Source organism: Vibrio sp. MACH09 (assembly GCF_033238805.1).
Lineage (GTDB): Bacteria > Pseudomonadota > Gammaproteobacteria > Enterobacterales > Vibrionaceae > Vibrio.
On record NZ_BSFZ01000001.1, the window covers coordinates 692,057 to 749,727 of the forward strand.

The 57,671-nt window shown below is 40.6% G+C and carries 53 protein-coding genes, 1 other RNA gene and 1 pseudogene (2 of these 55 running past the window's edge); 33 read left to right on the plus strand and 22 right to left on the minus strand.

Annotated features, from left to right (window positions below; all coding sequences use genetic code 11):
• Positions 1-445, minus strand: a pseudogene (locus CHJ_RS03140) (IS4 family transposase); it reaches 947 nt to the left of the window's first position.
• Positions 446-885: 440 nt separating this feature from the next.
• Between CHJ_RS03140 and CHJ_RS03145 the strand changes: the two are divergent.
• Positions 886-2,415 (plus strand): hypothetical protein, encoded by a 1,530-nt coding sequence (locus tag CHJ_RS03145; RefSeq protein WP_317916842.1) that lies wholly within the window; start codon positions 886-888, stop codon positions 2,413-2,415.
• A 412-nt stretch (positions 2,416-2,827) separates the two neighbouring features.
• Here the strand turns inward: CHJ_RS03145 and CHJ_RS03150 are convergent, their stop codons facing one another.
• Together CHJ_RS03150 and CHJ_RS03155 are read right to left on the minus strand one after the other, a co-directional pair.
• Entirely contained in the window at positions 2,828-3,709 is an 882-nt protein-coding gene (locus CHJ_RS03150) for a nucleotidyl transferase AbiEii/AbiGii toxin family protein (RefSeq protein ID WP_317916843.1), read from the minus strand.
• Positions 3,651-4,700 carry a type IV toxin-antitoxin system AbiEi family antitoxin gene (locus tag CHJ_RS03155; protein WP_317916844.1) on the minus strand — a complete coding sequence of 350 codons (1,050 nt, stop codon included), beginning with the start codon at positions 4,698-4,700 and terminating at the stop codon, positions 3,651-3,653. The genes CHJ_RS03150 and CHJ_RS03155 overlap by 59 nt, the downstream gene beginning before the upstream one ends.
• Before the next feature lie 751 nt (positions 4,701-5,451).
• On the opposite strand from CHJ_RS03155, the gene CHJ_RS03160 reads away from it, so the two are divergent.
• The 4 genes from CHJ_RS03160 to CHJ_RS03175 all read left to right on the plus strand — a co-directional run bounded on the left by CHJ_RS03160 (position 5,452) and on the right by CHJ_RS03175 (position 9,343).
• Positions 5,452-6,333: a hypothetical protein gene (locus CHJ_RS03160; RefSeq protein WP_317916845.1), complete on the plus strand. Its 882-nt coding sequence runs from the start codon at positions 5,452-5,454 to the stop codon at positions 6,331-6,333.
• 199 nt (positions 6,334-6,532) lie between these two features.
• On the plus strand, positions 6,533-7,417 hold the full coding sequence (locus CHJ_RS03165) for a sce7726 family protein (RefSeq protein ID WP_317916846.1): 885 nt from the start codon (positions 6,533-6,535) through the stop codon (positions 7,415-7,417).
• Positions 7,378-8,283 carry a sce7725 family protein gene (locus tag CHJ_RS03170; RefSeq protein ID WP_317916847.1) on the plus strand — a complete coding sequence of 302 codons (906 nt, stop codon included), beginning with the start codon at positions 7,378-7,380 and terminating at the stop codon, positions 8,281-8,283. The genes CHJ_RS03165 and CHJ_RS03170 overlap by 40 nt, the downstream gene beginning before the upstream one ends.
• Before the next feature lie 4 nt (positions 8,284-8,287).
• Positions 8,288-9,343, plus strand: a complete 1,056-nt coding sequence (locus CHJ_RS03175; RefSeq protein ID WP_317916848.1) for an RES domain-containing protein — start codon at positions 8,288-8,290, stop codon at positions 9,341-9,343.
• A gap of 14 nt (positions 9,344-9,357) precedes the next feature.
• Here CHJ_RS03175 and CHJ_RS03180 read toward each other — a convergent pair whose 3' ends face one another.
• The gene (locus CHJ_RS03180) at positions 9,358-10,206 is read right to left on the minus strand and encodes a helix-turn-helix domain-containing protein (protein ID WP_317916849.1); all 849 of its coding nucleotides are present in this window, start codon (positions 10,204-10,206) and stop codon (positions 9,358-9,360) included.
• Between the two features lie 372 nt (positions 10,207-10,578).
• Here CHJ_RS03180 and CHJ_RS03185 point away from each other — a divergent pair, with 372 nt between their 5' ends.
• Together CHJ_RS03185 and CHJ_RS03190 are read left to right on the plus strand one after the other, a co-directional pair.
• Entirely contained in the window at positions 10,579-11,241 is a 663-nt protein-coding gene (locus CHJ_RS03185) for an inovirus Gp2 family protein (RefSeq protein ID WP_317916850.1), read from the plus strand.
• Between the two features lie 80 nt (positions 11,242-11,321).
• Entirely contained in the window at positions 11,322-11,996 is a 675-nt protein-coding gene (locus CHJ_RS03190) for a hypothetical protein (RefSeq protein WP_317916851.1), read from the plus strand.
• 82 nt (positions 11,997-12,078) lie between these two features.
• Here the strand turns inward: CHJ_RS03190 and CHJ_RS03195 are convergent, their stop codons facing one another.
• From CHJ_RS03195 to radC, 6 genes are all read right to left on the minus strand, one after another.
• Complete coding sequence (locus CHJ_RS03195) at positions 12,079-12,312, minus strand: hypothetical protein (protein WP_317916852.1); 234 nt, start codon at positions 12,310-12,312, stop codon at positions 12,079-12,081.
• Positions 12,313-12,356: 44 nt separating this feature from the next.
• Positions 12,357-12,617: a hypothetical protein gene (locus CHJ_RS03200; RefSeq protein WP_317916853.1), complete on the minus strand. Its 261-nt coding sequence runs from the start codon at positions 12,615-12,617 to the stop codon at positions 12,357-12,359.
• A gap of 52 nt (positions 12,618-12,669) precedes the next feature.
• Complete coding sequence (locus tag CHJ_RS03205; RefSeq protein WP_411861555.1) at positions 12,670-13,002, minus strand: hypothetical protein; 333 nt, start codon at positions 13,000-13,002, stop codon at positions 12,670-12,672.
• A 44-nt stretch (positions 13,003-13,046) separates the two neighbouring features.
• Positions 13,047-13,814 (minus strand): WYL domain-containing protein, encoded by a 768-nt coding sequence (locus CHJ_RS03210; protein ID WP_317916855.1) that lies wholly within the window; start codon positions 13,812-13,814, stop codon positions 13,047-13,049.
• A gap of 325 nt (positions 13,815-14,139) precedes the next feature.
• Positions 14,140-14,577 (minus strand): DUF2787 domain-containing protein, encoded by a 438-nt coding sequence (locus CHJ_RS03215; protein ID WP_317916856.1) that lies wholly within the window; start codon positions 14,575-14,577, stop codon positions 14,140-14,142.
• A complete protein-coding gene (gene radC / locus CHJ_RS03220) occupies positions 14,574-15,047 on the minus strand; it encodes a RadC family protein (protein ID WP_317916857.1) in 474 nt (157 codons plus the stop codon). The genes CHJ_RS03215 and radC overlap by 4 nt, the downstream gene beginning before the upstream one ends.
• Before the next feature lie 155 nt (positions 15,048-15,202).
• Between radC and CHJ_RS03225 the strand changes: the two genes are divergently transcribed.
• The 8 genes from CHJ_RS03225 to CHJ_RS03260 all read left to right on the plus strand — a co-directional run bounded on the left by CHJ_RS03225 (position 15,203) and on the right by CHJ_RS03260 (position 21,760).
• Entirely contained in the window at positions 15,203-15,397 is a 195-nt protein-coding gene (locus CHJ_RS03225; RefSeq protein WP_317916858.1) for an AlpA family transcriptional regulator, read from the plus strand.
• Between the two features lie 76 nt (positions 15,398-15,473).
• Positions 15,474-15,902 carry an RNase H family protein gene (locus CHJ_RS03230; protein WP_317916859.1) on the plus strand — a complete coding sequence of 143 codons (429 nt, stop codon included), beginning with the start codon at positions 15,474-15,476 and terminating at the stop codon, positions 15,900-15,902.
• A 655-nt stretch (positions 15,903-16,557) separates the two neighbouring features.
• Positions 16,558-17,130 carry a hypothetical protein gene (locus CHJ_RS03235; protein ID WP_317916860.1) on the plus strand — a complete coding sequence of 191 codons (573 nt, stop codon included), beginning with the start codon at positions 16,558-16,560 and terminating at the stop codon, positions 17,128-17,130.
• A 92-nt stretch (positions 17,131-17,222) separates the two neighbouring features.
• Entirely contained in the window at positions 17,223-17,837 is a 615-nt protein-coding gene (locus tag CHJ_RS03240; protein ID WP_317916861.1) for a hypothetical protein, read from the plus strand.
• Positions 17,838-17,980: 143 nt separating this feature from the next.
• On the plus strand, positions 17,981-18,622 hold the full coding sequence (locus tag CHJ_RS03245; protein ID WP_317916862.1) for a hypothetical protein: 642 nt from the start codon (positions 17,981-17,983) through the stop codon (positions 18,620-18,622).
• Positions 18,623-18,780: 158 nt separating this feature from the next.
• Positions 18,781-19,458: an HNH endonuclease gene (locus CHJ_RS03250; protein WP_317916863.1), complete on the plus strand. Its 678-nt coding sequence runs from the start codon at positions 18,781-18,783 to the stop codon at positions 19,456-19,458.
• Positions 19,459-19,617: 159 nt separating this feature from the next.
• Positions 19,618-20,919, plus strand: a complete 1,302-nt coding sequence (locus tag CHJ_RS03255) for an anti-phage deoxyguanosine triphosphatase (protein WP_317916864.1) — start codon at positions 19,618-19,620, stop codon at positions 20,917-20,919.
• 205 nt (positions 20,920-21,124) lie between these two features.
• On the plus strand, positions 21,125-21,760 hold the full coding sequence (locus CHJ_RS03260; RefSeq protein ID WP_317916865.1) for a hypothetical protein: 636 nt from the start codon (positions 21,125-21,127) through the stop codon (positions 21,758-21,760).
• A gap of 164 nt (positions 21,761-21,924) precedes the next feature.
• Here CHJ_RS03260 and CHJ_RS03265 read toward each other — a convergent pair whose 3' ends face one another.
• From CHJ_RS03265 to smpB, 5 genes are all read right to left on the minus strand, one after another.
• Positions 21,925-23,835, minus strand: coding sequence for an ATP-dependent helicase (locus CHJ_RS03265; protein WP_317916866.1), 1,911 nt, complete (start codon positions 23,833-23,835; stop codon positions 21,925-21,927).
• 36 nt (positions 23,836-23,871) lie between these two features.
• Positions 23,872-25,818, minus strand: a complete 1,947-nt coding sequence (locus CHJ_RS03270) for an ATP-dependent nuclease (protein ID WP_317916867.1) — start codon at positions 25,816-25,818, stop codon at positions 23,872-23,874.
• A 470-nt stretch (positions 25,819-26,288) separates the two neighbouring features.
• Entirely contained in the window at positions 26,289-27,530 is a 1,242-nt protein-coding gene (locus CHJ_RS03275) for an integrase domain-containing protein (protein WP_317916868.1), read from the minus strand.
• A gap of 183 nt (positions 27,531-27,713) precedes the next feature.
• Positions 27,714-28,080: a transfer-messenger RNA gene (gene ssrA, locus CHJ_RS03280) on the minus strand.
• A gap of 68 nt (positions 28,081-28,148) precedes the next feature.
• A complete protein-coding gene (gene smpB, locus CHJ_RS03285) occupies positions 28,149-28,634 on the minus strand; it encodes an SsrA-binding protein SmpB (protein ID WP_171753068.1) in 486 nt (161 codons plus the stop codon).
• 111 nt (positions 28,635-28,745) lie between these two features.
• Between smpB and CHJ_RS03290 the strand changes: the two genes are divergently transcribed.
• Both CHJ_RS03290 and CHJ_RS03295 read left to right on the plus strand, forming a co-directional pair.
• Positions 28,746-29,174: an SRPBCC family protein gene (locus tag CHJ_RS03290; protein WP_171753069.1), complete on the plus strand. Its 429-nt coding sequence runs from the start codon at positions 28,746-28,748 to the stop codon at positions 29,172-29,174.
• 19 nt (positions 29,175-29,193) lie between these two features.
• Entirely contained in the window at positions 29,194-29,505 is a 312-nt protein-coding gene (locus tag CHJ_RS03295) for an RnfH family protein (RefSeq protein ID WP_171753070.1), read from the plus strand.
• 49 nt (positions 29,506-29,554) lie between these two features.
• Here CHJ_RS03295 and bamE read toward each other — a convergent pair whose 3' ends face one another.
• From bamE to nadK, 5 genes are all read right to left on the minus strand, one after another.
• Positions 29,555-29,914 carry an outer membrane protein assembly factor BamE gene (gene bamE, locus CHJ_RS03300; protein WP_171753071.1) on the minus strand — a complete coding sequence of 120 codons (360 nt, stop codon included), beginning with the start codon at positions 29,912-29,914 and terminating at the stop codon, positions 29,555-29,557.
• A gap of 435 nt (positions 29,915-30,349) precedes the next feature.
• Positions 30,350-31,609 carry an amino acid permease gene (locus tag CHJ_RS03305; RefSeq protein WP_253822077.1) on the minus strand — a complete coding sequence of 420 codons (1,260 nt, stop codon included), beginning with the start codon at positions 31,607-31,609 and terminating at the stop codon, positions 30,350-30,352.
• 979 nt (positions 31,610-32,588) lie between these two features.
• Positions 32,589-32,717, minus strand: a complete 129-nt coding sequence (locus CHJ_RS03310; RefSeq protein ID WP_317916869.1) for a hypothetical protein — start codon at positions 32,715-32,717, stop codon at positions 32,589-32,591.
• Between the two features lie 347 nt (positions 32,718-33,064).
• Positions 33,065-34,726, minus strand: coding sequence for a DNA repair protein RecN (gene recN / locus CHJ_RS03315; RefSeq protein ID WP_317916870.1), 1,662 nt, complete (start codon positions 34,724-34,726; stop codon positions 33,065-33,067).
• 208 nt (positions 34,727-34,934) lie between these two features.
• Positions 34,935-35,819, minus strand: coding sequence for an NAD(+) kinase (gene nadK / locus CHJ_RS03320; protein ID WP_171753073.1), 885 nt, complete (start codon positions 35,817-35,819; stop codon positions 34,935-34,937).
• Positions 35,820-35,985: 166 nt separating this feature from the next.
• On the opposite strand from nadK, the gene grpE reads away from it, so the two are divergent.
• From grpE to tadA, 8 genes are all read left to right on the plus strand, one after another.
• On the plus strand, positions 35,986-36,597 hold the full coding sequence (grpE, locus tag CHJ_RS03325; protein ID WP_171753074.1) for a nucleotide exchange factor GrpE: 612 nt from the start codon (positions 35,986-35,988) through the stop codon (positions 36,595-36,597).
• A gap of 231 nt (positions 36,598-36,828) precedes the next feature.
• A complete protein-coding gene (gene dnaK, locus CHJ_RS03330) occupies positions 36,829-38,754 on the plus strand; it encodes a molecular chaperone DnaK (protein WP_171753075.1) in 1,926 nt (641 codons plus the stop codon).
• Positions 38,755-38,940: 186 nt separating this feature from the next.
• Complete coding sequence (gene dnaJ, locus CHJ_RS03335; protein WP_317916871.1) at positions 38,941-40,083, plus strand: molecular chaperone DnaJ; 1,143 nt, start codon at positions 38,941-38,943, stop codon at positions 40,081-40,083.
• Positions 40,084-40,305: 222 nt separating this feature from the next.
• On the plus strand, positions 40,306-40,815 hold the full coding sequence (locus tag CHJ_RS03340) for a Tfp pilus assembly protein FimT/FimU (RefSeq protein WP_317916872.1): 510 nt from the start codon (positions 40,306-40,308) through the stop codon (positions 40,813-40,815).
• Positions 40,796-41,383 (plus strand): PilW family protein, encoded by a 588-nt coding sequence (locus CHJ_RS03345; RefSeq protein WP_171753078.1) that lies wholly within the window; start codon positions 40,796-40,798, stop codon positions 41,381-41,383. The genes CHJ_RS03340 and CHJ_RS03345 overlap by 20 nt, the downstream gene beginning before the upstream one ends.
• Before the next feature lies 1 nt (position 41,384).
• Positions 41,385-41,774 (plus strand): hypothetical protein, encoded by a 390-nt coding sequence (locus CHJ_RS03350; protein WP_317916873.1) that lies wholly within the window; start codon positions 41,385-41,387, stop codon positions 41,772-41,774.
• Positions 41,764-42,216 (plus strand): hypothetical protein, encoded by a 453-nt coding sequence (locus CHJ_RS03355; RefSeq protein ID WP_317916874.1) that lies wholly within the window; start codon positions 41,764-41,766, stop codon positions 42,214-42,216. The genes CHJ_RS03350 and CHJ_RS03355 overlap by 11 nt, the downstream gene beginning before the upstream one ends.
• A 481-nt stretch (positions 42,217-42,697) precedes the next feature.
• Positions 42,698-43,207, plus strand: a complete 510-nt coding sequence (tadA, locus tag CHJ_RS03360; RefSeq protein ID WP_171753081.1) for a tRNA adenosine(34) deaminase TadA — start codon at positions 42,698-42,700, stop codon at positions 43,205-43,207.
• 344 nt (positions 43,208-43,551) lie between these two features.
• Here tadA and mltF read toward each other — a convergent pair whose 3' ends face one another.
• The gene (gene mltF / locus CHJ_RS03365; RefSeq protein WP_317918073.1) at positions 43,552-45,156 is read right to left on the minus strand and encodes a membrane-bound lytic murein transglycosylase MltF; all 1,605 of its coding nucleotides are present in this window, start codon (positions 45,154-45,156) and stop codon (positions 43,552-43,554) included.
• 280 nt (positions 45,157-45,436) lie between these two features.
• On the opposite strand from mltF, the gene purL reads away from it, so the two are divergent.
• Both purL and CHJ_RS03375 read left to right on the plus strand, forming a co-directional pair.
• Positions 45,437-49,330, plus strand: a complete 3,894-nt coding sequence (gene purL / locus CHJ_RS03370) for a phosphoribosylformylglycinamidine synthase (protein WP_317916875.1) — start codon at positions 45,437-45,439, stop codon at positions 49,328-49,330.
• Between the two features lie 329 nt (positions 49,331-49,659).
• Positions 49,660-49,893 carry a DUF3622 domain-containing protein gene (locus tag CHJ_RS03375; RefSeq protein ID WP_317916876.1) on the plus strand — a complete coding sequence of 78 codons (234 nt, stop codon included), beginning with the start codon at positions 49,660-49,662 and terminating at the stop codon, positions 49,891-49,893.
• Between the two features lie 81 nt (positions 49,894-49,974).
• On the opposite strand, the gene CHJ_RS03380 is transcribed toward CHJ_RS03375, so the two are convergent.
• Positions 49,975-51,444 carry an aminoacyl-histidine dipeptidase gene (locus CHJ_RS03380; protein WP_171753084.1) on the minus strand — a complete coding sequence of 490 codons (1,470 nt, stop codon included), beginning with the start codon at positions 51,442-51,444 and terminating at the stop codon, positions 49,975-49,977.
• 939 nt (positions 51,445-52,383) lie between these two features.
• Here CHJ_RS03380 and CHJ_RS03385 point away from each other — a divergent pair.
• The 6 genes from CHJ_RS03385 to CHJ_RS03410 all read left to right on the plus strand — a co-directional run.
• Positions 52,384-53,673 (plus strand): NCS2 family permease, encoded by a 1,290-nt coding sequence (locus CHJ_RS03385; protein WP_171753085.1) that lies wholly within the window; start codon positions 52,384-52,386, stop codon positions 53,671-53,673.
• Positions 53,674-53,719: 46 nt separating this feature from the next.
• On the plus strand, positions 53,720-54,178 hold the full coding sequence (gene gpt / locus CHJ_RS03390) for a xanthine phosphoribosyltransferase (protein WP_171753086.1): 459 nt from the start codon (positions 53,720-53,722) through the stop codon (positions 54,176-54,178).
• A gap of 309 nt (positions 54,179-54,487) precedes the next feature.
• Positions 54,488-55,729 carry an esterase FrsA gene (gene frsA / locus CHJ_RS03395; protein WP_317918074.1) on the plus strand — a complete coding sequence of 414 codons (1,242 nt, stop codon included), beginning with the start codon at positions 54,488-54,490 and terminating at the stop codon, positions 55,727-55,729.
• A gap of 237 nt (positions 55,730-55,966) precedes the next feature.
• Positions 55,967-56,371, plus strand: coding sequence for a sigma factor-binding protein Crl (gene crl / locus CHJ_RS03400; RefSeq protein WP_317916877.1), 405 nt, complete (start codon positions 55,967-55,969; stop codon positions 56,369-56,371).
• Positions 56,372-56,492: 121 nt separating this feature from the next.
• Positions 56,493-57,632 (plus strand): glutamate 5-kinase, encoded by a 1,140-nt coding sequence (proB, locus tag CHJ_RS03405; RefSeq protein ID WP_171753089.1) that lies wholly within the window; start codon positions 56,493-56,495, stop codon positions 57,630-57,632.
• A 10-nt stretch (positions 57,633-57,642) separates the two neighbouring features.
• Positions 57,643-57,671, plus strand: the beginning of a protein-coding gene (locus tag CHJ_RS03410; protein ID WP_317918075.1) for a glutamate-5-semialdehyde dehydrogenase. Its footprint extends 1,237 nt past the window's final position; the window shows 29 of its 1,266 coding nt (coding positions 1-29); the start codon lies at positions 57,643-57,645; its stop codon lies beyond the right edge, outside the window.

Sequence of the window (57,671 nt, forward strand, 5' to 3'; positions counted from 1 at the left end):
TGATATCTCGAGTCCAGCGTTGTTGTTCAATAAGTCCGACAATTTGCTGGCTCTTTGGGGCAAACAGTAAAATAGAGTGAGCTTGAATGGCACGATTTCTATTACCTTGATTAGTGTGACCTAACTCATCCCGAACACTTTTATGTTGATAAGTAAGGGAAGTCGTATCTTCAAGTGCTAGTAGGATTTCATGCTTACTTGCTTCCTGTGCGGTAGCCATAAAACCAGCACTAGCGATATCACAAGGTGGGATATTGTCATTACGGATAAAGCGGTAAGCACCCTCCATTTCAGCAGGGGAAAGAGGCAATTTAGACACAGCGACTCCTGGATTTTTAGCGATTGAGGTAGCGAGAGAAACCAGTCTTTGTATGCGTCGTGGGTCATTAAGGTTAGCTTTCCCGAACTGTATTTGTGCCCACTGTGATGGATTGGTCATACTCATAATAATTGTCTCGAATGTGATATATAAATGATCAGATCACAACATACAAAACAAGTTCAAAAAAAATCCCTGAGCGATGCTCAGGGATTTGTGTATGAGAGACAGACCCGAAGGTGGCTTTTCCAAACGTTTGGTGGAGCTGGCGGGAGTTATCACCAAAATCATACTATTCAATTACTTAGTTGTAATTGTAAGTCTTTGAAAAGGTATTTTAGTACCGTGTCTTAGGTATTATCTTACAGTTACTGAATTGCTTTTAAAAGAACCCACTAGATAAAATCTCGGACGTGAGTTCAACTCCCAGTTAGGCGTTGGACTAGGATATTGACAATACTTTCTTATTGTTTATCACGCTCAAGTATACTCAAAAGCTATACTTACTATGCAATACGTTACACTGTATAATGCCTATACATTCAATGTCATAACCAAGATTTTATATGTCTACTTCGAATTCAAAGAAATCAACTTCGACAACACTTCTGCAAGAACAAGAAACAAGCGATAACTCAGAAAAAATTGGCAAAAGTAAGGTTGAATCTAATTTCAGCTCTTCAATCGAGAAAGGTGGTCTTTTTATGGGGGCTGCAAATAACTCTGAAGAGTACATTCGAAAGGTTAAATACCACGGTACTAGGGGGCATGGTTTCGCTGCCGAAGATGCTAATCATTTAGATGATGTTTTATTAGGGCGCGATGCTCAAATTATTGGGGATGACAACGCAAAAAATGGCGCAGATCGACTTGTAAATGGTCAAGAAATTCAGACCAAGTATTGCAAGACTGGCTCAAAATGTATTTCAGAATGTTTTCAAGATGGGAAGTTTCGGTATTTAGATCGTAATGGTGAACCGATGCAAGTTGAAGTCCCAAGTGATTTACATGCTGATGCAGTAAAAGCAATGCGTGAACGCATAAAACGAGGACAAGTAGACGGAGTAAACGATCCCGATTTAGCTGAAGAGATAGTCAGAAAAGGCCACTATACGTACGAGCAAGCAAAAAACATCGCTAAAGCAGGTAATGTCGACTCACTTATTTACGATGCTAAAAATGGAGTTATTCATGCAACCTCAGCTATGGGAGTTTCGGCTGTAATTACTTTTGCTGTTTCAATTTGGAATGGAGAAGAGTGGGATGTAGCAGTCAAGAATGCGACACTATCTGGCTTGCAAACTTTCGGGGTTACGTGGGTTTCAAGTCTTCTTACCGCCCAGCTAAGTCGTACAGGAGTTGAACAGAGCTTAAGATCAACAACGGATTGGGTCGTCAACCAGCTAGGTTCAAAAGCAACTGCATGGTTAGCTAATGGTATGAGATCAGGCTCAAATATATACGGGGCTGCGGCAGCTAATCATCTTAGCAAACTCTTGCGTGGTAATATTGTGACAGGCGTTGTTACTACTGTAGTTCTATCTTCCGTCGACGCTTATCGCTTCTTCAAAAACGAAGTCTCTGGTGCTCAGTTATTCAAAAATGTTGCCGTCACAGCCACTAGCGTAGCTGGAGGGACAGCTGGCTGGATGGGGGGCGCAGCTGTCGGTGCATCGTTGGGTACCGCTGTACCTATTGTCGGGACTGCGGCTGGAGGTATCATTGGAGGTTTAATTGGAGCGTTAGGTGGTGGAATGGCTTCGCAAAAAGCGGCACAAGTGGTTCTAGATGAATTTATTCGTGAAGATGCTGAAGAAATGCTTGAGATAGTCAATGAGGTATTCGGTGACATGGCTTCCGAATACCTACTCAACAAGACAGAAGCCGAAAATATCGTCGCTGAAATTAAGAAAATTGATATGGCGAAAAAGATGAGAGAAATGTATGCATCCGACAATAAGCAACTATATGCGCTTTCTTTATTAAAGCCTTTGATGGAATCAGAAGTTAAATGCCGACCTCAAGTATCAATTCCGACAGATATGGAGCTAATGAACGCAACTAAAGGCGTTATTGACGAGCTGGTCGCAAACTAATCAATGTCACCATGCCCAATACTAGTTCAACTCCCTATATGGGAGTTGAATTGAGTTTAGTATTATTATTGAGGACATACATCTTAAAAAAGACTCCAAATAAACCGTTCTCATCAGCTCGGGAAAAAGGAGTTTAAATTAATACTGGATCTGGTTTCATTGAAAATGATTGGAAAAATAAAGATTTGCTACGTGTTTTTATGAGATTTCTCGATTAGAGCTGTGTTTGACGTTTCTAAGAAAGTAGTAAGGTGCGGCAGAGGCTAATTTAGTTGGTAACCGAACATTCGTTGTCGGTGGAGGTTTGATAGGTTACACATAATGCTCTCTTTCGTTCCAATACAGAGTGTTTATAGAGGTGGCAGTCCTTGTTTATTCTTAAGAACAAAAGAATCTATATGTATTTTCAGGTTCACTTAAATGGCTTTGCCAATAGTTTCAGTAAATCAGATGACTTTTCGTTTGAAAATTTAGAGCCAGTTTTCATTTCTCTGCCGAGTACATCCATCAGAGCTTCATCGTCAAATAGCTTCTGATTGAGAAAGTCTTTGGCTTGAGCAGAGGATATGGCAGCGATATCAGTACCAAGCTTACAAGCACTTGCTTTTAGATCATCGTAATCTTGTGCATCCATATAACCTTCATCGAAAAGGGCATCGTAGATCGATGGAATTTTACTATATGTGCAGATTAGATATAGTAAGTCCGTTGCATCCTTTCTGCGTTTATCACTTTCCCTATCAAGCCAGGCAATCAATTTCAGTAGTGCTATGCCTACAGGGGAGCAAACAGGTAGAACCAGCTCAGGATCTTCTTGTGCACGTACTTTCCATACATGGTCTAATGCTTCTTGAAATCCTAATACATTCATTACGAAGTCTCCTTTCGGAGGCCAAGCTATATTATTATCGTCCGCAATTTCTCCGAATGGAACAATGTCTAGTTCCCACGGTAAACCGTCACTACAATTCCTATAAAAGCGATGACTTACCTGCTCATCTTGGATGAAGCCTACGGTAATTAAATTAGTAGCTAGACTATGGAATTGCTCCCAAGATTCAACACAGATACCGAAGTCTACATCTCTAGTACCGCGTTCGATTTTTGCGTCAAATCCATGAACGAGCACTAGGTCGCGAGCCATTGCTCCAACGATCATATAAGGGATAGCTAGTTTTTTTGCCTCAGTATCAACATCAAAATACAGTTCAATAAGGCCCCTAGGGAACTTCTCATTAATGGTGATGTAGGTATTGGTCATATAACTTCTCTGCGACTTCAAGATTTCGAACATCGTTCGATGCCAGTAATTCGGCATAAACAACCAAAGGGTTTACTAAATGCCCTATCGGACCTTTTAAAGCTTCATGTTCAACACTAGGTTCTATTAGTTCTATCTGAACAGGAGAATATTCATCATCACGAACTTTCTTCAAACGTCCGTAGCGTAAAAGCTTCTGTTGGTTCTCCAGTGAGATGTACACTCGTGCTTTGTTGGAACTAAGAAAATGCGTATATTGGTTGGCCGCAACTTCACCACCCAGTAGAGCGTTGCACTGGTTCAGTAAGCTTTCATCATACCAGTCTATATTATCGGTAGTGTACTTGGTTTCTGGTAGGTTCTTAAGTAATAAGAGTCCATACTCTTTAGCCCACTCCTTGATAAGAGCATGTTTTTTCAGAATGATTTTTTGGTTTTTATCAATATATCTCCGATTATCTAAATCACTTAGAACATCCCCTATAATCCCAAGCGACACCTTGGCTTTTTTGGCTAACTCTCTGTAAGGAAGGTCGATGGCCGTAGGCTCGTTTAATAGGATGTAGATGAGTTGTAGGCCTTTTTTCCCGAATGCCTTTCCTAATACCTTATGTTCTTTCTGTACCTTCGATGCGCATTTCTTGTTGCCTTTGACAAAAATAAAGTTCCTATTCTGGTCAATGTACGCATTTCCACTACGATCAATAAACTGTATTTGAGCTTCTTTTAATCGCTGAGCCAAGGCAGGATTTATGTAGTCTGTGAGAAAAACGTACTGGTGAGGGAAGGGAGATTGATTTTTATAATCTGCTATTTGCACGACGGTTAAAGGTGACTTTTTAGTCACGCAATGAACAAATAGAGGTGTTTTCGAATGTTTGTAATCAATAATGCCAATAGTGCCGTGAGTAGGAGTGAAATCTACCTTTAGTTGGTGAACAGGCATTTTATACTCTTCTTTCAATAACAAAAACGCTCTATCAAACAGCGCCTTGTCTGGCGTCAGAGTTACATGTTCATTCATACGTTTATCCTGCCTCATATGTATCAGTTATTCATTAAGATAGCACCGTGTTCATTTTTTTTCTATGTACATTTTAATTGAACAGTTGGTTTTATTGAACTGAATGTTCGTTTTTAAAGAATTATTGAATTATTGAATTATTGAAATTATTGAGGACATACATCTTAAAAAAGACTCCAAATAAACCGTTCTCATCAGATCGGGAAAAAGGAGTTTAAATTAATACTGGATCTGGTTTCATTGGAAATGATCGGAAAAATAAAGATTTGCTACGTATTTTTATGAGATTTCTCGATTAGAGCTGTGTTTGAAGTTTCTAAAAAAGTAGCAAGGTGCGGTAGAGGTTAATTTAGCTGATAGTTGAGTGAGTGCTTCCAACTAATTCCGTATGAGTTTCAACTTATCACAAAAACAAAAAGGCCACCCGAAGGTGGCCTTTCCAAACGTTTGGTGGGCTGGCGGGAGTTGAATTTATATTTTATCTAATTGAATTAAAACAATTTAATGTATTAAATTTTCTCCATGGAGTACTTTTTGGAATACGTAACTTCAGTGTGATTAAGATCTCATTTTTATTAATTTGACTAAGAAAAGACACTTCAGTGGCTTTTCTCTAGTACTCCTATATATATTTGATAGTAGCTAAATGTAACTGTTTTACCAGAAAATTCTTAATAACCAGATGTTTGCATTATTTTATTGTTAAGGTATAAGAATAACTGTATGCGTGTAGTTACTTATTGGTGGTGCTATGAGAGAAGTCGAATTTGAGATTGATGGTTGCCGAGTTTCAACAGAAGACTATGAAAAATCGGTGGAGAAGTATATTGGACAGATAGTTTGTATTGAGTGTAAGAAAAAAGCTTGGTATGTAAAGTCATTTGCGTACAGAGATATAGAGAGGATAGCTTGCTTCAGTGCTCGACACTTGGATGGTTGTGATAGAGCTACATCTATATTGATTGCTGAAAACTTAGATGGAGAGGAGCAGGATGACGCATCTGATGCTAAAAATGCAGATATATTAGTAAATCTTGATAAAACCAAACATAACTCTATAGAAGTTTCGACACCCGCCAACAAACATACTGGAGATGATCACCACTGGGATCCAACCCCAAAAGCTATTGCAAATGGCACAAAATCTAGTGAGTTCCCAACAAATAAGTCTTTGAGGCAAATCTTAAGTTACTTAGCAAAAAATCCTAACTACGGTGAGGGAAAAAATATACGAATTACGGCTGATTCAGGAAGAGAGTTGATTAACGGCGCATTGAAGGACTATCTAGTCGAAATTCCTCACCTTGCCGAGCAGGACTATAGAGAAGAAAAGATTTTTTGGGGGGAGATTAATAACTTCAAAGAAAATGAAGATGGTTCTTTATGGCTCAACTATGGTTCATACAAAGAACCCAGCCTTATATTAAGTAAAGGGCTGAAAGAAGACGTTATGAGGGTCTATCGGCTTGGAAGTTTAGAGCGTTTTCAAGGTTCACATTTTATTATTTTCGGAGTAGCTGGTATTACAAAGAATGGCAAAACTATTCTTAGGTCATCAATGCCTAAGTATATGAACTTTATAAATTACAGACACGTTACTATCGATAAAAATGAGTCGTCTAATTTGTCATGAAGTTAATTGAAGCCAACGGGTGATACCTCAATAACAAGATAGGTTTTATCTCACTACAGAGTTTTCATAGAAAATTGGGATGTAGGGCATGAGGAGTGTTAAACACTAGTGTGGTTAAAAACTATTTGCGCTATTGTTTATCATAAGGGAAGAAAAGGGTATATTTGCTCGCCTTGCACATTAGAGACTTCAAGTTACCATGGCAATTACGGCTAGAGATGCATCTAAGTTATTCAATAGTAATAAACTATCAGCGCTTGCTGATGGTGATTTGTCGTATGTGGAAAAAATTGCTCGAGAGTACTTACAAGCAGATATGGACAGCTTGCAACTAAGTGAAATATTTGACAATACGCTCAAACGACTGAGTGTAGAGTACCGTTCAGAGTATTACTTTAAAAACACAATCGCTCTTCGTAGGTTGTTAGGTCGACATTCTTTAAATACTGCTGCGATGTTGTCTGAATTTAGGGTCGGAAAAAGTAAGGCTGACTGTGTCATCATTAACGGAAAAACAACCTGCTACGAAATAAAAACCGAGTATGACAATCTAAATCGTTTAGGTGAGCAACTAAACGATTATTTAAAGCTGTTTGATGAAGTATATGTAGTGTGTGCTGCAAAAAATTTAGACAAAGTTCTTGAAGCAACAGATCCTAGGGTAGGGGTGCTTGAATTAACAAAAAAGGACTATCTAAGTGAGAAGCGAGCTGCTTTAACTAGAACAGCACCGATAGATATTGACGTACTTATTAGATCTTTAAGAAAAGATGAGTACATTGAATTGGTTAGAAGAACTACAGGGCAAATTCCTGATGTTCCTAATAGTTTATTGCTAAAAACCTGTAAGTCACTCCTTAATTCTGTAGAACCTACTCATATTGCAACTAGTTTCATTGAAGTTTTGAAAGAAAAGCGGTTAAATGATAGTAACTTAGTCAATGCGTTACCTCGCTCTCTGATAAATGCAGCTATTAGTTATCAGTTTTCCAGCGGACAAATTTATGCATTGAAACGCATTTTTACCGTTAGTAAGGATAGCCGATGTATTTACCCTACCTTAGAGGGAAGCAGTTTGAACTGATTGCTGTACGAGAATTATCAGACAAAATCCCCTCAAATATATTCCGACCAATAATAGAACCTGTACGAAAAAATATCTCTCCACTAATACGTACCATCAAGCATGTGAATGACAATGGCTTTTGTCCTTTGATTGTCATGAACCCTTCTGTAGGTGAATTTTCGGATGAACCAAGAGCTTTAATTGAAACACTTCAAGAGCATGAAATTGATTTTTTACCTTGCCTAGTAATAAAAGGAGGAGAGTCAGAGATCGTGAAGGAACTGATTAAAGAAGTACAGGGCGCATTTGCAATCCAGATCACTGGTGGTATCGATATGGAGAGTATTCATATTTCTAGTGATGCAGAAATAGTTATTGTTGATTCTGATTTACCACCAATGGCTATCTCTCGATTAAACAATGTAGTGCTGCTTGGTGATTTTTTCCAAAAGCAAAAAAGAAATGCAGACTATACAAAAGAGTCATCATTTTCGCATCTTCACGCTACTTACAGAACACAGCAAAATGTCATTGGGTTTGGTGACTATACCTTAATTGGAAGCGAGTATTCGGAGTCTGGTGGACCAGCATATGTTGTCACAATCCATTCATCTTATATTAATACTAGAATGTTTGATGAAATGTTTGTTAGGCATTATTCCTCAACTGATGACGGCACTCCAACTGACCCAGCAGGTAAGTTTGCAGAGGCTTTAGCTTTGTATATTGATGATGCTAATGTAGCTCCTAGCGTTTTTTATCAGTCTAATGCATTAGATGAGTTTCGAAAGCTGCATGAGAGTGGGCACTTCCCCGGATTAGGGCATGTAAAAAAATTATCTATGGAACACCATATCGAAACGGTTTGTGATTACTTGGAATAGCAGAATGTCTAAATGCTGTCTACATTGTTTCTCAGATCTCGCGATTATTGAGATAATTCAACGTGAAGGTACTTTCTGGAACTGCTCATTTTGTAATTCTAGTGATGTGTTGTGTATAGAACCAGATAACTTGACTGGGTTATTTGAGCTTGTATTAAGTTGTATTTTAGAAAGTGAGCAAGGTGATGAGCTGCATAGGTTTTATACCAACGAATTTAAGATAGTTTCTGATACTGTCAATAATCCCGCTCAACTTATAAATGAAATCTTAGGAAGTGGCTTTGATGGGAAGCGCTTTGTACTCAAGGAAGGAATATCTGAGTATCAGGAAGAATGGAGCACATTTAAATCTCATCTCATTAAAGAAAATCGTTTTTTCCCGAACAACTCTTTATATGGAAAAATATTTTCAACTGACGTAAATAATGAGTTGAGTGTATCTGTTGAAGCTGCAATATTCCTTAGAACAGTCGAAGCATTGAGTAAGCAAAGAGCAAGCGGTGAACTATTTTATAGGGCTAGGGTATCAGAAAAGCCACTTCAAGCCCTAAAAATGGGAAGTCCACCGTCAGAAATTTCCTCTGCGGGCAGAGCCAACCCAGCTGGTATCCCATACTTATATTTGGCTGAAGACTTGAATACCTGTTGTCAGGAAGTTAGACCCAGTAATGGGTCAAAGATATATGTATCTGAAATTCGAGCTAAAAAAGATCTAAGGCTTGTCGATCTAACAGACCCCAAGCAGAAAATCGCATTGTTAAAATGTGAAGAAGAAGAGCTAGAGCTTACTCTTAAGTGTTTAAATTTATTGCAACAATTCTCAGAGGAACTGTCAAAGCCAGTTTTACCTGAAAAATCGCACTTAGACTATATTCCCACTCAGTTTATTTGCGAGTACCTCCGTACGATCAGGGCATATGACGGTATTGTATTTAATAGTTCCTATGGATCTGGAAAAAATGTTGTTTTGTTTACTGATGAGCATGTCCAGATTGATGAGCCAACAGCACATACCGTTACTTCAGTGGAAGTTCATGTAGAGGCGAGTGACCACCTATAAATTTAGGTATGTGGCTAACCTAATACTCGAAATATTGCAGTCCTTACATTTGTAGGGCAATCTTTTCGTCTAACAAATTTAATCAATTCTTGCTTCAAGTGATGAAGGTTGGTTCTGAATTGAAAATGATCAATAGAGTTCTTGACGATATATGGTGAGTCATTTGAAACCAGAGTATGGTGCATGTGCTTATGATATTCGTTTACATCTGCAAAAACACTCGTAAATTTCAACCAGAATTTTTCTGTTAGTTCGATAAAGCTTTGAAGACCAGTATGACCTCTCTTAGTCACTCTGGTATGTAAGTAAATATATTTTTGTTCTTCTAGCAATTGAATGTTATTAGATACACGCCGGATACTCATTCCTAGGTGCGTTGCTAGCTCACCTAATGAGACACTTAATCCCATTGAGTTTTTATCTGCGTGTTGAGCTAAGAACATTGAGATCACGATAAGCGCTTCCGTCTTCTCAAATTTTTGGGTTGTATGTTGAGACCAGAAAGTCTGAACAATAACTTCATGGTTTATTTCTTTCGTATCAACTAAGTCAGTAAGGACATGACTTTGTGATAGTGGTGAACATGGAAGTAGAACTATCTGCTTATTGTTTTTGTAGCCCTCAAAATATTCTATATCTAATAACTTTTCTCCTGTGTCGGCTGCAAGTATTTTTGACATATCGATAGCATCATTTTGATGAGAAAAGGATAATTTAAATGTTCTCTCTCCGTCGGAAAATACTTGGAATTCTCCTTTTTTGTCGTAAGGATTGATCAAGTTTACTACACGTTCTATCGCTGACTCTTGGGGTTCCTTTTCTTGAATATCGCTACTTGCAGCTGCTTTAGAAGTCTCTTTCATCTCTAATTTTTAAGTTTGGTTGAACACTAGAAAATATCTTATCATGAAGTGTAATCCGACGACATGATTGAAATTTTTCGTTCCATGTTAAGTGTGAGTGATTGTAATTTATTTATATTCCGAAATTAACATTCTAGTACTGTTGCTTTTGATTTAATTAGCAGTGAAAAGAGTGAATTGAGTTGAAAGTGGCTACTAGAGTGCTGCACCTTAAAAACTGTATGTGCGGTAAATAATAATACTTATACGTTCAGACAGAACTATCTATCTCTACCATTCAGACCCTCCCTACTTCGAGTGATAGAGGAAATAAAAAATAAAATTTTACGTTAATGACTGTACCTATGGGAACGAATCGAATAGGTACACATCATGGTTATTAAGACAAGTAAACCGAAGAACCTGACAATCACCAAAGCAAGAATTTTTAGTGGATATCCTCTCTATTACGATAAAGATGGATTAGTGGAAGAGTATTTAAAGAGTATGGAGCAGGTACTGGATAATGCTCTGGCTGAGCATCCGAGAAGTTTAGCGGTAAGAGTCGATCTAAATCTCCCTAAAGATTTTAATGACGATTCTTCTGAAGTGATAACTCGCTTCTTTCGTTCCTTGAAATCTCAGGTAGAAGCGGACATTAAGAAGAAATCTAAAAACGCTTGGTGCAAATATAGGTATTGTACGATTAGATACGTATGGGCAAAAGAATGCTGTACGTCAACATCTAGCCATTATCATGTGATGATGTTCTTTAATCGGGATATCTATAACTGCTTAGGGTTATTGGAGAACGGTAGAAGTAATCTAGCTATCCGAATTAGAAATGCATGGAAACGTTCTGTGTCGGCTTGTTACGAAGGGACTGAAAGGGCTATGGTACATTTCCCTACACAAGGCGTTTATTCGGTATCAAACAAAAATGAAACCAAGGAGCAGGTAAAAAATAGAGTCTTTTATCGAATGAGTTATCTGGCGAAGTTAAGAAGTAAAAATTACGGTGACAGTAAGAAGAACTTTGGTGCTAGTCGTGTTTAAATGGTTTTTATAGATAACATATATCTATACCTCGATTCAGAAGGGTATAGATTTAACTAATAACAAGAGCCTTAAGACAAATGGAACATGAAAGAACTTTTGATACAGAGTATAGAGGTTATGAAATAGCACCTAATCGAACGGGGATACCTACTCAATGGTTAGATGAACTAATTAAGGTATGTAGAAAATCGCGAGTCAATCACCAGAAGACAACTGCCGTAATGTTCCGTGTTCGATACCCTTTTCAGGCAATATTTAAAGATGGGCAAGATGTGTTTCCCGTGTTTGTGAAGTTTCTGAAAAGTGAGATTGCGCGACATACTAGCTCTAGACGTCGAATCTTCCCTTCTGCGAATGAAAAAAAATCATCAAACCTATGCCGCTTTGTTTACTTGCTTGAAGAGACCATCGTCCCCACGAGATATACGGGCGTATCGAATCGCTATAAAAAAAAGGAGTATTCAGAATATCTAACTGCTGTATTACTTGTCGATGGTGATAGGTTTTTTATAGAAGTTGGAGGTAAAAACCGTTTGTTAGCACAGCTAATTGTGGATGCATGGGAAGATACTTTGTATAAATTCAAAGCATCAGTAGCAAAATACGATATTGATTTGATGGGTTGGTATGAGTTGGATGACGATGGTTATTTGGATGAGACCGACAGACTATTCGAAGATTTTAGTGACGCTTTCAGCCAAGAGTATGACGAAACCAAAAGGACTCAACTGTTTGGTGTTAGTAATCGATAGATCTGGCATTGTTCGGGTTGGTAGGGGTTGAAAGGAGCACAATCTGCTCCTTTAGGAAGACGTTTAATTGGATAACAAATGGCTAATCTTCTTCAGCAGCTTTACAGCCTTTAGGCACCTCAATACTCGACATTGCCTTTCCTGCCTGTTTCGCCGTCTTCACATCCAGCTTGTATTGAGTGCATTTTCCAACGCTAACGTTGACTGCTCCAGAATCAGAAGATGGATTACCTCCAAGAGTGCCACTACCTTGAGCCAAAACAAAAGGCGTTATGAAGGTAGAAAGTAGAGCGGTGATTTTTGTTGTATTTTTCATTGTGTATATCTCTTTGTGATTTATGAAAGAAAGGGGAAGTAGAGTTAATTGGAGATAGGTTTTGTTTGAGAGTTACAATTAGTTGCATCAGAAACCTGACCGTTAAGTTTTCCACAAACATCGGCTGTCCAATGCAGAAGTACTCCAGCAACAAGCGTGGATTGAGCGCCTTGTTTACCATTCCAGTGCTTTTCTAGATATTCCTTATCTACGTTAGGCGCACCTCCGAGTGCTGCCGAAGCCATTGATGAAAGGGTTAAAGATGCGGCGACAGTGCTAGCGAAGATGATTTTATTTAGGTTCATAGTAATTCCTTGTCTTAGGTAAATATTTGGAAGGGTATTTAGTTGGTCAGGATTAGAAGCTGTACACAAAGGTTCCAGCGTTCGATGTCACTTCGATTTCTTTCACGTTGTCTACGGTGCAGTTGTTGCTGTACCCCGTATAGGTTTCACCGAACTTCAATTGAACGTTTCTAGATAGCTCTGAGGCTGTGCCAGCAGGAAGGCGACAGTTACCTCTATTGATGACAACATTGCTTATTACGGTGCTGTTGGTTATGGCTTGTAGGTCAAAGACCAAACTCCCCCAATGAGAGTTGGTGGATATCGATACTTCAATATCAGCAACTGCTTCAGGAGTTTCTTCTTGCTCTGTGCAGGCTGTGACTCCTATAAATAGGGACATCATTACGGCGTACTGAACCGACTGACTCAATAGGTGTTTTATACTTGTCATGGGTTTGCTCTCCTCATCGGCGAGTGAAATTCTGGATACTCTGCTCCCTCGTGCTCATGCATGAACTGTTCAAGATTGAAATCAGAGGGATAAGTAAATGAAAATGTCGAGACACTGGCCTCATCAATAAGCGGTAAGGCGATGGTGTGTATCGTGTGTTGGTTAGGTAATCGAAAAAGCAGCAAGAGCGCGTCACATTGAACCGAGAGTCCCAGAGGTTCAACGAGCGCCTTCTCTTGCTGCATAACTTGGCTTGATATCTTCAACATACGATGGTGCAGTAATGCTGTATGGACGGTGCTGAGGACGTGCTGTTGCGCGTCAGTCCAGCCCCTAATATCAGGTAGATTAATGTGTACTTTGTTCAGCCATAGTCGCTCTTTTGAAATGGCTGAGCCTTTATTCCATAAGGATTTGTCTCTCTCCGAGGACCGACCTAAGCCATTGCTCAGTTCATCAGGAATAACAGGCATTAAGTACTTGTTGGTCAAGTGCCAATGCAACGTTTCCTGCTTGTTGAGCTTCAGTAATTGCTCCGATGTTTTACGGTAAGTGTGCGGCATGCTTTGTGTTTCACACTCTACGTTAAACACCTCCACAATGACTTCATCCAGATAACGTTTGATACTGCGTGTGGTTCTATGGCTATCCAGTTTGGCTAATTGTTGCTGCAACTCCTTAACGGTTATCCATCGATGTTGAGGAATAAGCATCAGCGTGTGCAGCAAAGCGGATAACCCTTCAATGCTGGTTTTGTTGCTCATGGTTTTTCTCTCAATACATCAACAGGTGGATACGTTGTTGCTGGTGGACATTTAATGTCGTGAGAATAAAGAGGGGTCGGACACATAATGTCCAACGGTGAAATAGTCATCAATTGGCTTTATGAAAACGTGAACCAATTAACATTCAGGTGGCGTTACTTACCTTTTAGGTCAGCTATGAACACAATCACTCCCACCAATAACACAACGAGAAAGCCCAAAGATGTGAGGCTACCAATTGCACCAAAGAGAGGGGACAACGTGAACAAAGCGATAAGGGCCGTAACCAGTTTGATGGTTTGGAGTAGGAGGGAAATCATAGACGTTAACTAAACGTTTTCACCATAGAGAGTTGAACATCATCAAAGATGTTTCTTGATAGGTGCCTCGCAAGGGCTTTCATCCAGATAAACAGAAGTTCTTGTACTTCAGGGTGAGCTAGTTCGGTGGTACCGATGTCGGGTTGATAGCACCAAAGGTTGGCTAAGTGAAAATACAGCTCAGGCTCAACCAATGTGCTGTCGTTATCGGGATAAGAAAAGCTGGCAAAGAACACCACCAGCCAACAACTACGATTACTGTCGCGTTTTAACTGTATCTCGATAGGGTGTAGCCCTTGCCTTGTTCGATAGTAACTCGATTGTCGGCAGTTAAGCACAATGCGCGAAGCGTTCTCAGGAATAGAAAACCGTCCAACTATTGTTTCTAATAACGAGTGTAATGTGCTCTCGATAGCAATCTCTCCATACATTTTAGTAATCATAGCCACCCCTTTTCAGCAAACGAGAAACAACGTTCACCTGTAACGATATGGTCAAGTACTCGCACATCGACTAAGGCGAGGGCATCTTTCAAACGGTCAGTAATACGCTTATCCGCTTGTGAGGGAGTAGCGTCACCTGAAGGGTGGTTGTGAGCCATTATCACGGCCGCTGCATTTACTCCTAATACGGTCTTTATTACTTCACGAGGGTAGATAGTGGCGGCATCTACCGTCCCTTTAAATAATGCCTTAAACTCAATTAATCGGTGTTGGTTATCCAGTAACAGCAAAGCAAACACTTCTCGCTCGCACCCTCCTAATTTACAACGAATAAATTCTTTAGTGGCTTCAGGGTTACTGAAGGCATCACCGCGTACATATCGGTTAGCCAGTATCTCAGCGGCATGCTCCAGTATTTCGTTTTCCTGATAGCGTTGCTGCTTTTGGTAATTGAGTGTCTCTTGGTTCATTTCAGGCTCCTTGTGAGAATCAATGGTGGATATTCACAGTGATGACATATGCCTGAAGGTTTTTTAAATCGATGTCCGCTGCTGACTCACGAGCAGTAACTTATTTTTTACGGTGGTGGCTTTTCTCATGGGTATATACAAACAGGAGATTTTCCATGAGATTTTTAAGACTAAAAGAAGTAATAGCGTTAACGGGATTAGGTCGTTCAAGCATCTATAAATTTATGGAAGAGAATACCTTTCCTAAAACGGTGTCACTGGGTGGGCGCGCTGTCGCATGGGTAGAAAGTGAGATAGAAGATTGGATGAGCGAACGACTAAGTAAACGTGATAATTCAGTACAAGCATAAGCAAGACGAGAAACACAATTCTAACAAGGCTGACAAAAATCATTGTTGGCCTTTTTCAATTTATGGAGAGTTAAAAATGGGTAATTCAATTTATGTAAATGCTTCTGCCCCAAACAATCAAAGCGGATGTCAACAAGGTGGAATAGGGCTGGTTGTTATTGATGAAAACAATGAAGTGGTGTACGAAGATAGTATTACTATTCACGGGAAAATAGATTGTTCTGAACTGAAATTATTGGCTTTCATAGAGGGACTAGAGTACGCCGAAGACGGAGATGCGATATTTTCAGATAGTGAGTATTGCGAGAAAGGCTTTAATGAATGGCTGGATAACTGGAAGCGTAAAGGGTGGCGTAAATCTGACAAGAAACCTGTGGCAAATCGCGCTCTATGGCAACAGGTAGATAGACTTCGTTCAGACAAATATGTAGAGGTGTTTAAGGTCAAGGCGCATTTTGGAAATGAAAGGGCTGATGCTTTGGCTATGGAGGCAGCTCTAGACTAGAGTCTAAATGGTTACACTTGCTGGCGTAGTAGGCCAGCAAGTTTCGTTTTCTCAAATGTTGTTTGAATAGATGAACTTCGCTAACATGAGAGCAACCTAGTTGACAAACACTTCCTAATTTATGTGGTCAGGATCTGATACAGAGATTTTCCGTATTTTTCTACTGAAGTTTACTTTAAACTCAGGCAACAGTCTGATAGTAGTTGAATTTCATAATAAATGAACGCAACATAAATGGAATGCAAATAAGGAAAAGTTACATTTATAAAGCGTTAGTCGATTAATGCTTTGAAAAATATTGAGGTTAAGGCTCGTTCAGTATCTGTCGTCACATCGATTAACTGGCAACGTTATTTAGTTTTCGGGACCTCATGATGTTGACGTTCAACTTAAGGCGTTCTGTTTGGCCGAGTCAAATGTCGAATGACTGCCTAAGTAAGCGGCACAAATTGCTTAAGTGGACGCTCAAACGCTCGGCACTCTCGACTTGGATTTTTGTAGGCTTGGGCAAGTCAGATGGCAGCGTCATTTAGCAAGGCGTTATGTGTCTCAGAATGTAAGGTGCTCTAAAAAAATGAGTAGAAAACAAATATCTCAAAAAATTCAAGCCGAGGTACTTTTGAAGTCTCGTCGGCGTTGTTGTATATGTTATGGATTGAATAGAGACACTACGATTAAACAAGGGCAAATTGCACATTTAGATCATGACGCTAGTAATAATGATGAAAGCAATTTGGCTTTTTTATGTTTCGACCATCATGACCAGTATGACAGTACTACTCGGCAGAGTAAGAACTTAACAAAGCTAGAAGTTTTAGAGTTTCGAAATGAGCTGATTACAGATATCTCTAACGCATTTTCTGGATTAGTTGCTTTCGGGGAAGCCAGTACGTTAGGGACTGACGTTATTTCTGGCCACTATGTTAGGGACGGGGAATTTGAGAGTGCTGATGTGAAAGTTCAAAGGCTTCCTGACGGGAAATATCATGTGGATGGTTTAGCACTATGGGGGAAAACGAGAGAGTATGGTCCGAATATTGGTGACTTAGATTTTATTGGTGAGTTACATGATGACACAATTGAGTATACCTCCGGTAATCCAGCTCGTGAGCCATATAAAGCTTTATTCCAGTTCCATAATGGTACTTTGGTAATTTCTGAAGAAAACTGGTGCGGGATATTTGGTATGAATGTATGTTTTCAAGGTCAATACCACAAAGCTACATAACACGGCACTTAAGTCGGATTCGTAAACGCATTCTAAACATAGCATGCGTTGCTCACCGCTTAGCGTTAGGGCTCAGAATAAAGGAATCATTAATGATTAGTTATTGCACCGAAAAAACGACTGAGTATTCACTTGTTCCAGCGTTTTCTTCACTGTTAAGTGACTGTGGAGAGAATGTGCCAATTCAGTATTGGAAGACGCGAGAAGGCAATAAGACTTCTTCCGCACTACATGGTTCTGAACAAGTGTATTTAGTTGCGTTCTTTGCTCGACGTCCTAAAGTAAAAATTACTAAAGATGGGTTATTGCAAGGTAAGATCAACTCTGACATTTTTGAATTTAACAGTATGGCCAAAAAATCTGGAGTTCCTGTATTTTGCGGTATGCCTTTAGCTCGTAATTTGTTTGAAATATACAATTCTGAGAATGTCTGGTTTTATGTCCCACCTAATGCCCCAGATTATGATGAGGTTATCTTTAACCTAACTGATTGCAATGATGTCGTAATTTCTGACCCAAATAGTGTTGTAGAGCAGGTTCTATCTGGAAATGTTGCTGAAATAGTTCGCCAGCAATGTAGCCCTATGACTTGGGTTCAGGCTGTAGATATAATGACTGAGCTAAATCGTAAACCTGGAAATAGTGCATGGTTTCTCCGAAGCTGGCGGCATAAACCTGTCTATTTCGTCATTAAACAAAAGCCCTAACAAATTGCCTAAGACGGATTCCCAAACGTATGCCATTTCGCTCCACTCAAGTGTGGTAGACGTTTTCTCACCACTTAGTAAGGTGTTAGGTTCTTATGAAACTATCTGATATATAATGAACAAGTTCTATTTTTGAGGTGTGTATGTTAGGGCAATATAATATAAAAAATAGCCATGTTGGTTGGCCTATTCTATCCGGGCTAGGTAAGTCAAAGTTCATTAAGTCATTTAACGTTTGGTTTGTCGCTATTCCAATTTTCGCCAAACTTTTGGAAAGTTTTCCTGAATCGACAACCTATGTTATGTTCGAGCAACAGCTAGGCTTTACATGGGGGTTACCTTTTAGTTGGAAAGCTCTCTATTTTGCAGCATTGCTCTTTACGTTAGCCAACATTATTTATGCTGTTTTTTGTCCAGCAATCATTAAAAATTATGATTCGTTTACAGATTTTATGCATAAAGATGGTAGTTCTGAAGCCATTAAACATATGTTCGAACCACTACTGAATAAGTCAGCTCCTGAGTATGAAAAAATATTGGCACAAAACTTTAGGGATCATGTGCCAATGACAAACCGTGACCGCGGTGGTAAATCCCATCGGCAAATGATCGATGAGGGTAGAGTTCTAAATGAATATTTAAGTGAAGCTTTCTCCAACGTCAAAGGTGCGTTTGAACATGAAACTCCTTTAATTCAATATAGCTGTTCAGTGTTTTATTTTTTCGGGTTCACAATTTTAGTCTGGTTGTTAGCTACTAACATTCAGTTTGTTGTCAGTGCATGAGTTTAATACGAACAAAAGCATTTAAGAGTGATTCGTAACGCGTAGTATTTTTGCCATGTGTATACTTTTGTGTTTAAGGTGATTTGCAGAAACTTCGGTATTGCGTTACTCACACCTCAATGCCGCGTTAGGGCTCCAGTTTTGACCATGGAATATATATGACTTTAGAAGCAATATTTGTTACTCAGTTATCATCAATAATAGGGTTTATTGTAGCGTTATTTGTTTTGTATCGAGTTCTGGTAGCAGCAAAGAACTCTACTATTGAATCTTTGAAACAACAGATTAATCTTCAAGCCCAAAAGCTAAGTGATTATGAAAGCCAAGAACCCGACATCCTCTTACAAGTACTTCAAAGGCGCACTAAAGCTCTAGAAAAAGAGTTAAAAGAGCGAGAAGAAGCCAACATTCAATCTATAGAAGAACAGAAAGATTCGATTGATAGAGTGAAAGAAATTGAAGAAGAGCTTAAGTCCCACGAACTTGTTCTGGAACGTGGCCTTGTCGTTACTCGAAATGCAAGAAAAGTAACAGCCCATACGCGCCACTATCTTTTGAAAATGTATGATGAAACTTGCCAAGTTTGTGGCCTAAAAGATAGTCAAGTTATGGAAATAGCACACATTAAGTCATTTATCTCAGGTGGTGAGTCATCTATAAGCAATATGTTGCTTATTTGCTCAAACGATCACCGCTTACTTGATAGAGGCGCATGGAGTATCAATGATGATTTCAGCTTGATTGGAAAAGAAGGAAAGCTAAATGTTTCACCAAAACACGATATTTCAAAAGAGTCTTTAAAGTGGCATAGAGAAACTGTGTTGAAAGTCCAATAGAAGGCATTTAAACGGAACCAATATAGTGAGTTAGACTTCGTCTCTACACATTATAACCTACAATTTTAGTGCGCCTAATGCGGTATTATGTACTTATTACCTTGATTGCAGTAAAACTGCCCTCATATTAAGTGTGTATCCATCTTAATTTTGGGGTTTATGATGTGGGATAGTCGCTTCAAATCAGCCATAGATAGTGGCTTTAAACGTAATGAATTCTCTCGAGATCGTGCAAGGATTATTCATTCGGCTTCGTTTCGTCGCTTGCAAGGAAAGACGCAAGTTCTCGGGTTAGGGGAAAGCGATTTTTATCGTACCCGGTTAACTCACTCACTAGAAGTTGCTCAACTGGGCAGTGGTATTGCTGAGTTTCTTAAAACTAAATATCCTGAAAGTGAAAACCCAGAAATCTTTGAATTGATTCCGGAACAAAACTTAATTGAGTCTATTGGATTAGCACATGATATCGGTCATCCGCCTTTCGGTCATGGTGGTGAAGTTGCATTGAATTATTCAATGCGCAACGATGCTGGTTTTGAAGGGAACGCTCAAACACTTCGTATTTGTACTAAGCTTGGTGAATATTCCGAAGAAGAAGGGTTAAACTTAACTCGACGTACATTACTCGGTCTAATTAAGTATCCTGCATATCATAATGACGTAGTTAATAAGGAACTTTATACTGATAATGGTGGCATCAATCTAGATGGTTTTAAGCCGCCGAAGTGTATTTACAACTGTGACAAAGATCAAGTTGATTGGATCTTACTGCCTTTCACAAATGATCGTGCTAAATTTATGTCGTCAGAGCCTAAGAAAGGCAAACATGCTAAACCTAAATATAAGTCGTTCGATTCAAGTATTATGGAGTTAGCCGATGATATTGCATATGGTGTCCATGATTTGGAAGATGCAATAGCACTTCGATTGGTTGATCAATCAATGTGGCGGCGAGAGGTTGTTGATAAACTGACAGACCCTTTAAACACATACCCATTGGCTAGTAAGATCGATGAGCTAACTCAATTACTATTTTCTGGTGAAAACAAGACTAGAAAACGTGCTGTTGGACAATTGGTAAATTACTTCATTAACAAAACAGAAGTAGCTGTGTTAGATAAATTTACGCATAAGTTGTTTGACTACCAAGGTGAACTCGATAAGAAAGCACGTGAAGAACTTGATATTTTTCAAGAGTTTGTTGTCAATAACGTAATTTTAACTCCAGAAGTGCAAACACTTGAGTACAAAGGGCAGCAAATGATTGTGCAGTTGTTTGATGTGATTTCAAACAATCCTAAACGGTTGTTACCTAAGAAGTATTATGAAATGTATAAGGCGCAAAACGACAATCTTCGAGTGATTAGTGACTATATTGCGGGCACAACTGATGATTATGCAACTCGCTTATACCATAAGATTTTTACGCCTTCTTCGGGGTCGATATTTGACCGCCTCTAAACGAACATAGCAAACTTTTCAAGGGCTATTCGCAACGCGTGTCATTTTTACTATGCGTAGCGTAGCGTTGCGTTGCGTTTAGTGTTCAAGGTAGTTTGTCGCAGTTTTGGTATTGCGTTACTCACACCTCAACAGGACAATATGTTTATAAAATGGAGAAATAAACTTGTTCAATGGACCCGTAGCTGACTTCATTATCCAAGAAATGAAAATAGAAATAGAATCTATTGAAAGTAAGTTGAGGGAGCCAAGTTTAGCAAAATATAGCAGCCAAATAATCGATGCTGTTGAACATTTCGTTAATGTAATAAAGGAGTTCGAGTCCTCAGGAAAAGCTCGGGAGCTATACGCTACTACTGACAACTGGGCAGAAGATAAAATCAACAGTCATGCACTGGCTCTGTCAAGTTCATTTGAAGATGAAGAAGTCTGTGCTGTTATCGACGCTCTGCGGCATGCTTTTACGTGTTTTGCCTATAACGGTTTACACCAGCTATATACTAGACAAGAAAACGAAGCATGGTTCCCTAAGGTTGTTTTAAAAGAAGTTCTTGTGCCAAACGATATATTTAAATTAGATCAAGAGATTACTCTTTATCGTGGCAGCTGTGTTAGTGAGTTTGAGTCAAGTCAATATGGACAAGCTTGGACAACTTCCTTGTCAGTAGCAAATGCGTTCGCATATGAACACTACCAAAGCCAAGATTGGTTCGATCGCTCCAATCGAATCGTAATGGTAGCTAAATACTTAAGAGAAAATGTTTTGTTCTCTCATCAATCTGTTGAGTTTGAAGTGGTTGTAGATACAACTAAATTAAGCGACGTAAAATTATACACATAACAAATAAGGATCAAACGCTGCGAAGCCAATGCTTGATCTTGATAGTTGAATAAGCCCGATACCTTTATATAAGTGAAGGCACTTCGTATAAGTGTTTTTTTGAGAGAGTTAAACCCATCAGTGCTTTTAGGAGCTATGTCAATAGTTGAGCGCATCACTACTTCTTAAATTATCAAGGACTGATCGATAACTTTAACTGAGGTGGTACGAATTTCAGCTTGTATTTCTTGGACTCCAGCATCTTTCAATAACTGGAATAATTCTGATATTGAATTAGCTTGACCACGACTAGCACAGTGTGAAAATAATGCTCTTTGCTTTGCTCGGGACAGCGCTACGAAGAAAACACACAAACCCTCATCACGATTTTTTGAGAATGACCACCATGCACTATCATCAAAGCCGGCAAAAACGACAGTATCAAACTCTAAGCCTTTACTTTTATGGATAGTCATAATGTGAACATGATTCTCTTTATCAAATTCTTCAATAAGTTCATTCCAACTACCACTGTTATCAAAGCTAAGTGCGTAATGCTCTCTTAAACTATCGTATACATTGATAATACGATCCTTGTCCCCTAAATACGAAGTGCTTTGGGATATCTTATCTAACTCGAAAAATTTAATGATAAGATTAAAAACATCAATTATTGATTCCTCATCATAACTGCTCTTCATTTTTATTCTAAGAACTTCCAAAAGGTCGCCAAATTTATTTTCCATTTTCTTGCGAGTCTTATGGTCATGTTCATTTATATTCCAAATCAATTCCAATTGCTCAGATACAAGAGCCCAAACTTTTGGCAATCTACGCGTCAAACCGAGATGCAAAATATTTGAAAACAGAACAACAAACTCTTCTGATAAGAGCTCTTGTAAGGATAATGTCCCTCTCTTTTCATCGGCATTACACAATTTCAAACCGTATTCAGAAAAAATACCAATAAATTCGTCATTGTAGTTTGTAGCCTTTTGTTTAACTAAAATGGCATAGTCTTTGGGTGCCAAGTCTCGTTTTTTTAGATCAGAACTAATAAAATCGGCTAGGTACCTAATTTCATGTTCTGTTGTTGTTGTATTGCAAATCCAACATGACTCTCCAGCGATTCTATTTTGAGCTTGGGACTTTACTTTACGAGTTTGATGGTCAATGACATGACTAATATGGTGTTGTATTTTAACAAGTTCCGGGCTAGAGCGATGATTACAAATCAACTCATACTGCTTTGCACTAAAATCACCTTTAAACTGTGTAAACACGTCTGTTTTTGCTCCAGCCCACCCCATAATACGTTGCTTAAAATCACCTACCGCGGTTATTTGTGTTGTTTTGGAATCGAAAGCTGAGTTCAAAAAGTCATATTGGCCATAAGTAGTATCTTGAAACTCATCGATAAAAACTACTGGATAAGTAGCTTTAAGAGCTCTCGCTACATTCTTGTTGCTTCTAATGATGAACTCGGCCAACCTATTAATAACCATAAAACTCAGAAGAGAGTTATCTTTATGATGTATTTGATTTCCAATCCAATCATTATAAAAATAGTTATACGTATTAGGTGTAATGTCAAAACCTAGTTTAAATTTACCAATAAAACTCGATTCAAATTGAAACAGATCTTGTCTCAAGAATCTAGCGGCCTCACCTATACCAGAGTCTGATGAAGAGTATTTATTATATGTTTCAGTTATAAAACTACTAAAAACACTTTTGTCCGGAAAGAATATTTCATAATCCTTATTAGGTCTAAGATAACTTGGTAATGCTAAACGAAAGCGATCTAGAATATTTTTTGTAAAAGCATCAAATGTCATCGATACAAAACGGTTACTTAATTCTCTAGGGCAACGTGCTTTAACTCTATTCTCTAAGTTTTTAGCTGCATCTGCTTTGAAGGAAATTGCCAAAATTTTTTGATTTGGAGGGCATATTCCGGTTTCAAGTAAATAAACCGCTTTCTGCGCTAAAAATTCCGTTTTTCCAGCACCAGGACCCGCTATTAAACATACGGACATCTGATCTCTAAGAGCTGACCAAGCACTTGCTTCGAGCTCATCTATACCTTTTGGCAACCAATTTTCGGGAGTACAAAATCTCATCATATAAGCCTAAACAAGGTATCTATTGACACAACGGACCAGATCTTTTAATTCTTCAGGAGCACTATCTGACAACGTTTTATTATCTATTTTGTTTAAGACTTGGATATGTGTGCTTGGCTTACCACGTCCAAGAAAAAGGTAACGATACCAACGTAAACTATCTAGTTCGTCGTCGTCATACCAATCATGATAACCATCATCGCCTAATACGGCTTTCTTTGGCTCTCCTCTATTTGAGGGGCCAGTTGAGTTGTCATCTAGAGATTTCTTATATACATCAGGAAATGCTTTAAACATTGAGTAGTCAATATCTAGTGGGGCTGAAAAGAATACGTTTTTTCTTTGTAAGCATTTAATCCATTGAGATAAATCCTCAAGCTTATCTAAGTTAGTTGAATCAAGGTAAGCTAGGCTATCCTCATAACCGTTTGGTCCGGTAGGATTTTGAAATAATTGATCAGGGGCTGTGCCAAACTCAATTAAGTTTTTAATAGCATTCTTTATCCTACCTTTGCCACCTCCATGCCTCCCCCAGTCAAGGTCAAGTAAAGTAGCATGTGGAATATCTAAATCATTAAGTAGACGCCAAAAATGATTAACATGGCGACCCCCTAGAGGAACCATAGCAACAAACGAGCGATCTATTTCAAGATCCATAGCTTTTGACAATCGAGGGAGAATAACTTCTTCTGAAGCACCTTCACCTAAAATAACAAATTTGGCAAAGTATAACTCAGGGTAAGCTTTTACTGCTTGTTGGACGTATTTAGCCTCGTCCGTTTCATCATTAGGCAGTGAGAGTGGATTAACTTTGGATACTGATTGCTGAAGTCGAAAGTGCCGTACTTGAGCCGGTTCAATTCGGGATAATATGCTAGAGGAATGACTAGATAAAATTGCTTGGGAGCGAGTGTTTTTCGTTAGTTCTAAGACTTGTTCAACTATTCGGGATAAGTAAAAAGGAGCAAGGTTATTTTCAGGCTCTTCGATAGCCAAAATAGTTAAGCTAGCTAAGTTCATATTCTCAATATTAAACTCTGCAGGCTCCATATTTATAAGTTGAGATTCAATATCTAGAGTCGCAGAGGTCATTGCGATGTGAAACAGAGAACTTTGTCCATCACTTAATTCTGCGATACTACGGTCTCTACCATCTTCTGTTGGATGGAGTAACACTTCAACTTTACGAACAAATTCTTCAAAACGCATGTCCACTGGTTGAAATTTTGGAGATGAGTCTGTTCCTCCAGAGTAAAGCTCTGTCCAGCGACTAGTTAAGCACTTTTTTACGGTATCTATTGCTTTTTCGTTATCAAAAGAAGTGTTCAATTCCTGTGCTTTGGTGGCAAAACTATCTTTCACACTTTCCGACCAATTAATCGCTTTCCATAATCGACTTTTAAGGAAGTTTGCAACTTGTATATTGGCACTGCGAATTGCTGGAATATAAATTAGCTGTATACGTGAACGATCTGAACCTTTTACATTTTTATAGTCGTCGTCTTGGAGATTTTCATCAAATGTAGTAACTGCTCTGAATTGGCTAGTTATGTACCCATCACTCGTAGAGTCATCTTCCCATTCAGCATCCAATCTAAATCGACATTTAAGCTTACCATCCTCATCTGCAATGCACATCTGGGAAAAAAAATCGGGTACCGCTGAGTGATCGCCATCTTCATCATCTAGCTCTGGAAATGCAATAATGGCTTCGATTGTAAACTGCCTTTCCTTGACTGGTTCAGATTCGTTAAACGGAATATGGAAGTCTTGGCGGCGAATTTGTCGTTGTTCACCTGATACACCAAATAATCGTTGAAGGGCTAACATCACTACAGTCTTGCCCGTACCATTTGCGCCTATCAGAGTAATCAAATCATCCCTCAAATAGGTACTCTGGCCTTGTTCATCAAAGCTACGGAAGTTCTTAATTATTAGCTCTTCTATATGCATAGTGTTCTCAGTTACCGATATACAACTAAAAGCATAATTGTAATAGATGGTAAACCATAAAACTATATATTAAACAGGGAATTGTATGATAGTTGATCTTAACCAATATGTTCAATAATAGCTGTTTATCATGGCAAGTAGTTTTAATTTGAATTACGTACTTATTTTTCGACTACTTCCATGTTCTTCATGACAAATTAAATAAATAATCAATGACAAATGATTGTGAGTGACAATGCGAACAGACAAAATATGAACTGTACAAAGGATATTAGTTGAACAGACTTACCTTACAAGGTTAATGCTTCGAATGTTAATTAAGGAAGGTGATTAACTTGATTTTGTCCAGAAACAAGCCTGTGGAAACATAAATGTTATTGATAAACGGTTCAGGTTAACTAACTATCTGAGATATATTGTGATAGATAAAGTACGGGAAGCTACATGGCTAGCTTCTCGTACTTATTATTTTACCCGACTAGCTTTAACCCTTTCTTCCCGGCCAATGATACATTCCCTTCAGCCGCGGCAGTAATATGCTCACTCCACCAGCTCATCATTGGACGTCTGCGCTCGATGTAGTCAGTGCGATTGTATGCGCTTCTTACTTGGTTCTTATCTACATGAGCTAGTGCCGCTTCAACTTCATCAGGATCAAACCCTTGTTCATTGAGCGTTGTACTGGCGAGGGATCTCAAACCGTGGCTCACTAGTCGGTTCTCAAATCCCATTCGTTTCAAAGCCATATTAGCAGTTTGGCTGTTACAAGGTTTCTTAGGATCTCTATCTGAAGGGAACAGAAAATCTCGATGACCGCTAATTGGTTTAAGTTCTTCTAATAATGCAATAGTTTGCTCAGTTAGAGGTACTTTGTGCTCTTTTCTTTTTTTCATCCTTTCCGCTGGGACAATCCAAAGTTTGTTTTCTAAGTCGATTTCTTCCCATTTAGCACCTGCTGCCTCGGCAGGCCTACTCATCGTGTGTAGTTGCCACTCAATTAAAAAACGAGTCACTTTCTTAATAGACGCATTAGCAATAGCATTCATCAGTTCTGGTAGCTCATTGGGGTTCAGAGCTGCCATATTTTTTTTCTTCGGTTTTCTAAATCCAGAATAGATTTTATCAATAGGGTTATAGGTGAGCTTACCGACGTTAACGGCATGTACCATTATCTCGTTTAAGCGTTGGCATAAGCGTTTCACTGTCTCAAGACTACCCTTAGCCTCTAAGGGTTTTAATTTCTTGATAACGGTTTGAGCATCAATCTTAGAAATAGGGTAGTTGCCTAAATCAGGAAATATGTGTAGTTCCAAAGAACGCCAGATATCATCAGCATAGTTTGGCGTGACACTTTCTTTTTTTCTTTCAAACCACTCTTTAGCCAAATTGAGTAATGTGTCTTCTAACTCTTTTTGCATTTCAGAAAGTTTTGAGTTTCGGGCTTCTTTTGGATCTATGCCATCAGCAACAAGCTCCCTTGCTTCTATTGTCTTTTTACGGGCATTAGCGAGAGATAACTCAGGGAAGGCACCTAAACCCATATTGATGCGTTTTTTAGTAATAGGGTGGCGGTAGTTGAAGTTCCATAACCGAGAGCCATTTGTCCTAACTCGTAGCTGTAAACCGTCACCGTCTGAAAGAACATAATCCTTCTCTTTAGGCTTTGCGTTGGTAATCGCTTTACTTGTTAGTCTAGTTGCTCTGGTTCCCATTGGGTCAACTCCTCAAATAAATGGTATTCCAAATACTAGCATTTATTGCTTGGAATACCACTTGGAATACAAAAGAGTATGGAAGGTAGAGAACGCTACGGACGCTAATGGATTGTAACTTATTGATTTTAATGAATTTCAGGCAAGAAAAAAGACGCCCTAGGACGTCTTTAAACTTATGATTGGTGGAGCTGGCGGGAGTTGAACCCGCGTCCGAAAATCATTCATCATTGGTACTACATGCTTAGTCGATCTTTACATTCACCAAATACCTGCGAACCGACACGCTAGTAGATGACTATCCTGAATTAAATTTCGAACTTCATCTCTCAGGCGGGAGAATCCGATCTAGCTAGTTTGGGTTTGATCCCCTGTTATTCCCCGTCTTACAAGCGGAAGCTAGGGCAGGAGAGCTCTCAGCAGGTTATTAAGCTGCTAGTGCGTAGTTTTCGTCGTTTGCGACTATTTTTTTGCGGCTTTTTACGTGGCCAACCGCCCCACGGCATGCACCTCAGACTGCAAAATTCCCGTCGAATCCTGGATCAGCCCCAAGTGGTTAACGAGCATAGTAACAGAAAACCTTTAAGAGTCTAGCTTTGCTCGTCTAAGTGCTTAAGATTAACGCAAATTACTCTTCATAATCCGCGCTTTATCTCTAGCCCAATCTTTTTCTTTCATGTCAGTTCGTTTGTCGTGAAGTTTTTTACCCTTCGCAACACCAACTTTAATTTTTACCCAAGAGCGAGACCAGTAGAGTGCCAAGGCGGCTAATGTCATGCCTTCTCTATTGATTCGTCCAAATAGGTTGTCTAGTTCACGTCGAGACATTAATAGTTTGCGAACGCGAGTGGGGTTAGCAACAACGTGAGTCGATGCCTGATTAAGCGGGGTAATCGTCATGCCACTGATATAGGCTTCGCCGTCACGCATAAAGACATAGCTCTCTGCGATATTAACTTTGCCTTGGCGTAGTGATTTTACTTCCCAGCCCTGAAGCTCAAGCCCCGCTTCTATTTCATCATCGATAAAATATTCGTGGCGAACTTTTTTATTTAGCACAATAGTATTACTAGTTGCTTTGGATTTTGATTTTTTCTTTGCCATAATGGCGTCATTATACGGATAGTCCCTTGCTTGGGAAATCCTTATTTTGTATATCTACCTTGATAAGTCAGAAAAAGTTGCCAAAAGCAGCATTAAGAAACGAGAAAGTGTATGCCACAAGTTAGACGTTCAGCGTTAGTTTCCTTTAGCGCAGAGCAAATGTATAAGTTAGTGAACGATGTTGACCGTTATCCCGAGTTCTTACCCGGTTGTTCTGGAGCCAAGGTACTTGAGGCGAGTGACTCTGCTATGGTGGCGTCTGTTGATGTCTCTAAAGCGGGTATTAGCAAAACTTTTACCACTTCAAACAGTTTGCAAAAGAGCAACGCTATTTTGATGGAGTTGGTCGACGGCCCATTTAAATCACTCAAGGGTGGCTGGTATTTTACCGAGTTGGATGAGTCTGCCTGCAAAGTAGAGTTAAAGTTGGATTTTGAATTTTCTAGCAAGTTGATTGAAATGGCGTTCGGTAAAATTTTTAATGAGTTAACCAGCAATATGGTCAACGCATTTACTCAACGTGCCAAGCAAGTGTACTAATGAAAAGTAGGGATTTTTTATGAACAGTGACTCTAGCATGATCCACGTTGAGGTGGTTTATGCGTTGCCAAATGAGCAGCGAGTTCTCACCCAAACGATCGATAAATCGTTGACGGTTGAACAGATCATCGTTCAGTCGGGGGTGTTGGAGATGTACCCAGAGATAGATCTCAGCAGCAATAAGGTGGGAGTATTTAGCCGAAACGTTAAGTTAGACGCAACGGTGCAGGATAATGACCGCATAGAGATTTATCGTCCGCTACTGGCTGATCCGAAAGAGATTCGTCGTAAACGGGCTGAGCAAGCAAAGCAAGCGGCGAGCAAAAAATAAAAAAGGCTCTTAATAGAGCCTTTCTTGAAACTGGAATATGGAATACTCGTTAGTTGATACTTTCGTAAAACCCGTCACCTTCTGGGTAGTCTCCCGTTAGGTTTAGCAAGCTACCTTGGTTATTAAAGTTTACCACTAGGTTCTTTTGTACAGGATCTGAGTGCCCTTTGGTTTGGTGGAAAATGTAGTACCACGTATCAGGGTAGCCATTTTCAATCAACATAGGCGATCCTAAAACATAACGGACTTGTTCTTTCGTCATGCCAAACTTCAGTCTGTCGATGGATTCCTGCTCGATATAGTTACCCTGATTAATATCTATTCTGTAAACAAGTTTTTCTAAAAGGGAACAGCCCGTAAGCATTGTCAATGCTAGAGGAACCGCAACTAACCACTTCTTAAATTGCATAGTCGGTAAATCTTAATGTAGTAAATTGATAAAACAAAACTCGGCTGATAATAAACAAGCTTGACCAAGAAGTAAAAGGTGCTGTTAAACAGACGTAGATTAAGACCACAATATTTGAGATTTGTTGCAAAAATAATTAAAAGAGTCGCGATTGAGGCAGAAAAGGGAGCATTTTGGCTTTTAATCATGTTGTGAGTTTTATCTGCTGTGCAGCACTATGACATTGATATTGGTGGAATCCGTAATGTGACTGACCCTAACAAGTTGATTGTTTGAGGGCTTCGTTACTCTCTGTTGAGGCTTTGTAGACACGATTATACTCATGACAGTCTCAATTTTGTTTACTTATAAAATAGAACCCCACTAAAAAGTGGGGTGTCTTAGTCATTACAAATCAGTAAGTAACGAGTTGATTGTATTGTGTTTTGGTGTTGATTATACAAATGCCAAAATAGGAGAAATACACAATAGAATACCTGTCACAATGATCAGGTTAGTTGCCATTCCTTTATATTTGTGTAGGTGTGGCACTTTATAAACAAGATAAGCAGGGATCAGGCAGCCTACCAGTCCAAACACAGGGCTACAGATAGATGTGAATGAAAGGATTGGTGCGTTGATTGCGATTGCGCCCCATGCCAGCAGGATAATAAATACAGTCACTAGCTTGCTGATTAGCTGAGAGTCAATTTGAGATTCATCGTATTTGCGCAGTAACATGTTCATGGCTAAACCTGTACAAGCTTCTTTGAAAGCAAGGAATACACCAAAGAAAGAAGTAACAACGGCGAAGATATTGATGACAATACCTGCGATAGTCGCCCAGCTTCCAGGGAAATATTGAGCAACGATAGCCAGTGCTGAAATGTTCTGGTTCATCGCTTCAGCAGCTTGTTCCTGACTAATAGCAAAGGTAAATGACACGGCAAAAAAGAACACGATGACGAACAGAATTGCGAATGCAATTTTCATCGCACGGCTTGCTTTGTATCTTGCAACTTCAATCGACTTTTCATGAGAGCGGTACGAGATCACCATAGGGCTCAGAGACTGAATAAATAGAATTGAAGTTAGTGTAAACGGCAGTGTAATGATGGCATTTTTGATCATCGGTCCCATGTCACCAATCGCAGGGATGTTATTCATGTCCCACTTAGCAATCAATAGCACACCCATGATAGCAACCAAAGAAAGCACTGTTACCGCCATAAATCCAGACAGTTTAAACAGTAACTTCTCACCTTTAGAGCCAATGAAGGATAGCAAACAGATAAGACCTAGGCCGTAAAACACGTTGTCGCTCAGTTTACCTTCTGTCACTCCGAAAGAATGCAAGTAGGAAGCACTGTCGTTAGTTACCGCTAATGAGTAAACAAGCACCCAAATAACCAACATGACAAAATAAAGAGCACCAAGAACCATGCCCCAGTTTTTACCTAGATAGCCAGTGATCACCCCTGGGTAGTCGGTACACTCTTTTGATTCTGCCAGTGTATTGATGAACAATTTTTGAAATAGGTACATTGCTGGGTAGCCAATAATGGAAGAGAGAAGAAAAACCCAGAGACCCATAACACCTACTTGCACTGGCAAAAATACAATGCCAGCACCAATCGCCATGCCGATGCTCATTACTATCCAACCAATATCCACACTGTCGAATTTTACTGCTTCTTTCCACTCCTGAATGGACATATTGGCTTTTTCATGTGGTGCCATAGCACCTTGCAAATTAATGTCTTCAATAGCTTGTGTCATTATATGTCTCCGCTTGAATTTAAAATAACGCTATATGGTTTGTTTTTTAAGCTGTGATGTTCAGCTGATGGCGACAGGTTACGTGAAATATAGGAGAAAAAAATTTCATTCCACCCCTAAAATATACGAATAAGAGAATTTAAATCTCCATTTAATTTGCGAGCATAAAATGATTTCTTTGGTTTGATTGTGATCAAGTTAAGTAATTATTTAGTAATGATTAAACATGATGTTGATATCATTTTCTCATTTTAAATTTCTCTGTTTGAAATTCTAAACTGTTGACTTTGATCACGAAACAAAAAAGTAATGAGAAATTAGGTCAAATTGTAGTTTTGAATGTTACGTTCTGAGTCTGTCTGCTGTTTTGCTTAGTAGAATTATAAAGTATTAGAGGTGGTGTATAGAAGGGTTCTGTTAACTTATTGTAAATAAAGAGATTGCTCTGTTTTGTTAAATGTGAAAGGGGAATGGGATTTTGATTTAATGTTTATTTATTGTTGGGTGCATTTAGCTCTATTTGTCTTAAATTAACTTAATGTCTATTGTGCTGTGTCCTGTTAAATTTATTGTAATTAAGGGTTAACGACTTTAACGTTTGGTTGTTATTTGTTCGAAATGGTTTCTCGCTATTTTTATAATAACAGGAGGTTGGGGTTAATATTGGTTGATGGTTGGATTCTATAAGTAGAAATTATAAGTAGGAATTTGGTGCAATAAACGAAGTTAACAAGTAAAACGGTCCTGAGGTGTAAAAGTGTTACATTTAAGTTTGGCGAAAATAAAATTAAGCATCAGTTGGTTTTATGCCACAGTTAACGATTTACTTCGGTGTTTGAGTCGCAAGTTGTTATATTGAATAAGGGCATAACCAGAGTTTTTGTTAAAAAGAAAATCGCTTAATCTCTCCTGCATTTTATTTATCACCTCTGAGCTGCTGCATTGTAATAGTACAGGCAAGAGCAGTTGGCTCTGTACGGTCGAATGAAGGAACTTGGCCTCCATTTATCAAGTGGGTAAACCCACCTTCAAGTATCGTGTTCATTACTATCCCGTCAATTTTTAACTGGCAAAAACTAGCTAGAAAGCTCAGCCCGATTCAGTAATAAGGCGAGCCAGTTTGATAACAAGTTAACGAGCACACTATACGAGTTTTTAAGGAGATATATTTTTCCTTATTTGCTTTGATTTTACTGATATAGAGAAAATTATTCTCCCAAGTGAGTGACTTGTTGCATTATCGATGACTAGCTCTAGAAATGTTACAGGCTGCAAATAGACAAATTAGAAGGATATTTGGGGCTTTTTTAGAATAGCAATGAGTTTAAAAGTAAAGTTCCACTGCACTCTAAGGGAGCAGAAGTATTTGCTCCCTTAGTTAAAATATAAGGATTATGCCGCAAGCAGCTCTTTGGCGTTAGCAAGGGTTGAGTCAGTGATTTGGCTACCACCTAATAACCTTGCCAGTTCAGAGACTCTCTGCTCTTGGTTAAGTTTGTGCATTTGTGTTTCGGTTTTGCCGGCTTTGGTCTGCTTGGCGACAAACAGTTGTTGGTGACCACAGCCCGCCACTTGGGGGAGGTGGGTAACACACAAAACTTGTGTCGACTCACCTAATGTTCTTAGCATTTTGCCCACTACTGCGGCTGTTGGACCACTGATCCCTACATCGACTTCATCAAATATAAGGCTCGGGGTATCTACTTTCTGAGCGGTGATAACTTGTATCGCTAACGATATGCGAGAAAGCTCGCCGCCTGACGCCACTTTTGCGATGGCTTGTAAAGGTTGCCCCGGGTTGGTTGATACCAAGAAGGTAATTTGGTCTACGCCTAGAGGTGAGGCATGGCTGCTGTCGCTGTTGATATCAATATGGAATTTGGCTTTTTCCATACTGAGTTCGTGCATGCTCTTACTGATCAACTTATCCAGCTCTTTGGCATAACGCTTGCGAGACTTACTGAGTTTTTCAGCGCTGGTTAAAAAAGTCTGTTTTAGCGTGCTGACTTCTTGCTCCATTGCTTGCAGTTTCTCGTCTGAACAATCTAGCGCTTCAATTTGTTGTAAAAGCTCTTGATGATGTTGATACAGATCTTCAGCCATGACGTGATGTTTGCGAGAAATCGACATGACTTTAGAAAAGCGATCTTCTACCCATGCCATACGCTCAGGGTTCATCTCTATGCCATCTACGTAGCTTCTAAGTTCGCTACTGGCTTCTTCTACCTGAATAATCGCTTCATCAAGCATGCTCGGCAGTGTCGCTAATTTGCTGTCTAGTTCCGCAAGCTGTGTTAGTGACTGGCTTGCAGATTGAAGCATCGCTAGCGCGTTTGTCTCTTCCCCTTCATAAAGTACATCAATGGCTTGTTGGCAATTGCTGGCAAGTTCACCACTATTGGCCAACCGTTTATGTTCTTGCTCTAGTTCGGAGAACTCTGTTTCTGTTAACGCGAGCTCATTAAGCTCTTTAATTTGGTACTGTAAAAGCTGTTTTTGCGCTTGGTTTTCTTGGCTATTTTGTAGCAGCTCTTTTAACTTATTCTTACATTGTCGCCATGCCTGATAATCGTGACGTACTTTTTCTAGTAGGTTTAGGTGTCCGGCATATTGATCCAGCATGGAGAGCTGATGGTCACTTTTCATTAACTGATGATGAGCGTGCTGGCCGTGAATATTAATCAGCCGTTGCCCTAGTGATTTTAATTGAGAGAGAGGAACAGGGCTGCCATTGATGTAAGCGCGAGAACGACCATCTTTGGTGATCAGACGACGTAGTATGCAATCATTGCCGTCAAGCAGTTCATTATCTTCTAGCCAGCGTGTAGCGTGAGTATTGTTATCTAACTGGAAGGTGGCACATACTTCGGTTTTATCTTCACCTTGGCGAACCATTCCTGTTTCTGCACGACCACCAAGGCATAAGCCAAGGGCATCAATGGCAATAGATTTACCTGCGCCAGTCTCACCGGTAATGGTGGTCATTCCTGCAGAAAGCTCAAGTTGTAGGGATTTTACAATGGCAAAGTTATTAACGCTTATGTCAGCCAGCATGTTGGATACCTGTGCAAATAATCAATACTGTATACTTGAACAGTATATACTGATTTTTTATACAGTAAAGTTGTTAGACTGTTTTTTTTATGAGCAACTTCTCATTCTCTAGTTTAGCGACAAATGCTAACCGTGCGCTCTTGCATTGGGTTGCAAGAGCTCAGGTTTTGACTCATAAATTCATTACTAATTTATTGGCAGGGGCGATTTAAAAAAGCTTGCTTGACCAGCCTAGCTTATTTCTAAGTACATGATAGTAACTGTATTCTTCAGGGTGTATCAGTTTTAAAACGTTGTTGCTTTTAAAAATATTCACCTCGTCATGAGAGGAAACAGGCAGAGAAACTTGCCCATCGCAGCTTACTTCTAATGTGCCGCGATTGTTTGGCGATACCACCAACTTGATGCGCTTGTTACCATCAACCACTAACGGTCTGCTGGATAAGGTGTGTGGGAACATCGGCACAATAGAGATGGCGTTTAAGCTTGGGGACAATATAGGCCCGCCACCAGAGAGAGAGTAAGCGGTAGAGCCTGTAGGAGTAGAGATAATCAGCCCGTCTGAACGCTGAGAGAAAGCAAAAGTGTCATCTATGTACACTTCAAACTCGATCATGTGCGCTATTTTTCCTGGATGCAGCACAACTTCGTTTAATGCTGAGTTATGACTTTTACGCTCTCCATGACGGTATACTTCCGACTCAAGCAAAAATCGCTCTTCTTCTGTGTAATGCCCTTCTAATACACTTTTGAGTATGAGTTTAAAGTCTTCAGGGTTTAAGTCGGTTAAAAAGCCAAGATTGCCACGGTTAATACCAATTACAGAAACATCAAAGCGAGACAGCACTCTTGCTGCTCCTAGCATATTTCCATCACCCCCAACCACAATGGCGAGGTCGGCTTTTTCGCCTATGGTTAACAAATTGGTAAAGTGCTCGCTCGGAATATCCTCAAGAATATCGGCCAATCTATCGTCGATTAAGGCGCTATACCCTTCGGCAATCAGCCAGTGGAACAATTCTTTGTGAGTTTGTACGGCTTTATGATCTCGGGGTTTACCAATTATTCCGATGACTTTAAAGGGCTTTTTCATGCAGATAATCCAAATACAGAGTAAAGGTAGCGGTTAACGCTTGAATCATTAATATCAATCCCCATAATAAAGGCAACTAAATCTAATACGCGAGTTTTATTTTTGATTTAGGTCAGACAACAGCGAAACTTGCGTAGAAAATTGAATTTCTAAGTTTGGAGATATCATGAGCAACGACGAAAAAAAGATGAATGAAGAAGAGCTACAACAGCAAAACGCAGAGCAAGCGACAGAAGCAGATGTAGAAGCAGTAGGTACAGACGGTGATATCGACTGGAACGAAGAGTCAGTACAAGATGAACAAGAAGCAAAAATCGCTCAATTAGAAGCTGCATTGCTTCAAAGCGAAGCAAAAGTGAAAGATCAGCAAGACTCTGTATTACGCGCAAAAGCCGAAATGGAAAACATGCGTCGTCGTACTGAGCAAGAGATCGATAAAGCGCGTAAGTACGCTTTAAATAAATTTGCTGAAGAATTACTGCCAGTTATTGATAACCTAGAACGTGCTATCCAAGCAGCTGATGCAGAAAATGAAGCAGTTAAACCGGTTCTTGAAGGGGTAGAGCTTACTCATAAAACCTTTATCGATACGGTTGCTAAGTTTGGTCTAAAAGAGATTAACCCTGAAGGGGAAACTTTTAACCCTGAGCTTCACCAAGCTATGTCTATTCAAGAGAGTGAAGACCATGAAGCTAACACAGTCATCTTTGTTATGCAGAAGGGCTATGAGTTAAACGGTCGCGTTGTTCGTCCTGCAATGGTTATGGTTGCAAAATAGTTTCGTCATCTCAGATAAAAGCTGCTTTCGGGCAGCTTTTTTTTGTCTATCAGAAAAATTAATTAGAAAAAAATCACTTCTTTTTTGTGTTTTCCCTTGAAAACCCATTCACAGCCCTTATCTAAGGGGCATAGAAGTAATAAACATATTGTGTGTAGGGTTGAAACCTTACACATTGCCCCCACATAGGGGGTATAGAAAATGAATAATTGAATTCTTGGAGATAGCCTGATGGGTAAAATCATTGGTATTGATTTAGGTACTACCAACTCTTGTGTTGCTGTTTTAGATGGCGATGCACCACGCGTAATTGAAAATGCTGAAGGTGAGCGCACCACGGCATCTGTCATTGCTTATACTGATGGCGAAACTTTGGTTGGTCAACCTGCCAAGCGTCAAGCTGTAACAAACCCACAAAACACGGTATACGCAATTAAGCGTCTTATCGGCCGTCGTTTTGAAGATGAAGAAGTTCAGCGTGATATTAAAATCATGCCATTTAGCATTGTTAAAGCTGACAATGGTGATGCTTGGGTTGAAGCGCAAGGCCAAAAAATGGCTGCACCTCAAATCTCTGCTGAAGTTCTTAAGAAAATGAAGAAAACAGCAGAAGATTTCTTAGGCGAAGAAGTAACAGGCGCGGTTATTACTGTTCCTGCATACTTTAACGATGCTCAGCGTCAAGCAACAAAAGATGCTGGCCGTATCGCGGGTCTAGAAGTTAAGCGTATCATCAACGAACCAACAGCGGCTGCTTTGGCTTACGGCCTAGACAAAAAAGGCGGCGACCGCACTATCGCTGTTTATGACCTTGGTGGCGGTACATTTGATATCTCAATCATCGAGATTGATGAAGTTGAAGGCGAGAAAACATTCGAAGTATTAGCAACCAATGGTGACACTCACCTAGGTGGTGAAGACTTTGATAACCGCATGATCAACTACTTGGTTGATGAGTTCAAAAATGAGCAAGGTATCGATCTTAAAAACGATCCACTAGCAATGCAACGTGTGAAAGAAGCTGCTGAAAAAGCGAAGATTGAGCTTTCTTCTGCACAACAAACGGATGTAAACCTACCGTATGTTACTGCTGATGCTACTGGTCCTAAGCACATGAACATTAAAGTGACTCGTGCCAAACTTGAGTCGCTAGTTGAAGATTTAGTTCAACGTTCTCTTGAGCCTCTAAAAGTGGCTCTAGCAGATGCTGACCTATCTGTTGGTGACATCGATGATGTTATCTTGGTTGGTGGTCAAACACGTATGCCAATGGTTCAGTCTAAAGTTGCTGAGTTCTTTGGTAAAGATGCACGTCGTGATGTAAACCCTGATGAAGCCGTTGCTATGGGTGCAGCAGTTCAAGGTGGTGTACTTGCGGGTGATGTGAAAGACGTTCTTCTACTAGACGTTACGCCTCTGTCTCTAGGTATTGAGACAATGGGTGGTGTAATGACTAAGTTGGTAGAGAAAAACACCACTATCCCAACGAAAGCGAACCAAACTTTCTCAACAGCTGAAGATAACCAAAACGCGGTAACTATCCACGTTCTTCAAGGTGAGCGTAAGCAAGCAATGTACAACAAATCTCTAGGTCAATTTAACCTAGAAGGTATTCAAGCTGCGCCACGTGGTATGCCTCAAATCGAAGTAACTTTCGACCTTGATGCTGATGGTATCCTGCACGTATCTGCTAAAGATAAATCAACAGGTAAAGAGCAGAAAATCACTATCCAAGCGTCTGGTGGCCTAAGTGATGATGATATCGAGAAAATGGTACAAGAAGCAGAAGCGAACAAAGAAGCTGATAAGAAGTTCGAAGAGCTAGTAACAACTCGTAACCAAGCTGACCAAATGATTCACGGCACTCGTAAGCAAATTGAAGAAGCAGGTGATGCTCTTCCAGCTGAAGAGAAAGAGAAAATTGAAACAGCTATCAAAGAGCTAGAAGAAGTGAAAAATGGCGATGACAAAGAAGCCATTGACGCGAAAGTTCAAGCGCTAATGACAGCCGCTCAAAAGCTGATGGAAATTGCACAGCAACAAGCTCAAGCACAACAAGCGCAAGGTGGTGCTGAAGCGGGTCAAGAACAAGCTGCTCCAGAAGAAGATGTTGTTGACGCTGAGTTCGAAGAAGTGAAAGAAGACGACAAAAAGTAATTGACTGCTTTTAGTTAGTTTTTATTCAAATGAGTTGCGGGCGTCGGAGTTTTCTCTTTCGCCCGCAAATTTGTAATTAGTGAGTCAATCTAGATAAAGCGTTTGGTAACAGAACCGTTATCTAGATTGATACAACAAACCAAGTAACACAAGGTTATTTGGGGCAAGAAATTGGTAATTTAAAAAATGTCAAAACGTGATTTTTACGAAGTATTAGGCGTTGGTCGTGATGCCTCTGAGCGAGATATCAAAAAAGCGTATAAGCGCCTTGCGATGAAACACCACCCGGATCGCAACCAGGGTGATGAGAGCTCGGCTGAGCAGTTTAAAGAAGTAAAAGAAGCGTATGAAATATTAACCGATCCGCAAAAGAAAGCGGCGTATGATCAATATGGTCATGCTGCGTTTGAACAAGGCGGAATGGGTGGCGGCGGCTTCGGCAGTGGTAGTGCCGATTTCGGTGACATTTTTGGGGATGTATTTGGCGACATCTTTGGCGGTGGTCGTCGTGGCGGTGGCCAGTCTCGTGCTCAGCGTGGTGCGGATCTTCGTTACAATATGGAACTCTCTCTTGAAGATGCCGTTCGTGGTTGTGAAAAAGAGATTGAAGTACCAACATTAGTTGGCTGTGAAGTGTGTGATGGTTCTGGCGCGAAAAAAGGCTCAAGTGCACAAACTTGTGGAACCTGTCATGGTCACGGGCAAGTACAGATGCGTCAAGGCTTCTTCGCGGTTCAACAAACGTGTCCAACTTGTAATGGTAAAGGCAAGATCATTAAAGACCCATGTGACTCGTGTCATGGTCAAGGCCGTAAGCAGAAGACGAAAACCCTTAATGTTAAAATACCAGCCGGTGTTGATACTGGTGACCGTATTCGTCTATCTGGCGAAGGCGAAGCAGGAGAGCATGGCGCACCAGCGGGTGATCTTTATGTTCAGGTTCATGTTAATGAACACCATATCTTTGAGCGTGATGGCAACAACTTATATTGCGAAGTGCCGGTGAGCTTTGCTCAAGCCGCACTGGGTGGTGAAGTTGAAGTTCCAACGTTAGATGGCCGTGTTAATTTGAAAGTGCCTACAGAAACCCAAACAGGTCGTATGTTCCGTATGCGTGGTAAGGGTGTGAAGGGCGTTCGTGGTGGCGGTGTTGGTGACTTAATTGTGAAACTGGTTATTGAAACCCCAGTTAAATTAAGTTCTCGCCAAAAAGAACTGTTGCGCGAGTTTGAAGAAACCTGTGGTGGAGAAGCGGCGAATAAGCACAATCCTAAATCTGAAGGTTTTTTCAATGGTGTGAAAAAGTTCTTTGATGACCTAACCAGTTAATTGGCATCCGCCATTTAATTCATCTGATTTTCTAAGCCAGCGTTACGCTGGCTTTTTGTTTTCTTCTCATCTGTTTTTCGATCTATATCTGGTTATTTCGGTTTCTATTGCGTTTAGAAATAACGAATATTGGATCTGTTTCCAATCCCGATCGCTTGTTCCTGCAACTTCCTCTGTTGTTTATTAAGATTCGTTTGTGCCGGTAGTCAGTGGAGTGACGAGATGCGTAAAGGATTTACCCTTCTAGAGCTGGTGATTACTTTATCTGTGATTGCTGTTTTACTCTATTCTGCCATGCCAAGTTGGGATCAGTTTGTAGAACGTTTTCGGCTACGGTCTACAGCGAGCCAGCTGCAGGGTGTATTTGTTGTTGCGAAAAGGGAAGCGATTACAAGAAATGAGGATATTTGGTTACATATCTCTGTCCATCCCCTAGCCGGAGAGTATCAATGGAACATCACACTCAGCACTCATCAAGAGGAAACTAAAAGCACAGAGTCAGAGTCCAGCGGTGCCATTGCTGTTTATGAAGGTAAGGCCGTGTTTATCTCTTCAAACCGCAGTGTGGTTAAGCTGCTTGGTAAAAATGGAAAGTTTTCCGCTGCGGGCCATATCGAGTTTAGTCAGAATAGATCCAAGCAGCCCTCCTTTAAACTGATCTACCATCATATAACCGGAAGGGTTCGTGTCTGCTCGGTAAACGGGAGTTACTATGGCTACAGCTCCTGCTAAGTTTCGTCGTCAAAGCGGCCTTACTCTTATGGAAGTGCTGCTAGCCTCAGTTCTAGGACTCACTCTGCTTTCACTTGCGGTTAACATTATGCTATCGACTCAAAGAGTTGTGTCACGAGATGCAAATCGTCTTTATTTACAGCAAAGTAGCCGCGATATATTGCGTTTTTTGTCCGACGACATAAGAAGGGCGGGTTATAATCCGCTGCAAGATGCGCCGTTAAAGCTTCTCTCAGCCTCAAGCGTGATTGAAATAGAGCCGTCATCGATAAGCTACGTCTATAAAAAACCGCTGGGCTACGCTTACACCGCGATAAAATATGATAGTAAGCGGCAACGCTTACTTCTCTGCTCTTCAACAGAGCAACAACGTCCAGTGGTTAATAGCTGTCGCTATTTTTACTCGCTTTTTGACGAAAATAGAATTGAAGTGCATCAGTTTCAGGTCGAGAGAAAGCGTTTATATTCTAATATGTCGACCTCATTGCTAAGTATTACTTTAACGGTCGCGCTTGTTTCTGACTCTCTTCCTCTCTCCATGACGATAACTGTTTTCTCAAGGAGTTGAGATGTCTACTCAAGCTGGTGCAGTGGTACTTTTGGTGGTTAGCGTACTTATGAGCGTGGCACTGTTGATTTCGGTTTCTCACTCCCAATTGGTCTATTTGCAGGTTAAACAGGGAATGAATGAAGTGGCGGAACGGCAAAACTACTGGCTGGCGGAAGCTGGATTAGAGTGTGCCTATCTGCAAGTTAGTCATACTTTTCCTCTGCAACACCCTTTGGACAATTGTGGTGTAACGCCTGCTGCTAGCGTAACAATATCCCCTATATCAAAGACGGTTTATCGTATCAACAGCCACTACAAGACGGTGAGTCTTAATCGGGATTTCTACTTTTCAATAGAGGATGAGCCGGACAGTCTCAAATGGCTACAAGGAAGTTGGTATGAAGAGTAAAGCTAATCGTGCAAAGCAGAGCTGGGGGTTTAGCTTATTAGAAGTAATGGTGGCATCTTTAATTATAACCAGTGCAAGCATCGCGCTATTTCCCTTGCAGGTATCTTTGCTAAACAGTGCTGATGATGCGCTAACTCGTCAATATGCCTTATTTGCGTTAGAGAATCAGCTGGAAAAATTTATGAGCTACTCGAAAAGCGAAGGTGATAAAGAGGCCGGTTTTGCGCTACTACAAGCTGGGAGTCGCTCGGTAGGGAAGGCAATCGACATTCGCTGGCAAGTCACTCCTATACGAGTTAATTCGCAAGGTGATGCCGGGCTTAAGAGTGAAAAGAATAAGCAGAGTGAAATAGCAGGGAAACGAGTAGTGATATCTGCAAAATGGCATGACAAGCGAAGAAAAGTACAAACGATTCAGCTACAAACCGTGATCGCCAAGTGACCGTTATGGCACAGGGGTAAATATAGCGGTTAAATGGCTCTGCTAACAGAGAACATAACCTTAGCATTAATAAATATTAATTTGTTATAACTGCCATTCTAAATGCCTACATCGGCCAGTATTATTGCTTCCGTACCTTTTTGCTGAGGGTACAAATGAACTTGTTTAGTAGTAATAATAATTTAGTAAAGTGATACTCATTTGGTGATATAACTCCTCAATATCACCATTTTTTTTGTCCAAAATTCCCTTTCAAGATTATCTGACGCAGAGATGGGCGTGTTGATGTGCTGCCAAAGGGCGAGTTTTATTGGCTGTTGCTCTGTGTTATTGATTCTTGCCGTAGAATGACGATGCCTTCAAATCAGTGCCTTGATCGGCCGCCAATAAATTCTCGTTGAATAAGCACCTTGAGGTCACTTGAGTATATAATATCGAGCAGAATGAGTAATAAGCATGTTTTGATATAGGGTAATTGCTAGTGAGCGACGACATCGCCAATACGTTTTCAGAAAAAGATCATTATTTTATGCAGAGAGCAATCGAGCTGGCGTCGATGGCTGAGCAGCAAGGCGAAGTGCCGGTAGGTGCGTTGCTGGTAAAAGATGATGAAATTATCGCAGAAGGGTGGAATCGCTCTATCGGCTGTCATGACGCGACCGCTCACGCTGAAATTGAAGTGCTACGTAAAGCAGGACAGGTGTTGCAAAACTATCGTCTGTTGGATACTACGTTATATGTCACCTTGGAGCCGTGTCCTATGTGCGCGGGAGCCTTACTGCACAGCAGGGTGAAACGTATAGTATTTGGTGCACCCGATTTAAAAGCAGGCGCCGCAGGTACGGTATTGAATCTGTTTGAACATCAAGCTGCGTATCATTACGCCGATGTTGAGTCGGGACTGTTGCAGCAACAGTGTAAATCTCAGCTGCAAGCATTTTTTAAACGAAGAAGAAAAGAGAAGAAGGCGGCGAAACAGTCTTTAACATAAAGTTAGTCACGCTTTATTTACGGTAGAAATAGTTGCCAATGACGACTCTGTAAGCAGCAACAGACGTCACAACTCATCGATAATTAATAACGGGTCAATCAGAGAGACTATTCTGAAAAAGTTTCGCTCTGAACAAAGGCTCTGTGACGCCAGATAATTTTCTTTTTGTTATTTGCTAACATTCGTTTACGGCGATTTGCCGATGCGACTTTGTTACTCAACTTATTTTGTTGTCTCTTGGAAAACATAGATTTCTCGCTATTATAATTTAGTATTCGTTTGCCTATAAAGTATAGGTGAATATTATTACTAAAGTGTGAAACCATCTGTGACAACCAAGATTGTTACTCTGTTTTTTTACTGTCGCTCTGTTCTGGTTGCTTTGGTGGTTCGCTTTCTTTCTGCTTATCTGTTTTCTGCTTTTCATCAGACGGTGAAGAAACATCAGCTGATGGTATTTTGTCTTGCCCTTTTTCTGGTGGGCCTATAATTTCCCCATTTTCATCCAGCGGTATATCGATAACTTGTAAGCCGTTAATGTCTATTTCAGAGTTAAGTGCTTCTTGCTGCTCGACATGCCCAATGATTGACTGGTAGTAGCGGCGAATGTTCTCTACATAGTTTCTCGCTTCATCTCCACGAGCATAACCGTAGCGAGTGGTGCTGTAGTATTTACGCTTTTTAAGAAGTGGTAAGCGGTCTTTAACGTCACCCCATGCGTCCGGATTGCCATTCTGTCGTTTTGTTAAACGTCGCGCATCCATCATATGGCCGTAGCCAATGTTATATGATGCGAGAGCAAACCAGATTTTCTCATGTGCAGGAATGGAGTCTGGCACTCTATCAACGATTCTGCGTAAGTAGTCAACGCCACCACGAATGGACTGTTCTGGATCTAGACGATTTTTCACTCCAACAGATTTAGCGGTCGGTAAGGTCAACATCATCATGCCGCGAACCCCTGTAGGTGAGACGGCATTTGGGTTCCAGTGTGATTCTTGGTAAGAGAGTGCTGCGATCAGTCTCCAATCAAACTCTTGTGAGTACTTTTTAAATAGTGGCTCCCATTCTGGCAGTTTACTGTCCAGAGCACGAATAAAGGCGCGAGTATCGACATAATCAAAGCTGTCTACGTGACCAAAGTATTTTTCTTCTAGGGTAGCAAGCTCGCCAGATTGATTAATGCTGCCAAAATACTCAATTATTAGAGCGTATAGGCTTTCATCATCCCCTTTACGCATATACCAAGATATAGGCTGATCTTCTGTTAGCTCGTAAGCAACCGCAATATCAGGATACAGACGCTGAGTCAGAGATAACTCAACCGAATCGGCAACCGTAAATGAGAGCTCACCAGTCGATACTTTTTTGAGTAGATCTTTAACATCAGAGTTAGCGTCTACAGAGAAAGTGAGTTCTGGCATTTCTTGCTGGAGATTTTCTAGCGTTGGTACAAAGTGAGAGTCCGCTACCACCACAAGTTGATCATTTCCCTCTTGCAGTTTCTCGATCAGTTTTTTGTTGTTTCTTGGCCGCCAACTATTTTTTTTGTAGGCAACTTGTTGGCTAACATAGTAGTAGGCGGGAGTGGCACGATAGCGATTTATTCGATTGGAGGTTTGGCTTAGCCCAGCAGCCACGATATCTATTTCATCATTATCTAATGCGGGAAATAGCCCAGAGAAACGATAGACGGGTTTCATCTCTAGTTTTACCCCTAAATCATTAGCAAATTTTTGTGCTAACTCATAATCCAATCCTGTTGGGCCATCTGGGCCAATGTAGTAAGAGAGTTGATTGTTTAAGGTACCAACTCGTAATACACCTCTTTCGCGTACTTTATCGAGTTCACTCTTAGGATTGGAATCGATCTGACAGCCGGAAATGAGTGCAACCAGAGAGAGCAGCAACAGGACTTTTGCTTTAGGTGGAAAGGCAATACTTAACATTAAATAGTGGATTCTCATTAGTTTACTAAGCTCTTTATATCAGAGCGCAGGCGAGGGGCAAAGAATCATTAAAGAAAACAGTGATTATTTTCTGATTTATCTATGAATGGTCATGAAATTGAAAAAATGACGCAAACGGTTGCCTTTTGTGTTACGTCACAAAACAATTTCATCTATAATACGCCGGAACCAATAGGTAGCATTGGTGTGAATTTACGTAGTTTTCTAGTTAACTGTTTGAATTTATACCAATATTACCTAACTAAAGAGACCTAAGCACATGAGAATTTTGCGTGGTTCCCCAGCTCTTTCAGAGTTTCGTGTGAATAAACTGATTGAACTTTGTCAGGAGCAAGGCTTACCTGTTACTGATTTATATGCTGAGTTTGTCCATTTTGCTGATCTGAGTGAAGATTTGCATCAGTCTGAACTGGAGAAGTTAGAAAAATTACTTACCTACGGACCGACAATAAAAGAGCATAAACCACAGGGTACTCTTATTCTTGTTACTCCTCGCCCCGGAACCATCTCTCCATGGTCATCGAAATCGACCGATATTGCTCATAACTGTGGGTTAAATAAAGTTAAACGCTTAGAACGAGGCTGTGCTTACTATATCGTCACAAGTGCCCCTTTGTCCCCGCAACAGAATAGCGTGGTGGAGTCACTGATTCATGATCGTATGATGGAATCGGTATTCTCTTCATTAGAGATGGCGCAGCAGCTGTTCTCTGTTTCACAACCTGCCCCTGTGGTCGAGGTTGATGTACTGGCTGGTGGCCGAAACGCATTAGAGCGAGCAAATACAGAATTAGGTTTGGCTTTAGCCGATGATGAAATCGACTACCTAGTTGATAGCTTTAAAGGGCTAAAGCGAAATCCGAATGATATTGAGCTGATGATGTTTGCACAGGCAAACTCAGAGCACTGTCGTCATAAAATATTTAATGCCGACTGGACCATTGATGGTGTTAAGCAGGATAAATCACTGTTTAAAATGATCAAAAACACTTTCGAAACCACTCCAGAGCATGTGTTGTCAGCTTATAAAGATAACGCAGCAGTAATGACAGGCTCTAAAGTTGGTCGATTCTTCCCTGATCCAGATACTCGTGAATATGGTTATCACCAAGAAGATGCCCATATTTTAATGAAGGTCGAAACTCATAATCACCCAACAGCAATTTCTCCGTGGCCGGGCGCATCAACAGGATCTGGTGGTGAAATTAGAGACGAAGGTGCCACAGGTATTGGGGGGAAACCAAAAGCGGGATTGGTTGGTTTTACCGTATCAAACTTGAAAATTCCGAATTTCGTTCAGCCTTGGGAAAGCGATTTTGGTAAACCGGGGCGAATTGTTACTGCGCTAGATATTATGCTAGAAGGGCCATTAGGTGGCGCAGCATTTAATAACGAATTTGGTCGTCCAAATCTGCTCGGTTACTTCCGTACTTATGAAGAGAAAGTAAACTCCCATAATGGTGAAGAGGTTCGTGGTTACCATAAGCCGATTATGATCGCTGGTGGTATGGGAAATATTCGAGATGGCCATGTTCAAAAGCGTGAAATTCCAGTGGGAGCCAGCTTAATTGTACTTGGTGGGCCTGCTATGAATATCGGTTTAGGTGGTGGTGCTGCCTCTTCCATGGCATCAGGACAGTCGGCAGAAGATTTGGATTTTGCTTCTGTTCAGCGAGAAAACCCAGAAATGGAACGCCGTTGTCAGGAAGTGATCGATCGTTGCTGGCAGCTTGGAGAAGAGAACCCAATTGCCTTTATTCATGATGTCGGTGCTGGTGGTATCTCCAACGCACTACCTGAGTTAGTGGATGATGGTGAACGAGGTGGACGATTCCAGCTTCGAAATGTGCCAAATGATGAGCCAGGAATGAGCCCGTTAGAGATCTGGTGTAATGAGTCTCAAGAGCGTTATGTTCTCGCCGTTGCACCTGAAAATATGGAGATATTCGATGCTATATGCCAGAGAGAGCGAACCCCTTATGCGGTTGTTGGTGTGGCAACAGAAGAGCGTCATTTAACGCTGGAAGATAGCCATTTTGATAACACACCTATTGATATGCCAATGGAAATCTTATTAGGTAAGACGCCAAAAATGCATCGCGAGGCGACCACTCTTAAAGCGAGTAATGCGGCGTTAGAGTGTGGTGATATCGAAATTAATGAGGCTATTGATCGCATTCTACGTTTGCCTGCGGTAGCGGAAAAAACGTTCTTAATTACTATCGGTGACCGTTCTGTTACGGGCTTAGTTGCGCGAGACCAAATGGTTGGGCCTTGGCAAATTCCAGTTGCCAACTGTGCGGTAACGGCTGCTAGTTACGACACTTATCACGGTGAAGCTATGTCGATGGGTGAGCGAACGCCAGTCGCATTGCTCGACTTTGCGGCGTCAGCAAGACTGGCTGTAGGTGAATCCCTAACCAATATTGCGGCTACTGATATTGGTGATTTAAAGCACATTAAACTTTCGGCTAACTGGATGTCTCCATCTGGGCACCCGGGAGAAGATGCCGGATTATACCAAGCGGTTAAGGCGGTCGGTGAAGAGCTTTGTCCTGCGCTAGGGCTAACGATTCCTGTTGGCAAAGACTCGATGTCGATGAAAACGAAATGGCAGGATGATGGAGAAGATAAAGAGGTAACCTCTCCTTTATCACTAGTGATTACTGCTTTTGCTCGTGTTGATGATGTTCGTAAAACAGTGACTCCACAACTACGTACCGATAAAGGTGAGTCTAGCCTGCTACTTATTGATTTAGGTAACGGCAAAAATCGTATGGGAGCCACTGCGTTAGCTCAGGTGTATAAACAACTGGGGGATAAACCGGCCGATGTTGATGATGCACCGCAATTAAAATCGTTTTTTAACGCAGTACAGAAACTCGTTAGTGAAGATAAAGTGGTGGCATACCATGATAAAGGTGACGGTGGTCTGTTTGTAACCTTAGCCGAAATGGCGTTCGCTGGTCATTGTGGTGTAAATATAGACATCCAAGAACTAGGTGATTCTCCGCTTAGCGTACTATTTAATGAAGAGTTAGGGGCGGTTATTCAGGTTGAAAACAGCCAACTGGATTATGTTATGTCAGTGCTTAACTCATTTGAACTTGCAGATTGCAGCCACATAATTGGTCAAGTGGAGCAGAGTGATAGCATAAGCATCGCTGTTAACGGTCAAAATGTGGTGTTGCGTTCTAGAACGGAGCTGCGTTCGATTTGGGCTGAGACGACTCATAAAATGCAAGCGCTTAGGGATAATCCAAAATGCGCAGATCAAGAGTTTGTCGCTAAATCCGATAAGGATGATCCCGGCTTAAATGTACATTTAACCTTTGATGTAAACCAAGATGTTGCAGCACCTTACATAGCTAAAGGTGCCAAACCTAAGATGGCGATACTACGTGAGCAGGGTGTCAACTCTCATGTAGAGATGGCCGCTGCATTTAATCGTGCCGGTTTTGATAGTGTTGATATCCATATGAGCGATATCTTAACAGGACAGGCAGTACTAGATGAATATCATGGATTAGCCGCGTGTGGTGGTTTCTCTTATGGTGATGTTCTAGGGGCTGGTGAAGGTTGGGCTAAATCCATTCTATTTAACCCCCAAGCGCGAGATCAGTTTGAAGGCTTCTTTAATCGAAAAGATACCTTCTCATTAGGTGTCTGTAATGGCTGTCAGATGCTTTCAAATCTACATGATCTTATTCCGGGAGCCGAGCTGTGGCCAAGATTTGTCCGCAATGAGTCTGAGCGTTTTGAAGCGCGCTTTAGTCTAGTTGAAGTACAAAAATCAGATTCACTATTTTTAGCTGGAATGGAAGGTTCTCGTCTACCTATTGCGGTTTCTCACGGAGAGGGACGCGTGGAGGTTCGCGATAGTGACCATCTATCTGCAATTGAACAATCGGCAACGGTCGCGCTGCGATATGTAGACAATAACGGTGTTGCTACTCAGCAATACCCAAATAACCCGAATGGTTCACCAAATGCTATTACAGGTTTAACAACTAAGGATGGCAGAGTGACCATCATGATGCCTCACCCGGAGCGTGTGTTCCGTACGGTTGCTAACTCTTGGGCTCCTGATTCATGGGGTGAGAGTGGGCCGTGGATGCGGATGTTCCGTAACGTGCGCGTTAATATCGGTTGATAACGGCGTGACGACCACCATTTCTGCGTCAAAGGTGCTCATTTACACTTGTAAACTGCGCGCCTTTTCCTTGATCTGGTGGCCGTCACTTGTTCTAAACCGATATTAAGTTTTTGGAAAAACCTCGTAATGACACCAATTCCGTTTAAACAGATGCTCATTTACACTTGTAAACTGCGCGCCTTTTCCTTGAACTGGTGGTCGTCACTTGTTCTAAAGCGGCAATTGTTGATTGGTGTTTTTATTTGCAGCAATTTACGGACGGATATGTTTAAATGCGCCCATAAAAAGGAGCATTGGCTCTTTTATGTACAGTAATGGGAATGAAAATGAGTAGCAGTAAGAAGTTTAGCTATAATGTTGTTGAAAAACGTAGTGGCTGGACTGCAGAAATTGTACGCCAAGTCTCTTCAAAGCGTAGTGTTGTATCGAAAAGAGAAATGGGCTTTGAATCAGAAGCCGATGCGATTGCTTGGGCAGAAAAAGAGCTACCAAACTTTATTGCTCTGCAAGCTGATCGTAATAAACGCAAATCTGCGATGCGTAAAGCTGATCAAGAGTAATGCTTAAAGATTAAAAAAGGGCCTGACATTTAATGATGTCAGGCCCTTTTGCATTCAGTATTAAGGTTATTGAGAAATGGACTATTTCTTAGGGATATTCTCTAAAATAGCAACCATCTGTTCCCAAAATAGTGCCACTGTACTGATCTCTACTTTCTCATCAGGAGAGTGAGGGAACTTGATCGTTGGGCCAAATGAAATCATATCCATATTTGGATACGGTTCTTTAAACAGGCCACACTCTAGACCAGCGTGAATCACCATAATGTTTGGCTTGTTACCGTAAATGCCTTCATAAACATCGCGGAAGATATGCATGATTTCAGAGTCGGCATCAGGTTTCCATCCAGGATAAGCGCCGTTAAACTCAACTTTTGCACCTGCTAGTTTGGCAATAGAAGCGAGCATTCCTTCTACCTGACTACGTCCTGAGTCGATAAGGGAACGAATCAAGCAGTGAACAATAACTTTACTCTTCTTAGTCGTGATAACACCGACGTTTAAGGAAGTTTCTACAACACCTTCGATATCATCACTCATTCTAATTACACCGTTAGGACAGGCGTTTAGTCCGGCGATAAAACGATCTTGTGATTCTTGTGCAAACATCTGATTTTCAGTTTCAACAATTTCGTATAGCGGAAGGATATTGGTTTCAATCTTACCTAACTCAGATTTAAGAATATTAATGAACTTGGTGAACAGTTCATTTAACAGCCCCTCATTGACCATAGGTACCGCTACAGTAACAAAGGCTTCTCGTGGAATAGCGTTACGGAGGCTGCCGCCACGGAAATCAATAATGCGTAATTCTAGTTCTTCTGCGTGACCCGCTAAGAATCGGCCAAGTAGCTTGTTGGCGTTACCACGACCAGTGTGAATATCACAACCTGAGTGCCCGCCTTTTAGACCTTTTAAAGACAGTTCTCTAGTAACATAACCTGCAGGAATTTTTTCACGTTTAACATCAAAAGTGATGGTGCCATCGATACCACCAGCGCAGCCCATATAAACTTCGCCTTGCTGTTCTGAGTCAGTGTTAAGCAGTATGTCGCCTTCAAGCCAACCTTCTTCAAGGCCAAATGCGCCTGTCATGCCAGCTTCTTCATCAATGGTAAGCAGCACTTCGAGAGGGCCATGTTTAATTTCATTAGAAGCGAGCACAGCTAAACAAGATGCCATTCCCATGCCGTTGTCGGCACCAAGAGTGGTTCCTTTTGCTGTTACCCAATCACCGTCGATATAAGGTTGAATCGCATCGGTTTCGAAGTTATGTTTTGTGTCTTCATTCTTTTGAGGAACCATATCAATATGGGCTTGTAAAACCACACCTTTACGGTTCTCCATCCCTTCTGTTGCTGGCTTTTTAATAAATACGTTACCAGTGGCGTCTCTTCTTACATCAAGGCTTTGCTCTTTAGCCCAGTCAACAATGTACTGTGCTAATGCTTCTTCATGCTTGGAAGGGTGGGGAATAGAGCAAATTTTATCGAAAAACTGCCAAACAGGCTCTGGCGAAAGAGTGCTTATTTCCGAATGATAATTAGACACAGATTACTCCTTTTAAAGGCCTGAAACCTTTATTTATATATAGTCAAACTTGTTAAGGGCTGCATCATATCACTGAGAAACTAACGACAGAAGGGTTGATTGGAAAAGTCTTGAACTAAGTTGTAACGATTATTGATTACCCAGTTACTTTCTGTAATTAATTTACATGTAATGCGGTTTTATATAGTTTCAATAAAATAAATGTGACTTTGGTCACTTTTTTGTTGTAATTAAATTTCATGGTGATATAGTAGCACCATCTTCTGAGACGAAGAGTAAATGCTCAAGGAAAAGAGCCCGTACATCGCCTCCAGGGAACCGAGAGTCAAACAACATTAATTGATTAAAAGGTGATAAATATGAAAGGTTTAGTTTCTTCAGAGTTTTGGGTTAATTCATCAGTTTACACTCAAAACTTCCAGTATCCTTCTAGCTTCGGATACTAAGCAAAATTCGCAATTACTTGTGATATGAACGTTAAGTTCAACCCCCATATATTGGAATTTTATTACAACCCATTTGGTTGAAAATATTCTAACGCCACTTCAGTTTGAGTGGCGTTTTTTTTATTTTAAAATGTAATGGATTACATTTTTTGTTCTGTTATGAGGGTTATTGCATTGGCTATGAAGATATGAGCCAAATGAAGCGATTATACGGCAATTAATTAGCCTTTAATGGCTTTTAAATATTGATATAGAACAAATAAACATCACTGTGGTCTCAGGCTAATAAATAACAATATGTTGATTTTAATCAGTCTCTTATGATGATTTTTAACATTGACTGATATGTTGTTAAACATTGTTTTCTTTAAATTTACTGCTTTTATATAAATTGAGGCTGGAATTTGTAATTTGATAACTTTATAATTCGCGCCAATCGTTTACGCAATCGTTTACTATTTAATTTAAAATTTAGTTTTAGGGAAAACTTATTATGCTGGAAAAGCTATTTAAGCTCAGTGAAAATGGGACTAATGTTCGCACTGAAGTGATCGCAGGGATGACCACTTTTCTAACCATGGCTTACATAATTTTTGTAAACCCGGCCATTTTGTCTGAAACAGGCATGGATCGTGGTGCCGTTTTTGTAGCAACTTGTTTGGCCGCGGCTATTGGTTGTTTCATCATGGGCCTTATTGCTAATTATCCTATCGCTCAAGCTCCGGGAATGGGGTTGAACGCTTTCTTCACTTACTCTGTTGTTTTTGGCATGGGGTACACCTGGCAAGTGGCTTTAGGGGCAGTATTCTTTTCCGGTATTTTGTTTATCCTGTTGAGCGTATTCAAAATTCGTGAGTGGATCATTAACTCCATTCCTATGTCTTTAAGAACAGGTATCTCTGCTGGTATCGGTCTTTTCTTAGCGTTTATTGCTCTTCAAGGCGCAGGTATTGTTGGTGACAACCCGGCAACATTGGTTTCTTTGGGTTCAGTGACCTCACTACAAGGTATTTTGGCTGCGATTGGTTTCTTTTTAACGATTGCTTTAGTTCACCGTGGCTTTAAAGCGGCGGTAATGATTGCAATTTTGGTGGTTACCGCATTAGGTGTGTTGTTTGGTGATGTTCAATTTGGTGGAATCATCTCTACACCACCAAGTATCGCGCCAACGTTTATGCAGCTAGATATTTCTGCTGTGTTTGATGTTGGTATGATCTCTGTCGTATTCGCATTCCTGTTTGTTGACTTGTTTGATACTGCAGGAACCTTAGTTGGTGTTGCAACCAAAGCGGATCTAATTAAAGAAGATGGAAAAATTCCTCGTCTTAACAGAGCATTACTCGCTGATTCTACAGCAACTTCTGTAGGGGCCTTGCTTGGCACCTCAAACACAACCTCTTATATTGAAAGTGTTTCTGGTGTGGCATCGGGTGGCCGTACCGGATTAACTGCAGTTGTGGTTGGCATTTTGTTCCTACTTGCATTATTCTTCTCGCCATTAGCAGGTATGATCCCAGCGTATGCAACATCAGGCGCGCTATTTTATGTAGCGATTTTGATGATGTCAGGTTTAGTAGCAATCGATTGGCGCGACTTAACAGAAGCGGCTCCAGTGGTGGTTATTTGCCTACTTATGCCGTTAACTTACTCTATCGCTGATGGTATTGCGCTTGGCTTTATTGCTTATGCGGCGATCAAAGGCTTTAGTGGTAAAGGCCGTGAGGTTTCTATTAGCGTCTGGGTTCTAGCTGTCATTTTTGCACTTAAATTTGCTCTAGCGTAATTGCTATTGCTTTGCTATTTATCGAGCCAGAACAGGTATTATTAATATGAGTAATAAATTCATCATTACTTGGGACAACATGCAAGTGTATTGTCGCCAGTTAGCAGAGCGTCAAATGCCTGCTGAACAGTGGAAAGGTATTATCGGTGTGAGCCGTGGAGGTTTAGTACCTGCTGCAATTCTCGCTCGTGAATTGGGTATTCGTTACGTGGACACGGTTTGTATTTCAAGTTACGACCATGATCATCAACGTGATATGAGTGTGCTTAAAGCGCCAGAAGGTGATGGTGAAGGTTACTTAGTGGTTGATGACTTAGTTGACAGTGGCGATACCGCTCGTCAACTTCGTGAAATGTACCCTAAAGCGAAACTGATTACTGTATGTGCAAAACCTGCGGGTGCTGATCTTGTGGATGAATACATTGTTTCTATTCCTCAAGATACTTGGATTGAACAGCCGTGGGACATGGAAATCGCATACGTAGATCCTATCAATAAACCTTAACTGTGACTTTATTGAACTAATTTAACAATGCCCCGTTAGGGGCATTTTTTTTGCCCAACGAATTTGTGCAGCCTGTTAATACTTGTTTGTTCGGTAAATAAAACTGCGCTTCTTTAACTGCGTTTGAGCAGACACAAACACAATGTTGTTAAAGCAAAATACAGCTTTACTCGAGCAGATGTGGTTTGTTGAATGAAATGAATGGTTGCAGAAGGATATACGGTTTGTGGGCTTGGGTTTATTCTGGCTAGATAATTAATGCCATTGGTATATTATATTGTTATCTTCGCTATTTTTGTATGTATTACCATGTCTGAAAATCAAAAAAATCTATCAGAAAAACTGTTTAAGAAACATCGCCAGGGCAAAGAGACGTCAAGTTTGACGCAATATATGCCTAGTAGTCTCGAGTTTCTAGCGGAAAAAAAGCAGCAGGAACAGTACTCATGGTATCGAAACCTTCGTCGATATCAGTGGATATGGCAAGGTATTGACCCGATAGAGCAGGAAGAAGTGTTAGCACGCATCGCTTCCTCTGAACATTCACGCACTGAAGACCAATGGTTAGATACGGTGATTGGCTATCGCCCGGGAAACTGGGCTTATGAGTGGACTAGCTTGGGCATGAGACACCAGAAGAAAGCGGCAGATCTTACTGGGGATGAAGCTTCAGATGAGTTTTTCACTGCGAGTTTATGTTTTAGTATTGCCGGTTACCCACATTTAAAAGGGGATAATCTGGCTATTCAGGCGCAGGTATTAGCGAGCTCTGCTTATGAAGAAGCAATGAAAAATAGCCGTTATATTACGCGTCAAATTAGTGTTCCATTCCAAGGAAAAAGCATTCAAGCCAATCTGCACCTTCCTCATACCGAACGTCCACTTCCTGTGGTTATTGTGAGTGCTGGTTTGGATAGCTTACAAACGGATCTGTGGCGAATCTTTCGGGATTATCTAGCAGAGAAAGAGATCGCTATGTTGACGGTAGATATGCCTTCGGTTGGCAGCAGCAGTCATTGGCAGTTAACCGAAGACTCATGCAAACTGCATCGGGCTGTTCTCGAAGAGTTGGCTCACTTACCTTGGGTTGATCACCACAGCGTTGGTTTGCTGGGTTATCGCTTTGGTGGAAATGCCATGCTGAGACTTTCGTTTATTGAGCAGGACAAAATAAAAGCGTGTGTAGCTTTGGGGGCTCCTATTCATGACACCCTCTCTTCGGCAGATAAAGTGAAGAATATGCCAAAGATGTATCTGGATGTTCTAGCGTCGCGTCTAGGAAAAAATGTTGTGGATGTAAACAGCTTAGCTGGACAAATGATGGCCTGGTCTCTGAAAGTGCAAGGGTTTTTAAGCAGCAAGAGAACCAAAGTACCTGTATTGGCGCTTGCCTTAGAAGGTGATCCCGTCTCGCCGTACTCAGACAATAAGTTGGCGGCACTGTTTAGTCACTACGGTAAAGCGAAACAAATTTCCTCTAAATCCATCTCCGTAGGTTATGAACAATCGCTAGATTTAGCGATTAAATGGCTGGAAGATGAATTAATCTAATGACAGGCTCTTCATTTTGTGTGTAGCATAGGGGACTATGTTAGTATTTTGTGAGAAACTAATATAGTTATTCCAGTGTGACCTCATGATGAAGGATTCATAACAATATCAATGTGTTCAGATCCAATAAAATAACAGAAGGAATGGCTTTCCTTACTATTTTTGCTGAACAAACATATTGAGGTTGCTTGAGTATATTAGGAATTCACCTTAAGTATAAAAAAATGGAGTTTTTATATGACCGAATTGGCGGCAGCACCAACACACTTTAGATTGCTTAGTGCGTTAAGAGCAATAGGGCCATATTTGCGAGAGTCAGATTCTAGAGAAGGGCATTACCTATTTGATTGTTTGTCGGTTTGCGTGGATGACAAAAAATCACCTGAAGAGCGGGAATTTTGGGGTTGGTGGATGGAACTCGATGCGGCTCCGGCAACAGAGAGTCAAAACAGTTATATCGCGATGTTTCGGTTTGGTATTTATAACCAACAAGGTGATTGGGTTGCTAAAACGCTTCCTAAAGCTGCCCAAGTTGAGACCGCGAGAACGCAAACAGAATTTATCGCTAAGTTAGATAAGGTGCTGCAAGAGCGCTTTGAATTAAAGATGGAAATAGCGAAAGAATCAGAAGAAATTGCCTGATTTTCTAAGTAATAGTTATTATTTGTATCAAAAGGCGCTTTTTAGCGCCTTTTCTGCTTGTGTAATCACCGCTTGATTGATAAAACATCACTTCTAATGCCGCTCTCAAAATGTAATCAGTATGACAAGCAAAGCACAAAATCAGAAAACGACGCAAGCCAAGACAATTATCGTCAAACTTGGTACCAGTGTACTAACCGGAGGCACACTCCAACTAGATAAAGCTCATATGGTCGAGCTTGTTAGACAGTGTGCGGAATTGAAGAAACTAGGGCACTCTGTTGTTATGGTTTCTTCTGGTGCGATTGCCGCTGGTCGAGAACATTTAGCTTACCCCGCATTACCGAATTCAATGGCTAGCAAACAACTGCTGGCTGCGGTTGGACAGAGTCAGTTAATCCAAGTCTGGGAATCGTTATTTGCCATCTATAATATTAAGATTGGTCAAATGCTGTTAACCCGAGCGGATCTGGAAGACAGAGAGCGCTTTCTTAATGCCAGAGACACCATTAATGCTTTAGTCGATAACGATATCATTCCTATTGTGAATGAAAACGATGCAGTGGCTACCTCCGAAATCAAGGTAGGTGACAATGACAATTTATCCGCTTTAGTCGGGATTCTGTGTAGTGCAGATAAACTGTTGCTGTTGACTGACCAACCGGGACTGTTCACCGCAGATCCAAGAAGTAACCCTAATGCTGAGCTTATTCGTGAAGTGAGCACCATCGATGAAACATTACGCAAAATAGCAGGTGGCAGTGGCTCGTCATTGGGGACGGGAGGCATGGCGACCAAACTTCAAGCGGCAGATATTGCTCGTCGAGCAGGTATTGAGGTTATTATTGCAGCAGGTAGTGCTGAAAATGTGATTTATCAGTCGCTGGGCGAACAACCTCAAGGGACTCGATTTTTGCCATTACCAGAGGCGCTGGAAAATAGAAAACGCTGGATACTGGCAGGGCCAATCGCCTCCGGTGATATTACCATTGATGATGGCGCGATAAAGGCGGTTGTCGAAAGAGGCAGTAGCTTGCTAGCTAAAGGGGTAACAAAAATTACCGGTCATTTTGCTCGTGGCGAGGTGGCAAGAGTGCGAAATAGTAATGGCGAGCTGATTGCTAAAGGTTTGTCTAGTTACTCTAGTTCAGATTTAGTTAAAATTGCTGGAAAGCACAGTAAAGATATTGGTTCAACACTAGGTTATGACTATGGTTCAGAAGTGATTCATAGAGACGATCTGGTGGTGATTCATGAATAAGGAAAGTAACGTGGAACTCATTCAAATGGGAAAAGCAGG

What these genes read in the sequence shown, in the direction of transcription:
- CHJ_RS03145 (WP_317916842.1), top strand. Translation starts at nt 886, where the DNA reads ATGTCTACTTCGAATTCAAAGAAATCAACTTCGACAACACTTCTGCAA.
- CHJ_RS03150 (WP_317916843.1), bottom strand. Translation starts at nt 3,709, where the DNA reads ATGTTCGAAATCTTGAAGTCGCAGAGAAGTTATATGACCAATACCTAC.
- CHJ_RS03155 (WP_317916844.1), bottom strand. Translation starts at nt 4,700, where the DNA reads ATGAATGAACATGTAACTCTGACGCCAGACAAGGCGCTGTTTGATAGA.
- CHJ_RS03160 (WP_317916845.1), top strand. Translation starts at nt 5,452, where the DNA reads ATGAGAGAAGTCGAATTTGAGATTGATGGTTGCCGAGTTTCAACAGAA.
- CHJ_RS03165 (WP_317916846.1), top strand. Translation starts at nt 6,533, where the DNA reads ATGGCAATTACGGCTAGAGATGCATCTAAGTTATTCAATAGTAATAAA.
- CHJ_RS03170 (WP_317916847.1), top strand. Translation starts at nt 7,378, where the DNA reads ATGTATTTACCCTACCTTAGAGGGAAGCAGTTTGAACTGATTGCTGTA.
- CHJ_RS03175 (WP_317916848.1), top strand. Translation starts at nt 8,288, where the DNA reads ATGTCTAAATGCTGTCTACATTGTTTCTCAGATCTCGCGATTATTGAG.
- CHJ_RS03180 (WP_317916849.1), bottom strand. Translation starts at nt 10,206, where the DNA reads ATGAAAGAGACTTCTAAAGCAGCTGCAAGTAGCGATATTCAAGAAAAG.
- CHJ_RS03185 (WP_317916850.1), top strand. Translation starts at nt 10,579, where the DNA reads ATGGTTATTAAGACAAGTAAACCGAAGAACCTGACAATCACCAAAGCA.
- CHJ_RS03190 (WP_317916851.1), top strand. Translation starts at nt 11,322, where the DNA reads ATGGAACATGAAAGAACTTTTGATACAGAGTATAGAGGTTATGAAATA.
- CHJ_RS03195 (WP_317916852.1), bottom strand. Translation starts at nt 12,312, where the DNA reads ATGAAAAATACAACAAAAATCACCGCTCTACTTTCTACCTTCATAACG.
- CHJ_RS03200 (WP_317916853.1), bottom strand. Translation starts at nt 12,617, where the DNA reads ATGAACCTAAATAAAATCATCTTCGCTAGCACTGTCGCCGCATCTTTA.
- CHJ_RS03205 (WP_411861555.1), bottom strand. Translation starts at nt 13,002, where the DNA reads ATGATGTCCCTATTTATAGGAGTCACAGCCTGCACAGAGCAAGAAGAA.
- CHJ_RS03210 (WP_317916855.1), bottom strand. Translation starts at nt 13,814, where the DNA reads ATGAGCAACAAAACCAGCATTGAAGGGTTATCCGCTTTGCTGCACACG.
- CHJ_RS03215 (WP_317916856.1), bottom strand. Translation starts at nt 14,577, where the DNA reads ATGATTACTAAAATGTATGGAGAGATTGCTATCGAGAGCACATTACAC.
- radC (WP_317916857.1), bottom strand. Translation starts at nt 15,047, where the DNA reads ATGAACCAAGAGACACTCAATTACCAAAAGCAGCAACGCTATCAGGAA.
- CHJ_RS03225 (WP_317916858.1), top strand. Translation starts at nt 15,203, where the DNA reads ATGAGATTTTTAAGACTAAAAGAAGTAATAGCGTTAACGGGATTAGGT.
- CHJ_RS03230 (WP_317916859.1), top strand. Translation starts at nt 15,474, where the DNA reads ATGGGTAATTCAATTTATGTAAATGCTTCTGCCCCAAACAATCAAAGC.
- CHJ_RS03240 (WP_317916861.1), top strand. Translation starts at nt 17,223, where the DNA reads ATGATTAGTTATTGCACCGAAAAAACGACTGAGTATTCACTTGTTCCA.
- CHJ_RS03245 (WP_317916862.1), top strand. Translation starts at nt 17,981, where the DNA reads ATGTTAGGGCAATATAATATAAAAAATAGCCATGTTGGTTGGCCTATT.
- CHJ_RS03250 (WP_317916863.1), top strand. Translation starts at nt 18,781, where the DNA reads ATGACTTTAGAAGCAATATTTGTTACTCAGTTATCATCAATAATAGGG.
- CHJ_RS03255 (WP_317916864.1), top strand. Translation starts at nt 19,618, where the DNA reads ATGATGTGGGATAGTCGCTTCAAATCAGCCATAGATAGTGGCTTTAAA.
- CHJ_RS03260 (WP_317916865.1), top strand. Translation starts at nt 21,125, where the DNA reads ATGAAAATAGAAATAGAATCTATTGAAAGTAAGTTGAGGGAGCCAAGT.
- CHJ_RS03270 (WP_317916867.1), bottom strand. Translation starts at nt 25,818, where the DNA reads ATGCATATAGAAGAGCTAATAATTAAGAACTTCCGTAGCTTTGATGAA.
- CHJ_RS03275 (WP_317916868.1), bottom strand. Translation starts at nt 27,530, where the DNA reads ATGGGAACCAGAGCAACTAGACTAACAAGTAAAGCGATTACCAACGCA.
- smpB (WP_171753068.1), bottom strand. Translation starts at nt 28,634, where the DNA reads ATGGCAAAGAAAAAATCAAAATCCAAAGCAACTAGTAATACTATTGTG.
- CHJ_RS03290 (WP_171753069.1), top strand. Translation starts at nt 28,746, where the DNA reads ATGCCACAAGTTAGACGTTCAGCGTTAGTTTCCTTTAGCGCAGAGCAA.
- CHJ_RS03295 (WP_171753070.1), top strand. Translation starts at nt 29,194, where the DNA reads ATGAACAGTGACTCTAGCATGATCCACGTTGAGGTGGTTTATGCGTTG.
- bamE (WP_171753071.1), bottom strand. Translation starts at nt 29,914, where the DNA reads ATGCAATTTAAGAAGTGGTTAGTTGCGGTTCCTCTAGCATTGACAATG.
- CHJ_RS03305 (WP_253822077.1), bottom strand. Translation starts at nt 31,609, where the DNA reads ATGTCCATTCAGGAGTGGAAAGAAGCAGTAAAATTCGACAGTGTGGAT.
- CHJ_RS03310 (WP_317916869.1), bottom strand. Translation starts at nt 32,717, where the DNA reads ATGAACACGATACTTGAAGGTGGGTTTACCCACTTGATAAATGGAGGC.
- recN (WP_317916870.1), bottom strand. Translation starts at nt 34,726, where the DNA reads ATGCTGGCTGACATAAGCGTTAATAACTTTGCCATTGTAAAATCCCTA.
- nadK (WP_171753073.1), bottom strand. Translation starts at nt 35,819, where the DNA reads ATGAAAAAGCCCTTTAAAGTCATCGGAATAATTGGTAAACCCCGAGAT.
- grpE (WP_171753074.1), top strand. Translation starts at nt 35,986, where the DNA reads ATGAGCAACGACGAAAAAAAGATGAATGAAGAAGAGCTACAACAGCAA.
- dnaK (WP_171753075.1), top strand. Translation starts at nt 36,829, where the DNA reads ATGGGTAAAATCATTGGTATTGATTTAGGTACTACCAACTCTTGTGTT.
- dnaJ (WP_317916871.1), top strand. Translation starts at nt 38,941, where the DNA reads ATGTCAAAACGTGATTTTTACGAAGTATTAGGCGTTGGTCGTGATGCC.
- CHJ_RS03340 (WP_317916872.1), top strand. Translation starts at nt 40,306, where the DNA reads ATGCGTAAAGGATTTACCCTTCTAGAGCTGGTGATTACTTTATCTGTG.
- CHJ_RS03345 (WP_171753078.1), top strand. Translation starts at nt 40,796, where the DNA reads ATGGCTACAGCTCCTGCTAAGTTTCGTCGTCAAAGCGGCCTTACTCTT.
- CHJ_RS03350 (WP_317916873.1), top strand. Translation starts at nt 41,385, where the DNA reads ATGTCTACTCAAGCTGGTGCAGTGGTACTTTTGGTGGTTAGCGTACTT.
- CHJ_RS03355 (WP_317916874.1), top strand. Translation starts at nt 41,764, where the DNA reads ATGAAGAGTAAAGCTAATCGTGCAAAGCAGAGCTGGGGGTTTAGCTTA.
- mltF (WP_317918073.1), bottom strand. Translation starts at nt 45,156, where the DNA reads ATGTTAAGTATTGCCTTTCCACCTAAAGCAAAAGTCCTGTTGCTGCTC.
- purL (WP_317916875.1), top strand. Translation starts at nt 45,437, where the DNA reads ATGAGAATTTTGCGTGGTTCCCCAGCTCTTTCAGAGTTTCGTGTGAAT.
- CHJ_RS03375 (WP_317916876.1), top strand. Translation starts at nt 49,660, where the DNA reads ATGAGTAGCAGTAAGAAGTTTAGCTATAATGTTGTTGAAAAACGTAGT.
- CHJ_RS03385 (WP_171753085.1), top strand. Translation starts at nt 52,384, where the DNA reads ATGCTGGAAAAGCTATTTAAGCTCAGTGAAAATGGGACTAATGTTCGC.
- gpt (WP_171753086.1), top strand. Translation starts at nt 53,720, where the DNA reads ATGAGTAATAAATTCATCATTACTTGGGACAACATGCAAGTGTATTGT.
- frsA (WP_317918074.1), top strand. Translation starts at nt 54,488, where the DNA reads ATGTCTGAAAATCAAAAAAATCTATCAGAAAAACTGTTTAAGAAACAT.
- crl (WP_317916877.1), top strand. Translation starts at nt 55,967, where the DNA reads ATGACCGAATTGGCGGCAGCACCAACACACTTTAGATTGCTTAGTGCG.
- proB (WP_171753089.1), top strand. Translation starts at nt 56,493, where the DNA reads ATGACAAGCAAAGCACAAAATCAGAAAACGACGCAAGCCAAGACAATT.